This is a genomic window from Paenibacillus sp. BR1-192 (genome assembly GCF_029542445.1).
GTDB lineage: Bacteria > Bacillota > Bacilli > Paenibacillales > Paenibacillaceae > Paenibacillus_AQ > Paenibacillus_AQ lautus_A.
On sequence record NZ_CP120718.1, the window covers coordinates 5,362,618 to 5,420,288 of the forward strand.

Genomic DNA, 57,671 nt, shown 5'->3' on the forward strand with positions numbered 1-57,671 from the left:
TGGGAATCCAGCAGTTCCTCATGGGTCCCTTGCTCCACGATTCGGCCTCTGCTCATGACCAAGATTCGGTCCGCCCCCATGATGGTGGATAAGCGGTGGGCAATGACAAGGGTCGTCCGCCCCTCGGCAACGAGCTGCAGCGCATTCTGGATGAGCTGCTCCGTGTGCGAATCCAGGTTGGCGGTCGCTTCGTCCAGAATGAGAATTTTAGGCTGGAACACGATGATTCGCGCGAAGGAGATCAGCTGCCGCTCGCCGGCGGACAAGCCGCTGCCCCGCTCCGACAGCCGGGTGTCATATCCCTCCTTCATCCTCCTGATGATTGAATCCGCGCCGATAAAGCGGCAAGCCTCGATCACCCGTTCCCTGGATATGTCCTCATCGAACAGCCGCACATTGTCCAGCACCGTTCCGGAGTAGAGATAGGGCTCCTGCTGCACAAGGCCCACGATCCGATGCAGATCGGACTGCGCCAGCTCCCGGATGTCGATTCCATCAATCCGAATGCTCCCTTCGTTCACGTCGTAGAAACGGCACAGCAGGCTAATGAGCGAGCTTTTTCCCGCGCCGGTGGTTCCGACGATCCCGATCATTTCCCCGGGTTGGATATGAAGATCCAAATCCCGAATGACCGGAGCCCCGCCTTCGTAACCGAACGTGACCCGGTCAAAGTCGACGCGGCCCTGAACCTTCGACTTCTCCATGGCCTCCGGCATGCGTCGATCCGTAACCTCAGGCTGAATCGCGAGCAGGCTCCATATCCGGTTAATCGCCACCGTCGCCGATTGCAGCGTATTCCACTGCTGGGTGATCGTATTGATCGGCTGGAAGAACAAACGGATATACGTAATAAAAGCATACAGCACGCCGAACTCCAGCGCCGTCCCCAGAACGGCTTGCCCGCCGAGCCACGTCACGAACGCAATCGCCAGGTTGTTCAATATTTCGTAGGAGCGGTTAAACAGCACATTGGTCCGGATCTCCCGGATGTTGGCTTTGAAATAAGAGTCGTTCCGCTCCTCGAACTGCTTCTCCTGCTCCTTCTGCTGATGGAACACTTGGATCAGGTTCATGCCTGATAGATTCTCCGCCACGAAAGCCACCAGCCGGGATAACCGCGTTCTCGCCATCTGATAGGTGTGGCGCATATACCGCCGGAACGCAATCGCGATCCCTGCAATGATCGGCAGCAGGATAAGGCAGTATAAGGTCAGCGTGACGTCCAGCTGGAACATCATCACCAGGATGAAGATCAGCGTGAAGCCGTCACGAAACAGGCTGAGCAGCACCTGGTTAAAAAACTGGTTGATCGCTTCGGTATCGCTGGATACATGCGTAATCAAGCTGCCGCTCGGCACCTTGTCGAAATACGACATCGACAGCCTCGAGAAATGGGCAAACAGCCGTTTGCGAATGCTCGCTACAATGCTCTGCCCCGCTTTTTGCAGCAAATTATTTTGCAGATAGGTAAACATCATGCTGAGCAGCGATAACGAAAAATAGATGCCGCAGATGATCATCAGGCTCTTGTAATCGTTCTTGCCGACCATCAGATTATCGTCGATCGCGATTTTCATCAGGTACGGCTGCAGCAGCTCTGCCGAGATGGCAATCAAGGTGCAGCCGATAAACCCGGCAAAGGTCAGCCGGTGTTCCTTCATATAACCCGACAAAGCCCGGAACGTGGAAATATACTTTGGCTTGGACTGCGGGGCGTTCAAATCCGCCTTCTGATCCAGCTGCCAATTGTTAATGGCCTGTGCCATGATGCTTCATCCCCTCTTCCTGAATGTCATGCAGCGTCCGGTACAGTCCGTCCGTAGACAGCAGTTCTTCATGCGTACCCCGCTGGACGATCTCTCCCTGATCCAGGACGATGATCTCATCGGCATGCTTCAATGCACTAATCCGGTGGGCAATGATGATCGTGGTCTTCCCCTGGCGGATATCGCGAATCGTCTCCATGATTTCCGTCTCCGTCACCGCATCGACGGCGCTTACGCTGTCATCCAGAATGAGGATGGGCGCATCCTTGATGATTCCCCGCGCCAGGCTTGTCCGCTGCCGCTGTCCGCCGGAAAGGGTAATGCCGCGCTCCCCTAAGCGGGTCTCGAACTTGTCCGGAAACTCCGCTATGTTGTCGTACACCCGTGCCTTTCGTGCCGCTTCCTCAACGACGGTCGGTTTCGTGTCCCTTCTATAGAAAGCAATATTCTCGCGGATGGTCGAGCTGAACAGGAAGCCGTCCTGGGGAACGTAAGCGATTCCTTCGCGCAGGCTTTTTAATGTAAGCTTCCGAATGTCCTCGCCGCCGATCAGCACCTTCCCCGGAGGCGGGTCGTAGGTGCGCAGCAGCAGCTTCATCAGCGTGGTTTTTCCGCTTCCCGTACGGCCGATAATGCCCAGCGTCGCGCCGGGCGGAACGCTCAGCCGAATGCCGCGCAGCACCTGCCTGAAACCTCCCTCATGGCCGTCCAAAGCATCGTAGGAAAAAGATAAATCCCGCACCTCAATGCCTGGATACTCCAGATTCAGCTTCTTGGCGCCAGGCAGTTCCTTAATGTCGGCCTGCTTATCAAGCAGATCGTTCAAGCGGTCAAGCGAGGCCCTCGCTCTCTGGACGACATTAATGACATTCCCGATCTGCTGCAGCGGGTTCATCAGCATGCGAATGTAAAGCGTCAATGCGACAAAGTTACCGACCGAGATGCGTCCCATGATCGTTAAGTAACCGCCGAATGAGAGGGCGATAATAAGCGAGGATGCGCCTAGAAACGGAATGATCGATTGAAAGAGCGACGACACGCGCACCAGCCGCAGCTGCTTGTCCCGAATACTGTCCACCGTCGCCCCGAAGCGCCGTTTCATCGTCTCTTCCACCGCAAACTTCTTCGTGACGCGAATCCCGCCGAACTGCTCCTCCGCCGACTCCGTCATCACGCCGAGCGCTTCCTGAACCTGAAGCGATCTTCTCCTGATGATCGGCCCGAGCCAGACAACGATGATCGGTATCAGCAGCAAAGGAACGATGCTTGCGGCCACCAGATACAGCGGAACATTCGTTATCAGCAGCATGACTATCGTGGAGACCAGCAGGATCGAGGCGTTTGCCGTCTGATTGATCCCCATCGAGATCGCTTCCCTTACCGTCGTCACGTCGTTCATGAAATAACTTAGCAGCTTGCCGACGCCGTTCTTGGAATAAAACCGCTCGCTGAGCCCCGTAAAATGGACAAACAGGCGGCGCCGGTTCATAAATTCGAAATAACGTCCCGTGTACATGACCAGAAACTGGCCGATCCCGCCGATGACGGCAAAGCCGACGCCGATACCCAGCAGCGTCCAGCTGTACTGCACAACGCCGCCGACCGACAATAAACCATCCTTCAATTCATCCGTGAAATTGCCCAGCACCCTCGGGAAATTCACGTGGATGATATTGGCTACCAAGTGACAGCAAATCGACAACACATAAAATGGCCACGTCTTCCTGAAAAAGTCTCCAAGTATTCGATGAGAGTCCAATGTCCCATATCACTTCCTGTCCTGTTATTGGATTATTCAGTCCGTTACGTTCCCCCTTCCATACGTTTGCTGTGATGCTCCCATATTAATAGGTTCTAGATATAAAGGAGTCCTCCTTCCTAAACCGCCTGATGTTTTATTTAAATTTAGACATAACGTCAATCAAGGTCATTTGAGTCCAATAATCTAAAGATAGAGCCGCGCCCATGGGGCGCGACTCCGGATAACGATATATTCTTACGCATGGCAAAATCCTGATCCGGTTTACGCCGAGCCGGCCAACCATACCGCGGGCTCGCCGGAATAGGTCAGCAGCAGCTTATGCATGGCCCGGGTACAGGCAATATAGAGCAAGCTTCGATCCATCTCGGTACGATAGTTTGCGGCGCCCGCAAAAGGAACGATAACCTGGTCGAATTCCAGCCCTTTGGCCATATGGGCGGAGGTAATCGTGATTCCCTCCTGAAAGCGGTCGCTGCTAAAATCGAGCAGGCTCACGTTGTCCGTTAACCCCCTGACCGACTCGTACACCTGCCGGGCTTGCGATGACGTTTTGCATATGATCCCCATCGTCTGCATCCCGGAATGCGGAAAGTTTCGGGTGAGCTCTTGAATGAACGCCAGCTCCTGCGCCGCATCATGACACCGGATCAGCAGCGGTTCTTCACCATGCCGCTCCACGGGAATCATGGTGCTGCGCGGATGGATCCGCTTTGCAAGCTTCATGATTTCCAGCGTGGAACGATAGCTTTTTACCAGTTCGATCGTATCGGCTTGGGGAAACACGCGCTGGATATCGGGCAGCGAGGTTGAAGTATACACGTTGACCGATTGGTTGCTGTCGCCGAGAATCGTCTTTTTGCAAGCAAACCATTTGGAGATGACGGCATACTGAATCGGAGTATAATCCTGCATTTCATCGACCAGCAGATGCTTTACCATATCGTAGGAGGCACTCCCTTCCAGATGCATCTTGAGGTAAATCAGCGGAAAAACGTCAGCGTATTCGATCGTTCTCCTCCCCTTCATGATGAACAGATCCGGTATGTTCCGATATGAGAAGAATGCCTTGTACAGGCTTAACGCATTTTGATATGTGAACATTTTTCGGATCGCGGCTTTGACTTTATTGGCTTCCGCCGAAGTCAGCCTCTCGCCGTCCTCCGTACGGGCCTGCCCCGACAGGACCGAGGCGGTCTTCTCCAATCGCTGCCTGACCGGCAAACTCATGGTGCCAAGGTATTTATCCATAACCTCCGAGGCCGGTATGAGCACCCCCTTCATCTGAATATCCGTAGGCTGGAAAAATTGCTGATCACCATATTCCAGATAAGCATCCAGCTCATGCACAAAATCCAAACCGGCCTTGTACCGGATCCGTTCGATGGCCTGCTCGTCATGGGCGTGTACGATTTCGTCCACCTGTTCGGAGAAGGTCTGGAACTGGCATAATCCTCGGAGCTCTTTCGCAGCAAGCTCCTCCATCGTGACCTCCATGATTTTCTCTTCGCCAAGCTCCGGCAGCACGCTCGATATATAATCCGAGAACACTTTATGCGGGGATATGATTAGCACGTTGCTGGAAGTCAAGGTTTCCTTATGGCGATACAGGAGAAAGGCCACCCTGTGCAGGGCCACCGAGGTTTTGCCCGAGCCTGCCGCTCCCTGAATGATCAGCTCATGCGCTGTTTCGTTTCGGATGATGGCATTTTGCTCCTGCTGGATGGTAGCCACGATATTCTTCATCTTCTCGTCCGAGTTGCTGCTGAGCTCCTTCTGCAGCACGTCGTCATTGATGTTCATGGAGCTCTCGATCATATATTCCATGTGGCCGTCTTTGATTTTATACTGCCTTTTGACGGTAATTTCGCCCTGCAGCCTCCCCATGGGCGCTTCATACGACGCAGGGCCGGCATTGTAATCATAAAACAGGCTGGCCACCGGCGAGCGCCAATCATAGATGAGATGCTCCTGACTCTCCGGGTTCGTGAACGAATGGGTGCCGATATAGTAGGCGCCTTCTTCTTCCTTCGGTTCATTCGTACGAAAATCCACCCTCCCAAAATAAGGCGAGGCAAGCAGCTTGCGCATCCTCTGGAGCCTGGCCGCCTGTTTCTCTCCGGTATCGATCGACAAAGAAATATCAACCCGGTTGGCCGCACGCTCCGCCGCATCCAATTGGGCCATGTTGACCCACAGGTATTTCTTGGCTTCAATGATATCCTTATACGAATCGGACACCTTCCCCTCTAATTCCTCCGATGCCCGTTGAAGCTCCTTTAATACCAATGCAAGATATTCCCGCTCTGCGTTTTCGTTTGGATTCAGCACTCCGATTTCCCCCTCTTCGCTAAAGAATAGCTCTAAGTATAGGGGTTTCCCGAAAAAAATATAGACTTATACTTTCCGTTGTAGTATTGTGTATTTATCGTGGGTCCAAAAATAGCGATACGATGGACATAGACTGCAAATTACGTACCATAGATAAAAACCAGGCTGCATGTTCATGCAGGCCTGGTTTTTTTGTGCTTGTTACCGCTCGTTTTTCGTCTGGTACAGATAAAGCGTAAGCGGGGCAAATATCCCCATAAACAGCACGCAGACTCCGATTCCGGTCATGATCACGGCCGGGCCTGCCGTACCGCTCATCAGCGCCCTGACGGTGGTTGCCGCCATACTGACGGGATTCAGATCAATGAGGGTCGCTGTCCATTTCGGCATCGTCGACGAATCCACCAGAATGCTGCTGGCGAACAGCAGCGGATATATCGCGATCATGCTGGACCCCGACACCGTCTCCGGCCGCTTGGCCACGACGCCGACCAGCGCAAATATCCAGCTGACGCTGAAGGCAAACAACAGGATGAAGGCTATGGCGCACAACACCTGAACGGCACTGCCTTCGGGGCGGAAACCCAGCGCCACGCCCGTACCGAGGGCAGCAGTAACGCCGGCCGCATAACGCAGCCCATCCGTAAGGATGGAGCCAATCACGGATGCGGGCTGCCAGAAGGGCAGCGTTCGGAAACGATTGTACACCCCTTTGGTAATATCCGAGCATATCGTGGTTCCGCTGTACACTGTCATGGGAACGACCGTCAGGATCAGGATGCCGGGCAAGAGGAATTGAATATAAGCCCCGGTTGACCCGGCCATGGCACCGCCGAACAGGTAACTGAAGATGAGCAGCAGCAGAACCGGCGACAGAACCGCATCCATCACCAGACCAAACCCGTTATGCTTGGTATGCTGCCAGGTTCTCCACATAAAGATTCGGATCGACGTCAGGATAGAGGGAGGATCGATGACCGCTCGCCGAACCGTCGGCAAGCCGTCCTTATTCGCTGTCGCTGTATGCTGGTTTGCACTCATGGAGCGCCTCCTTTCGACTTTGCGTCGGTCAGGGACAGAAAGACCTCATCCAGACTCGGCTCGCTTAAGGCAAAATAGTCAATGGCGAACCCGTTCTCCATCAGCGTATGGATGGCCTGATGGGCAGCAATCGCATCCTTCACCGGGATCTTATGTACCAACGGATGATCGTCCTGCAATACGGTCAGGGCGTGCGCCTCGTATAACCACGTACCCAATTTATCCCGATCGGCCTGCTCGTTGAATTGGACGGTTAACGTCCTGTCGCCAATCGAAGCCTTCAATTGCCGGGGCGTCCCTTCGGCTATCAGGTTCCCTTTATCCATCACGGCAATCCGGTCCGCCAGTTGATCAGCTTCCTCCAAGTATTGGGTTGTGAGCAGCACCGTTGTCCCCCGTTTCAAGAGCGACCTTACAACATCCCACACTTGAACACGGCTTTGCGGGTCCAGTCCCGTCGTCGGCTCATCCAGAAAAATAACATCGGGCTCGGTAACGATACTGGCGGCAATATCCAGCCGCCTCCGCATCCCGCCGGAGTAATGCTGCACCGCGCGATCCTTCGCTTCGCTGAGTCCGAAGGCTTCGATCAGCTCCTCGCTTACGGACCGGGCCGCTTTTGCCGAATGACCGTAAAGCCTGGAGATCAGCTTTAAATTCTGAAGACCGGAGAGTCCTTCATCCAGTGCCGCAAACTGGCCCGTCAAGCTAATCCTTCTCCGAACGTTTCGGGCATGGCCCACGATATCAAATCCGGCTACGCTGGCGCACCCGCCATCCGGCTTTATCAAGGTGGATAACATATGGATGGTGGTTGTTTTTCCGGCGCCGTTCGGACCTAACAAGGCAAAGAGCCCTCCTTGTTCGACTCGCAGATCGATTCCTCGAACGACCTCCGTTCCGTTATAGGATTTACGAAGCCCTTTCGTTTCAATGGCGTAAGACAAGTATCACATTCCCTTCTCTTCCTTTATCATCGCGGTCTCCATCATCTTAAGAAGGCCCGCTCTTAAAAATCGTCCAGATGATCACGGACCCAATCGGCAAGCGTTGCTGCCGGCCGCCCCGTGACCTCCTCCACCGTCGGCAGTACCGTATAACCGATCTCGGGCGGATTTTTTCCCATTTGCACAAAAAACTCAATCGACTCTTCGTCGTAGCCCTGCTCTCTCCATTGCTCTCTCGCCTGTTCCTCGGTCAGTTCGACAAAACGGATCGCCTTGCCTGTTACCTCGCTTATGATCCGAACCGCTTCCGTTCGCGAGAGGGCCTCCGGTCCCGTAAGGAAATATTCTTGGCCATGGTGACCTTCCTCCAGAAGTGCGGCAACGGCCACGCGAGCGATATCGGCTTCATGGATTCTCGCACTCAACGCATGGCCGAACGGCTCGCGGACAACGCCTTCGTCACGGATCGATTCCTGCCAATCGGTCCGTATATTCGCCATAAACTCACCGGGCTTGAGCAGGGTCCATTCCATTCCGCTGTTTCGCAGAGCTGCTTCTACGGGACCTTCTTCATAGCCCACCAATACCGTTACCCGCTTTACGCCCGCCTTCTCGGCCAGCTCGATAATCCGCGGATCCGTCTGAAGGGTTCCGTAAGCCTCATCGCTGGAAATGATCAGATGCATCGCGGTTACGCCTTGCAGGGCGGGGATCAGACTATCCGGGTCATTGAGATTGCCGGCATACATCTGAACGCCCTCGGGCACTTTCGCCTGCTGCGGATGGCGTGAGATCGCTCTCACTTCGTTTCCTTGCAGCACAAGCTGCTGCACGATGTGTTTTCCAACGGTTCCGGTAGCGCCTGTTATTAAAATGGTCATATGGAAATCCTCCTTGTGCGTTGATTAAAGGTACGCGTATATTTGTTGCGTCATGGTTCGTAACGTTTACGGATGTCCTCCAGCTCTTTCAGCAAATCTTCCTTAAGCTCCGGCGGCGAGAGGATCTCCACCTTGGCACCGTAGCTTAGGATCACCGAGACAGCATACGCTTTGGTGTAGAAGATGGTTTGGACATCCAAGCATCCCTCGCTGGAGGCGCATGCATCCGGAAACTGCTCGATCACCCGCGGACCGGCGGACGGATCGAAACGAAGATGCGCCTCAATTCCCTGCACTTCCTCTTGCTCCTCCCGCTCCAAGCCCTCTCTTCGGAGGAACGTGTTCTCGGATATTTCAAGACCGGTTATGCGAGATACCCTGAAAATTCGCTTCGACTGCTGGAGCAAGCAGTAAGCCTCCAAATACCAGACGCCTTGTTCCCAGTACAGCTGCAGCGGCTCCACTTGCCGCTCTGAGCGGCTGCCGGATGCGCTGGTATAATGAAGGGTTATCAGGTTCGAGCCTTCAATGGCTTTCAACATTTGCCGGACCCATGTCCGCTCATGTTCCGACGTGCTCATCTCGACTATGATTTGTTCATGACATCCTCCGTTCAACAGGGCAGGCTGCAGGGTTCCGAGCTTATTCATGATCGCTGTATATCTCCCTTTCACAGTCCCTTCGATGCCCTTTAAGAGATTATAGATAGCCAAAAAGTCATCCACGGAGAAGTGCTGCCTCGTCAGGTAGAACCCGCTCATCAGTTCAAACCCGCCATCCGCACCGGGATAGGAAGCGATTGGAATGCCGGCCTGATTGATGAGGTCCACATCGCGGTAAATCGTGCGAACCGAAACCTCGTACCTAGCAGCCAGCGCCGTGGCGGTCACTCTTCTTTTGGTCAACAATTCCATCGTAATGCCAAGCAGCCGGTCCAGCTTCATCGTTTACACTCCTTGCGTTTTCGTCCTTTTTGACTTCTGAATCGAATGTTAAACCATAAATCCTGACATCTAGCATGTCAGGATTAAATTACGTTCCCGTTGAAATAGGGATTATTTTTATGAAAAGCAGTAGATGAGGCGGGACAACAAAAAAAGCTCCGTATCACGGAGCTTCCTGCATAGATTATATCATATTCAGACGGTCTCACTGCTGCTGAAGCCATCGGATGGCAGCAAGCTTTTCCCGCTGCTATAACGAACGGCAACATGTTGCGGTTTTACGCTTTCCACTCGACCCATTGGCCATCCTGCGGAATTTCGATTCGCGAGCCAAGGCCTTCAGCTGCCAGACGACCGGACAGCGCTTCTCTTGTCACTAGGCAGTGGTTGATGGCTTCCATATGGACCGCAACGGCCTTCGTATATGGAGCATACCGCAGCAGTTCGATCACATCGTCCTCATCCATGATGATCGGGTCCCCCGCGAGAAACCGGGCTCCGCCGGCATTGACAACCGTCATATCGGGCTTATGTGCATCGAGCGCTTCTTCCACTTCATCGCACCAGATGGTATCGCCCGCTATATAAAGCGTCGGGTGTCCTTCTGCTTTCAGAATAAAGCCGGATACCTGCCCCATCATCTGGCCGATCTCACCGGTTCCATGCCGGCCGCCGGTTCGGATGATCGAGATTCCTTCATATTCCAAGGATTCCGATACTGCCGTCACGGACGCAAAACCCTGTGATGATATGGTATCCTCATCTCCCGGTTGGCACAGAATCGGCGTTGACTTCGGCAGTGCGTCGATCGCGTCTTGATCCCAGTGATCCGGGTGCAGGTGCGTGACCAGCACCGCGTTCGGACGGAGCTTGTCAGCCATGGAGAACGGCAGCGGGACAAGCGGATTCCGTCTGTCATTCGCGGAGTTGAAGACGGGCGGGTTCGCCTTGGCATCGCTAAACATCGGATCGACCAGCAGTTCAAGATGGGCGTACTGTATTCTTAACGTAGCATTACGTATAAGCTGAAGTTTCACTTTCATTTCCCCTTTGTTTCAATTAATATGGTTCTTAAACCCATTATAGAGATCGCTATAATTCCTGCCTACGGCTTCGTGAAAGGAATTAGGGGAACTCACTTTCATCGTGAAAGGAACATTCGCATGCCAAGCGCTCATGAATTCGACGAAGTCGATCTTCGCATATTGCAGCACCTGCTCGAGGATGCAAGCCTGTCTCACAAAGCGATCGGACAGCGGGTGCATTTGACGGGACAAGCCGTCGGGGCCCGCGTTCGCAAGCTGCAGGATCTGGGTGTCATTGAAGGCTTTACGCTTCGTTGGAATCCGGACAAAATCGGTCTGACCGTACACGCTTTTGTCACCGTGTTCTTGGCGTTACATACGGCTCACTCTCCTTTCCTGTCCTTTATTCAGTCGCACGACATGGTCGCCGAAACCCACCGCGTCAGCGGTGAGGGCTGTTATTGGCTCAGGGTACGGGCGGGTTCGCCCAAGGATTTGAACGATTTTCTGGAAGAGCTTCTGAAGTACGGGAATTATAAAGTCAGCCTGTCCATTGACCAGGTCAAATAAAAAAGAAGAAGCGGGCTGTCCCCAGGATCAGCCCGCTTCTTCTTTTAAATCTATTCTGAATTTTTCATATGATGAAATTTAAATATAATTCCGTTTATTTTACCGCGTTTTCTTCAGCCATCAATTCCCGCGCATATTCGTTCAGATTGATGGACCGGCCTTGATTCAGCCTTGATTTCTCCGCTGAGAACGCGATAAGATGGCTCCGCACGGAGGCGCTTGCCGACGTCAGGCTCTCCTGTCCATTATAGCTCCGAACCTCTCTCAGGAAGCTGGCCACGATCCCGCTGTCGCCCCCGCCATGTCCGCTGGATTGCGAAGGAATCGTAATCTCCGTCTTCTGACCGGTCAGGAAATCGTATACCGTGATCTTGCCTTCCTCTCCCCGAAGCTCGCCGCGGGTACCCATAATTTGGATTCTGCGCTCCTGTTCATGCGTAAATCCGCACATGCTGAACATCGCGGTGGCCCCGCCCTCAAACTCCATATTGACGACCTGATGATCAACGACGTTGTTATCGCTCCGATATACGCAGCGGCCATAGTCCGTCTCGCGAAGCCCCTGAATAATGTTCGGCTTGGTCAGCTCCTGGGTAAAATGCCTTGCCCAGCCCTTGTACTCATCGCTCAAGTAAAACCGGGGAGCGGAATAGGGACAGACGGGTTCCACTTTGCAATCCAGGCATCGGTCCCCCGAGCCTTCGGGCGCCTGGTCCTCACGAAAATGCATCAGCGAGCCAAACGAAGTGACCTGCGTGCAGGGACGGTCCATCAACCAAGACAGCACATCCATGTCATGGCACGATTTGGCCAGAATCATCGGGCTTGCCTTGTCGGAGTTATTCCAATTCCCCCGCACAAAGCTGTGCGCCATATGCCAATATCCCACGTTCTCGTTCAACTGGATCGAAGCCACCTCGCCGATGGTCCCTTCCTGAAGCACGCGTTTAATGGCACTCCAAAAGGGGGTATACCTCAGCACATGGCATATGGTCAAAAGCCTGTTGTTACGGATGGCGGCCTGCTCCATCTCCAGGCATTCCTTCGGTTCCGGGGACATCGGCTTCTCCAAAAGCACGTGATACTGTTTCTCCAAGGCCTGCATGGTTGGGCCATAGTGCATACGGTCCTGCGTACAAATGACGGCGATATCGGCAAGCCGGGCCTCGGCCAGCAGCGGTTCCCAGGTTTCGTAACACCGCTCCGGCGGGATGCCATGCTCCTCGGCAAATCGGGTGCGCCGCGCCGGATCGGCCTCGGCTACGGCCACGAAGGCCAGTTCATGCGGGTAGTCCAGGGCATAGGGGGCATACCCCCCGGCGCCGCGCGCGCCTGCCCCGATCAATATGGCTTTCAATTGTGTCATCTCATGTCGCTCCTTTAATGTTCTGGTAATTGTCTTATTCGGTATATCGGTCGGCCGCGGATTGATAAATGGACAGATAGCGCTCCGACCCCATCTTTTGCAGGTTAGCGACATACTGGTCCCAGTTATCAAAAGACTCGTTGCCGGCTATGAATTTGTCCCGCATCTCGTCCACGTACGTGTGAATGTCGGTCTGGATTCCGGTAAGCTCGGACTGCTCATCGGCCGTAAAGTTAAACGGCGGCCAGACCTTGTCTTGAGGGATGACGTACGGCTCGGCTTTCTTTGCGTTTTCTACGGACGTCGGCAGGCCTTCCGCTCCCTTGAAATATTTCTGCGTCACGAAGCCCGGATAATATCCGCCGGGCCATATCAGATACTGCCCGACCGCTTGGTCCAGGTTGAGACCCTCCGGATTGTTCTTGATTTCGTCCACGTAATCCACATTACCGGCCGCATCTTCCTTATACGTTTCGTCTTTCCAGCCCATGAAGAACATGCGGATGCCTTCGTCGCTGTAGAAATAATCCATCCAGCGGATCAGCGCGGCCGGATTCTTCGCTTTATCGGTCAGGACAAACATCCCGATGTTCCCCAGCGGGGAGCCTGTAGCGCTGAACATCTGATCGCCGTGCGGCCCCTTCAATACCGGAAGCCCCACATAACCCTCCTGGTTGTAGATGGCGACCGGGTCCACGTTATCGACAACGCCGAGAAGGCCTTCCACGCCTTTAGCGTCCACCTCCGTGCTCTTCACGGACATGATATCCTGCTCCAGCAGGCCGTCCTTATACAGTTTGTTCACGAATTGAAGCAGTTCCTTGTATCTTGGATCCGTCGGAATGAACCGGACCTTCCCGCTCGCCGGGTCGGTATCCACGTTAATGTTCGAGGTTCCGTGATAATTAAGGCCGAACGAACCCCGCAAATAGTTGACGATGCCGGCGGTTCCTACGCCACCCCAAGCATATTCATCCTTCTGGCCGTTGCCGTTCGGATCCTTCTCCTTGAACGCCTTCAACATATCGTAGAATTCATCCAGCGTCTGCGGCTCTTGAAGCCCAAGCTTGGTCAACCACTCCGTCTTCACCCACGGCGTTCCGTACAGCACGGACCGGAATTCCGGGTCATACAGCGTCGGCAGCCCGTAAATGTTGCCGTCCGGCATCGTAATCCCCTTCTCGATGACCGGATATTTCTCCATCAACGCTTTAAAATTCGGCGCGTATTGATTTATCAGGTCATTCAACGGGATAAAAGCGCCCTGCTTGCCATACTTCAGCAAATCCGCCCTCGGGAATGCGGAAGCATAGAACATCTCCGGATAATCGCCGCCGGCAAGCAGCAGGTTGCGTTTTTCGGCCAAATTGTCTTTATGCACCGTGTCCCACTGCACCTTGATATTGGTCATTTTCTCATATTCCTGCCACAGTTTGATGTTGTTCCAGTCGGCATTGGCAAAGAACTTTCCGGCAAAGCCGGTCACCGTCATCTTGTCGTCGACAATCGGAAATCCCGTTTCATTTATCGCGGCTTTCCCTTCATCGGCCGAGTCCGTTCCGCCCGAACCCTTCGGGCTGCAGCCCGCCGCCAGCGATACCGACAACATGCAGGTCAACAGAAAACTTCCCCATTGCTTCAGCTTCATCCGTAATCCTCCCCTTTATCGTGTTCCATCCATTTATCCATGCAAGGAATTTATCCTTTGATGGCCCCGATCATCACGCCTTTGACAAAATATCGCTGCAGGAACGGATAGAGCGCCAGCACCGGAATATTGGCCACGACCAACACCGCGTACTTGATGCCCTCCACTTCCCTTTGCTGCTTGATCGCCGATTCGGTCGACATTTTGACCATGTCGTTCGTTTGTCCCTGAATCAGGATTTCGCGCAGGATGAGCTGCAGCGGAAATTTATCTTTGTCCGACAGATACAACAGTGCATTGAAGAACGCATTCCAATGACCGACCGCATAGAAGAGAATGGTCACCGCGATAATCGGCATGGACAACGGCAATATGATCCGGGTCAATATTTTGATGTTCGAGCAGCCGTCGATGGTCGCGGCCTCCTGCAGCTCGCCGGGAATGGACTGCTGAAAGAAGGTGCGCATGATGATGATGTTCCAGATGGATACGGCATTCGGGATAATCATGACCCAGAGCGTGTTCAGCATGCCGAGGTTCTTGATCAGCAAATACGTCGGAATAAGCCCTCCGCTGAAAAACATCGTGAAAACCAATAGTGCCATGATGGCATTTCGCCCGACAAAATCCTTCCGCGACAGCGGATAGGCCGCAAGAATGGTCATCGTGAGGTTGATGAACGTGCCCAGCGATGTGTACACCAGCGTGTTGGTAAAGCCGCTGATGATATCCTGGTTCTGGAATATTTTCGCGTAGGAATTCAGGTTGACTCCCTTTGGCCACAACAGCATCTCGCCCCGCAGAACCGCCTGCGGGTCGCTAAACGATGCGCTGAGCACAAAAAGCAGCGGGTACATGACGATGATGGTGACCAGAATCAGAATCGCATAGTTGATGACATTAAAAATACGGTCCCCTCTGGATTCAATTTGCATGGTTCGATGCTCCCCTCTTTACCAAAGACTTGTTTCGCTAACCCGCTTCGAAATAAAGTTCACCGCAACCAGCAGAATGAAATTGATGACGGAATTGAACAATCCGATCGCCGCGGAGAAGCTGTACTCGGCATTCTGGATCCCCATTCGGTAGACATAGGTGGCTATAATGTCGGAGCTCTCCATATTCAGGTTGTTTTGCATCAGGAGCACCTTCTCGAACCCGATGCCCATAATGCTGCCCATGTTCAGGATCAAGAGGATGATGATCGTTGGCATGATGCCCGGGATGTTAATATGCCATATGCGCTGAAGCCTGGTCGCACCATCGACACGCGCGGCTTCGTGCAGCTGGTTGTCAATGCCGGCAAGGGCAGCCAAATAAATAATGGAGCTCCAGCCCATGGTCTGCCATACATCCGACAGCACGTACAGGGACTTGAACCAGGAGGGCTCCGTCATGAAATTGATCGGCTGGCCTCCAAACATTTCAATGAAATGGTTGATGATGCCGTAACGGGGGGACAGGAAGATCATCATCATCCCGACAACGACCACGGTAGAAAGAAAGTGAGGAGCATAGGTGATGGTCTGCACGAATTTCTTGAAACGTTCGGCCCGTATCTCATTCATGAGCAATGCCAGAATAATCGGGATCGGAAAACCGACGGCCAGGCTGTATAAACCGATGCCCAGCGTGTTCTTGATCAAGCGCCAGAAATAATAGCTGTTGAAAAATCGGTCAAAGTGCTCAAAGCCGACCCACGGACTGCCCCATATCCCTTGCGTTGCAATAAAGTCCTTAAAGGCGATCTGGATGCCGTACATCGGAACGTACTGGAACAGGACGTAATAGGCGATGACCGGTGAAATCAGAGCATAAAGCTGCCAATTACGAAGGATGCGATTCCACATGAAGCGCTTACGCTTCGTATCGGAAACCGCTTTTGCTGCGGGCTGCAGGGTCGTATTTGCCAATGAGCATCACCTCGGTATGTATTGGTTAATCTAGAAACGCCAACAAAACAAACAATTACATTCCATGGTCCCCCTGCTCAACCGGATTCCTTCTGGGGATCGTGTTCTCTTCCTATGGATCCAGCGGGTAAAGCACTCGGTTTACGATTTCCCTCCTTTGCTCCGTTATCGTCATCTGACAAAACGACAACCGCATTAAGGCTCAGTTATTCAATGCGGCATTCCAGGAATTCCATGTCATAAATAATGACACCTTCTGAGTTTATAAACAAAATCCGATGGAGTCGGACGTTATTCTAGTGATTTGGAATTATTTTTGGACAATATCATGTTATATTTGGATTTATTTTGGATAGATATCGATACTTGCATGAGTTTGAACTTGCAAACCGAAGGGTCTTCAACTTCTCTACGGGGAATATTTTGTATCATTATATTACCTTTATATAAAAGGAATGAAAACGCAATCAAATATATGAATGGCATGATACAGGCGTTGATTACCTAACTCCAAAAAAGGAAGATTCAGCGCCAAACACCTCATTGATTTTCACTCATAATAATATAGGCATTTGGCAAAGTCAAACACTTTTTTGGATCTTTTTGGCGTGAAATGATTTATTTTTTGGTGAGCAACAGCAAAAAACAGCCGCCGGTTTTCAAGCCGACGGCTGTTTGATCATTTTCTCTCTTCTTCATATGTCAGTTAATTAAACATGATAAGTTATATTTTACTCGTTTCGGGTAAATCTGGAGGATTCCCGCACAATCAATGAGCATGGCAGCAATATCTTGGTTGCCATCGGGAAATGGCCATCCAAATAATCCACAATCGATTTGGCCGCTACCCTGCCGATTTCGTATTTGGGAACGGATACGGAGGACAGCGGCGGCGTTGTATACTGGGCCACATCGATGTTATCCATTCCTACGATCGCGATATCCTCCGGTATGCGGCCGCCGTTCTCGACGACGGCCCGCATGGCTGGAATGGCAAGCATGTCGCTTGCACAAAAAACTGCCGTCGGCCATTGCCCTTTGGGAAGCCCTCCCAATAGCTCGGACAACTTACTGAAGCTTCGATCCACGTTCCAACCGGTGTTCATCTGCCACTCCTCGCGCACCTCCAAGTTGGCCTCGAGCATAGCGAATTTGTATCCGACATACCGTTCCTCGCTTTCCATCTGCTTGGAATATGCGGGGCCTCCGATATAAGCGATCCGCGAATGCCCTTGGTCGATCAGGTGGCGTACGGCTGCCCTCGCCGATAGGATCCGGTCACAGTCTACTACCGGGACGTTCAGCCGGTCATCATTCAAACTCACGCCCATGATGGCAACTCCGGCCTGCTGCATCAGCTCAAACAGCTCCTTGTCGTACCAGCTGATGGCTACAATACCCTGCGCTCCCGTCTCCCTCAGCATGAGCCGTATCCGATCCGCATCCCCGACCTCTTCGCATGTGCGGACGATAGCCGGGGGCTGGCCCAGCTCCTCCATTTTTTTATGAAAACCGGCTAGAACCGTTGAAAAATACGGGTGATCGTCCATCAGATGTTGGGGGACGACACAGACAACCCGTTTGTCGGCCGTATTGTAAGCATGTACGCTTCGGGGTGGTTCATGTAGTTTATAACCGAGTTCAAGCGCCGCTTCCCGAATTTTCTGCTTGGTTTCTTCATTGACCGGACGGTTAGCATCGTTGCTGATGGCCCGCGAAACCGTGGATATGGATACGCCGACCCTTTCGGCGATATCTTTAAGCTTAGCCAATCGATCTCCTCCTCCTGCAAAATTTGGAACCAAATTTTCCGCTATCATTGATCATAGCATAAACGTTCCGGTTGGAGGGCGTCAAATGGATGTCCATTTGGCTGTACGAGGAGTCTCGGCCTCAGCCGTAGCTACTGCTTTCTTCCCTTATCGAATTTTAGTAACAAAGCCGGTCTCAGCAGCGATGCTGCCGGAGCATCGCAGGTCCCGGAGCAGCAGGCTGTTACAATCGGTCATGCCTTCAAGCATCGAGTGCCGCGTGATCCGTGCTCTCCTGCTTATTGGATTGGAACAGTACAAGCGACACAACCGCGGCTATCGCAACGCCCGCAGCGCCGATCCAGGCGATGGACGACAACGAAATTCGTTCGATCGCGATTCCTCCGATACCCGCGCCTGCCGCCATGGACAGCTGCATCATGGACTGGTTCAGGCCAAGCATGACCCCCGAGGAATTCGGCTCCAGCTGGACGAGATTATACTGCTGCGTGGGCCCGGATGACCAAGCGGCCAGCGACCAAATCACAAGTACGGCAAACACGAGCATGACGGATGCGCCCGCATCGGTAAAAGTCAGGACGATTAAAGCAATAATATGCAGAAGCATGCCGCCGATTAAGGTAAGCGGTACTCCCCATCTGTCCGTGCTGAACCCTCCGAACTTGGAGCCGATGAGACTGGCAATGCCGAAGGCAAACAGGGCTGAACTGATCCATTGTTCGTTCAAACCACTCACGTTCAGAAGATAAGGGGACAGGTACGTATAGGCGACGGAATACCCGCCCAGCCAGAAGAACGTAATCGCCAAACCAAGTGCCACTTTGGGTTTCTTGAGCAAGGCGAACTGCTGGAGCAGCGGGACAGGGGCATCGCCTGTTGTTTTGGGAATGGCCTTATGCAGGACAAACATCGAAAGAATCCCCAGGACGGCAATCAACCCGAACACCGACTTCCATCCAAAAGCAGCGGCTGCGACTCGTCCGAGCGGAACGCCTATGATGAGCGAAGCCGTGAAGCCCATGACCACCGTGGCGATCGAGCTCGCCTGCTTGCCTGGCGGCGCGATTTTGGCGGCGATTCCAAGCGCCGTGACAACCACCATGCCAGCGCCCATCGCCATAAGTACGCGGGCGATGACAAACGGGATATATCCCGGCAGAGCGAATGACAAAAGATTGGCAACCACAAACACGCCTAACGAATAGACCAGCAGCTTCCGTCTCTCCACCTTAGCCGTCAATGCCATAAGCACGGGAGTCAAGATTGCGTATACCAACGAGAAAATCGTGATTAGCTGGCCGGCAGCGGTGATGGTAATCCCTAACGAATCCGCGATTTTATCCAACACCCCCGATATGATATACTCCGACGTCCCTACTAAAAAACTGACGATTGCCAAAACATAAATTTTCCATGAACCTGTCATGATTCCACTCCTTTATTTTATATTTACATATCGTGAATTGTCGATGTGTTAAACCAATGAAAAGACATATCGCAATATATAGATACGTAATGCGGAACAAAACTGAATATTCCTTACTCTAAGGAAACATTCAGTTCCTGTTCTATATCTCCTGCTTCAAATACTCTCCGATTTCCCGGATCACTTCTTCATCCCGCTTATAATACGTAAATTTCCCCAAGCGTTCCGTCTTGATCAGGCCTGCCCGATGCAGAATCGATAAATACTGCGATGCTGTGGACTGCGTCATGTTCAATTTCTCGGTCACCTGGCTTACGCATACCCCGATTTCCCTCATATCAATCCCTTCGTGGGGCGTAAAATGCTGTTCCGGTTCCTTGAGCCACTGCAATATTTCCAGTCTTGATTCATTGGACAACGCTTTAAACACTTCGATTGGTTTCATACGTATCATTATATCTAGATTTATCGATATGTCAATCCTGATCCCTCCGGTTTCTTGTTGAACCAGCAAAAGCCGATCCCGTTAGGATCGACTATTGCATAAAAACTTTCGTTGTCCGTCAAGCTCCTCCGGCGGATATACCGTAGCGTTTCACGGCACTCGCGTAGAACCATTCTTCTGCCGTCTGCAGCGCCGTTTCTTCATCGATCCAGCCTGACGTGACCCGCTCCCACAGAAACTCGGCAGCCAGCTTCTTCACAAGCAGGATCTTGCCGTAGCTCCATTCCATGCAGCGGGCATCCGAAACGATCACCGAGCTTTTACTGGCCGGGAGTGCTTCCAGACGGTACTGCATGCTGTCCCGGTACGTGCTTGCCCGGAAGTTGAACCACCACATCCCCCCGACATGAACGTTCGGAAAATTCCAGGCAGCCTGCACCGCATCCAGATTGTTCAGCTCCGACGCAAGCACAAGCTCAAAAGGACAACGGTATGTCTCGAATAAAGCGGCGAGCTTCAGGATCCGCTCCGTATCGTTCGCAGGGAACGCCGTGCCGCACCATGACCTCTCGACGCCCAGAAACAGCTGGACTAGCAAGCCGTTTCGATCGGCTGCCGCACACATAAAGTGCAGCAGCTCCATCAAGATGTCGTCACGTCCGCTTGCCGAGCCGATCTCCCGGCGGAGGTTCGCGCTCGATTCATACCGCGGCAGCGTGGTCATAATGCCCGGGCAGCCCGCATCTTTATAACCGTCAAGCTGCCGGTTTATCTCGTCCCGTATCGCGTGAAACGTCCAGGCCGGTTCGTCGGATTGCACGATCTGATCGACCCATCGGCCCAGCGCTCCGTCAATCCGGGGAATCCATACCGCAGGATCCCGCATGCCTTGAAATGCAGCGTGCTCCGGATGGTTCACGACAAACCGGCGGATATTCATCCGGTCTGCCGTTTGCTGTGCCCATCCCTCTTCGGCGGCCGAATGCCGCACTGCGGTTATGGCTTCCCTGATCGAATCTTCATCCTTGATCCCGATCCCGTATAACTCGCGCATAATGGAAGTGAATGTCCAGTTCATCAGCGTGCTTCTCGTCGAGCGGTAGGCATTCAGAAATACAGCTATGCGTTCCTCCTCAGGCAGCTTCTCCGCTCCATCCGGATAGCCTCCGGCTTGGAGCTCCCGATAGAACCAGAAGTAGTGCGCGATTTCCCAGAAATCCCTTGCGCCAAGCCGATCGCCGACAAGGTGGGTATGGGTATCAAAGACCGGCAGTCCCATAATTCGCTCAAAAAACACGGCTTGTTTGCCGCCGTTATCATGCAGGCTCATGCCAACATCTCCTTCGCTTCAAAAATCGCCTACTTTCGATTTTCCGAAACGACGACGCCCTTCCCTTCGTTGTAACGGTCGGTCGCTTCCTTGATGATTTCAAGGCCGCCTTTTTTCTTATATTCCTCGATTACGTTCGGCCAGTCCGAGATCGGTTCCCTGCCATAGATCATTTTGATCATATGATCAAGAACCAGCTTCGGGCCCACGTCATCGCCCTGCGGGGCAGCATCCGGATATTTGGCATACGCGTCCAGTGCAGGCGAGAAGCGTATCGATCCGAGCCCTTCCTTGAAGACCACGGTATCCATATACTTGATCATGTCCCGCCCGTCTTCCGTCAGCTCTTCTCTTGCCTTGTTATAAACCATATCGTGCACAAACCAGAACATGGCGCGGAAGCGGTCCTCATCCATGGCCTCCGGCGTAGTCGGCGCCGTGAACTTTACCGTTCCATTCTCATTCGTATAGGTTTCGCCTTCAATTCCGAACGAGAAGTACGTTTCCGCCTCCGGCGTCAGCATCCAATCGAAAAACTTGATGATGCCGATCGCCTTTTCCTCCGACACCTTGCTGTTAATGTAGTAAGACGTATTAATGCTGGAGTATAGCAGATGGCCTCCGACGTTCTCAGGTCCTTTCGGCGCAGGAATGATGTCCAGTTTAGCCTCCGGCACGGCGTTCTTCAGCTTGCCGCGGTATTCCGCGAGCAGCTGCGCGTTGGCCGACCACATGCCCGACTTGCCGCTCTCGTTGTTTTTGCCGTAGTCACTGGATGTCAAGGTTGCAAAATCCTTCGGAATCAAGCCTTCGTCGTACATGGTCTTATAGGTCTCCAGCGCCTTCGTCATATTCTCCACGTCGAAGAACTTGGGTACGACCTCCCCGTTCTGCAGCTCAAACTGGGACGGCAGCACATCAAAAGCGCCTAATATCGTATCGGCATATTTAAAATTCTCCCGCATCTGATACGGGAATTCCACGCCTTCCTTCTTCATCGCACGCATCACGTCCAGAAACTCGTCCACCGTCTTGGGCGCCGGAAGGCCGGTTTTCTCCAGCAGATCGGTACGGATGAACAACGCCCGCCGGGACGGATTGGACAGCCAGGCCGGGATTCCGTATATTTTGCCGTCATAGCTGGTCTCCTGCCACGCTTCCTTCGGCACGCTCTTCATCAAGTTCGGCGCATGCTCCTTCAGCAAATCGTCAAGCGGCATGAATACGCCGGCCTCTACGGAGCCGGACATCCCCTTGCTCGTGGCCCCTCCCACGTTCTGGACAACGTCAGGAATATCGTTGGAAGCGAACATCAGCGTCATTTTGCTATCGAAATCCTTCAGCGGAAGCATCGTCAGATGAATGTCCGTATTGGTCCGCTTCTCAAGCTCCTTCACCCATCTCTCCTCGTTCACATCCTTCGAACGCTCGGCGTGTTTGTTTCCGCTGGTTGCCATGGACATCGTAAAGGACAGCCTGCCATCAACCGCGGCCCCGGACGAACCGGCTTTCCCTCCATCCGCTTCCTTGGCACCGTTACAGCCGACTGCCGTTAAGGCGATTAGCGCACTCATCACAATAAAACTCCATTTTCTTCTCATCCACATCGCTTCCTTCCCTATTCTTGCAGATTGCCTATCCAGTTGCTTCTACATGACTGCCCGGATTTCGAGTCTCCCCGGCTTTGGATGAAGCCGGATAGCCCGCTCCCCCCGAAGAGTATCACCCTAGGTTATAAAACGCTTTCATAATATCATTCAAATCCCGTCGGTTGACATGTACTTTTTTCAGCTCGCCTGTGTTTTCCTATGCTGGCCCGTTATATGCTCGGATCGGAACGCTGTCATCAACGCTACTTTACGCAACGCACAAAAAAACCGACTCCGGGGCTACGCGAAGTCGGTTCTTTCATTTATATTACTTACTGTTATTACTTGCCCTTCGGTGAACGCAGCCAACTCATGGGGCGTACAGGCAAACACGGCTTTCGGATGTCCGCCGCTGCCCAAACCGTTTCATCGGCATTATTATCGTGCACTCACCGGCGCTTGCGCCTGAGCCTGCGAATCGTGGCCGGCATCAAGCAATACCGCGTTGATTCCGTTAAGAAATGCCAGCGCGCTGGCCTTGATAATATCCGTATCCATCGCGCGTCCGGAATAGATTTTGCCCTGGTATTCGATACGAATGTTTACCCGGCCGATGGCTTCTTTTCCCCTCGACAGACTGTTGATTTTGTAATCCTTCAGCTGCACGTCCAAACCGACCAACGCTTTAATGGCACTGTACAGCGCATCGATCGGACCATCCCCCACCATACTGTCCCTGAATGTCTCGCTGCCTTTCTTCAGCTTCACGGTTGCCGTCGGATACAGATCATTGGTGACGACCTGGAAGGAGTCCAGCTCGTACAGATGGCTGCTGACTTCTTCATGGGTGCGGTGCTGGGTCACCAGATAAAAGACGTCATGGTCATATACTTCCTTCTTGGCATCGGCCAGCAGCAGGAATTTCTCAAACAGCGCTTCAAAATCTTCGCCTTCGCCCGTCTCGAAGCCCAGCTTCTCCACCGCGTTCTTGAACGCATGCCTTCCCGAACGCGCCGTCAGGATCAGCTCCATGCTGTCGGCGCCGACTTCCTCCGGCGACATAATTTCATAGACCTGCTTATCCTTCAGCAGACCGTCCTGATGAATACCGGAAGAGTGCGCGAATGCGTTCTCGCCCGTTATCGCTTTGTTCACCTGCACATCCAGGCCCGTCAAATGCGTCAGCAGCCTGGAGGTTCGGATCAGCTCCTTGAGCCGGATATTGGTGGAAGCTTTGAAATGATTCTCCCGGACCTTCAGTCCCATGACCACTTCTTCCAGCGAAGTATTGCCTGCGCGCTCCCCTAAACCATTGATGGTGCATTCCACTTTCTCGGCGCCGTTCCGCACGGCGCTGAGCGTGTTCGCCGTAGCAAGCCCCAGGTCGTTATGACAGTGAACGCTGAGGATCACCTGATCGTTCAGGTTTTTCAAGCGTTCGTTGATTTTGCGGATCAATTCGCCGAATTCGTCCGGCACGGCATAACCGACCGTGTCCGGCACGTTGATCATCGTTGCCCCGGCCTTTACCACGGCCTCGATCGTTTTCCACAGATATTCAAAATCGGACCTGGATGCGTCCTCCGTCGAATACTGAACTTGAGGCAGCAGCGTTTTGGCATACTTCACGGCATCTACGCCCATCTGAAGCACGGCATCCTTGGAGCGGTTGAATTTCTTCTCCACATGGATGTTCGAGGTACCGAGCACGATATGAATCAGCGGGTTTTGCGCAAGCTTAATGCTTTCATATACGGCATCGATATCGCCCTTCACCGCGCGCGCAAGCGCAGTGATCGATACGCTGTCGCCCACGGTGCGGGCGATTTCCTGAACCGCCTGAAAGTCTCCTGCCGAAGACGCGGGAAAGCCCGCCTCGATAATATCGACGTTCAACCGCTTCAGCTGCTGCGCAAACTCGATTTTTTGCTGTACGTTCAATTTGGCGCCGGGAACCTGTTCTCCGTCGCGCAAGGTTGTGTCCAATACGATAATATTTCGTTCCATTCGGAATTCCTCCTTGGTCGCTGATCTTGGTTTATCTATATCAAGCAGGGTTGGTTAAACCCGGAATTTAACCAACAAAAAACCCCGCCTCTACGTATAGAGGCGGGGTTGAACCCGCGGTACCACTCTAATTCATTTTATGCAAAATGATCTTCTTCGATGGCCATCACCATCTATCCCTGTAACGGTGGAACTCCGGCTAACCCTACATGTTCAGGCAGCTGTTCATAGACGAGTTCAAAGGGAACGACGTTACCGTTTCGCACCTGCCAACGGCTCTCTGAAAAGTCATTTCGCTTTTACTATTTCTAATCAAAACATTTCGATATGAATTTTGATAACTATCTTAGGGAATGAACGGCGATTTGTCAACCCTTCATTTTCCAGAAGTTAAAAACGATGCTTCTTACAACAATCCAGACTTCCTTACGTTAGCCAGGAAATCATGGAATTCCGGAATATTCAGCTGCTGCGCCGCATCGGACAACGCCGTGGCCGGATCGGGATGAACCTCGACCATCACGCCGTCTGCACCCGCAGCCAGCGCCGCTCTGGCACATGGGGCCAGAATGTCTTTGCGGCCCGTGGAATGCGTCACGTCCACCAGCACCGGCAGATGCGTTTCTTGTTTCAGGATCGGCACCGCCGAGATGTCCAAGGTGTTTCTCGTTGCCTTCTCGTACGTCCGAATGCCGCGTTCAATCAGCATCACCTGGGTATTGCCGCGGGACACGATGTATTCCGCAGCGTGCACGAACTCATCGATCGTAGCCGCAAGCCCGCGTTTCAGCAGCACCGGCGTTTGGACATCCCCCGCCGCTTTCAACAGCTCGAAGTTCTGCATGTTCCGCGCGCCGATCTGAATGACGTCAATGTATTCGCACGCAAGCTCGATATGGGCAGGATCCACGATTTCGCTGATCGTCTTCAGCCCGAACTCGGACGCCACTTCCTTCAGAATTTTCAGGCCTTCCACGCCCAAGCCCTGAAAATCGTAAGGCGATGTTCTCGGCTTGAACGCTCCTCCGCGCATGACGGTAATGCCGGCTTCCTTGAGGGCTGCCGCAACCTGGCGCACCTGCTCATAACTCTCAACCGAACAAGGTCCTGCAATCATCACCGGCGTGCCGCCGCCGATCACCGTGCTGCCCAGCTGAATCAGCGTATCCTCCTGCTTCTTCTTCCGGCTCACCAGCAGATGCTTCTTATGATCGACCTGCTGCAGCTTTAAGGATGCCTGAAAAATCTGTTTAAACAAATGACGCACCGTCTCATTATCGAAAGGGCCTTGATTATGTTCCACCAAGGTGTCCAGCATTTTCTTCTCGCGTACCGGATCGAAATCTGGCACTCCCTGCTTCACTTTCTCCTGACCGATTTCCTTGGCGATCCGCGCCCGCTCCGACAGCAGCTCCAACAGCTGAAGATTGACGGTATCAAGCTCCGATCTCAATTGCTCCAAACGTCCTTGACTCATCTAGAATCTCTCCCTCGCATTTTTTTCTGGTATATATAAACAAAAAGACCCCCCGCCCGGAAAGGGACGAGGAGTCGTGGTACCACCCTTATTAGATATGCGAAAAATATAGCAAGCACATCTCACTTGAACCTCTTAACGCAAGGGTTACGGGTAAACCTAAGGCTTGCACGAAACATGCAAACGATCAGAATACCAGCTCCGGAATGAACTTCGGCGGAGAACCTTCACCTGGGCGCTCTCAGTCGGTGGCTGCCCTTTCCTGTCAGGAACGTTCTTTCGCTTACTCTTTCCATCATCGCTTGTTATAACATATCGTGTTGGTTAATTTAGAAGCATTGTATTACACCCCGGATTGAAATTGCAAGAGTTTTATTTAAAGCTTGGGTGCTTTGATGCAGCGATGATTTAAATGGGCGGCCTGATTCTTCAGGAACGAGCATGCACCCTTTCTCTTTGTTTCACGGGATTTCCCCAATACGTAAACAGGCGCCAAACATATTCGAACGGGCCGATCGGGAGCCGTTTGAACCAGACTTTGCTGCAGGCTGCTTGCACAATAAAAATAATCACGGCCATCAGCATCTGCCAGACCGGCTCAATGGTTCCGTACCACCCCAGACCGTAGCTGTAAAAAATCAATCCGCACAGGATCGATTGAAGCAAATAGTTGGTGAAGGCCATTTTGCCGGGATAGGAAAACCACTGAAGCACCTTCTTCCAGAAATTATTCTGGTATAAAAGTGCAAAAACTCCGATGTAAGCCAGCGCCAAGAGCGGTGCCCCCACGAACAAGGCTGCGGCCTCGACCCAGGACGGAAGTCCAACCGCCAGCGTCATCACGACCTGAAGCGCAAGACCTGCGATTCCGCCCAGAAGGGCCAATCGGATAATCCCTTGCCGGTGCTTCGGGACCTCGTGCAATATCCGGCGCTTGCAGAAGTAGGCGCCCATCAGGAACATGCCTAAAATTTGCGGGTAAAATATCACCATATTGAATATCGAGCTGATATAATCGTTCAGCCGCTGAGCCATGATCTGGGCCATCGACCCTTCCCCGTAAATAGCGGCATCCCGCTCCTGGAAATAGATCCCCATCTGATGGGTATCCGTCGGGCTAAACGGCTCGAATACCTGGCCGGATGCCGGGTTCAGCAGGCTTGCCCCCGTTAGCAGAACGGGAACGAGCAGCAGCAGGGATACCGACCAGATCAGCAGCGTTTTCGGCTTGCAGCGCTGAAACAGCATCAGGAGGAATCCCATAAGCGCGTAGTGCGTTAGAACGTCCCCGTACCATATCAAGATTCCGTGGATCAGACCGATCAGAAGCAGAGCCGTTAATCTTCGGGCATAGATGCGGTTAAAACTGCGGCCTTTCGCCTGACTGCTTTCCCGTAACAGCACCATGCCGTAGCCGAACAGGAAGGAAAAAATCAAAATGAATTTGCCGTCAATGACAATCCCGCGCAGCATCATCAGGACTTCATTGTACCAGCCCGACCATAATTCGACCCCGAACGAAATGGTTTGCAGCGATGTCGTAAAAAACGTAATGTTCACCAAAAAGATGCCTAATAGTGCAAATCCCCTCAAGCTATCGATGAGCTGTATTCTGGGCTGTGAATTCGTTGCCATCATCGTACCTCCTTATCATTGTGCCTACAGGTTAAGGTACAATCATAAAGAAAGGATAAAGAAACTCAAATTGGCCTGTAAGTATACAGCAGCTTAAGCATCACTGCGCATGCGGATCATTCTTCCGATCGCTGTTGCCCCCAGATTTCTATCTATCCATTTAAGAATGGTTGAAATCCGGGGGCAAAGGCGACCGCTCCCGCTTCTCCAGAACGATTCCGCCTGCTCCGTTGAAGTAGGGGCATATATAAACTTCAAGTAACAGGACTTTCTTTATTCTTTCTTTAGAAATGACGTGTACACTTACCAGATAGACCTTTTGAATAGCTATTTCTTGGAGGATGTAATGGATATGGCAAACGAAACGATCCTATTGGTGGATGACGAAGAAGAAATCATCTCTTTTATACAAGATTCATTGGAGCTTGAAGGCTACCGCGTACTCACGGCTGGAAGCGGACAGGAGGCGTTAATCCAGAGCAAGCAGCATCCGTCCCTGATCATACTCGATGTGATGATGCCCGAGATGGACGGCATTGAGGTCTGCAAGCAGCTAAGGGAAACGACGTTGTGCCCCATTGTGTTCCTGAGCGCCTGCCAGAGTGAAATGGACCGAATTAAATGTCTGGCGGCAGGCGGGGATGATTATCTGCTCAAGCCCTTCAGCCTCGCGGAATTAAAAGCCCGAATCCATGCCCATCTGCGGCGGGAACAGCGAATCCACACGCAAAAAGAACAGGGCATCCTGCGGTTCCAAGCCCTGACGATCGATTGCAGGGGGCATGCCGTTAGCTGCAACGGGCACGACCTCACGCTAACAAATAAGGAATTTCAGATCGTAGAACTGCTGGCGATGCATCAGGGACAGGTCTTTTCCAGGGAGCAGATTTACGAGAAGTTATGGGGATTAGACGCCGATGGGGACGACTCTACCATCACCGAGCATATCAAGAAAATCCGGGCCAAGCTGGCCGCCCACGCACAGAACCGCAGCTTTATTCAAACCGTCTGGGGCATCGGCTACAAGTGGGATCCCCAATGACGAAACAGCGTTCCATCAAAAATACGTTCGCCCGCCATTTCGTCTCGATTCTGGTCTGCAGCTTGCTGGCTACGCTTGTGACCTGGGGACTGCTCGTGATGCTGCTGGGTTACTTGTTCAACCATGACATCGCGCTCCCGGCAAATCATTACGAGGCGCAAATCCCCGTGATTACGGAATACGCCCAGAGCCGGGGCGACTCCATCATGAGCACGGAGGGGCAAGCCGAGCTGGAAAAGGTGATTCCCTCACAGGGCATGTCCTACCTGGTCGTGTCCCTTACCGGCAAACCCTTATACGGGGATCTTCATATCCATGAATCGCTTAACCGGCAGAAGATCCTGGCGCGATTAAACCAGACGCGCAGCGGCATGAATGAAATCGTAGTATACAAGCCGGTTGTCTCCCGGGACGGCAATCTGATCGGGGCTCTGCTGGTTGGATACAGCCTGAAGGTAACGGCGGCCAATCCTGCGCTGAATCCCTTGGTGACCTTTGGGTTCCTTGCATTCTTCCTGACGCCATTTTTGTATATCGTTTTGTTCACCTTGGTATTCGGCAGGCGGTTCAGCCGAAAAATCAGCGCTCCGCTGCAGCAGCTTCTGCAAGGAGCCGAAATGATTAAAGAGCGTAATTTAGGCTTTAGCATGTCCGGGGCTTCGTCCATTACGGAGGTAAACCGGCTAACGAAGGCTTTTGAAGACATGCGTCAGGAGCTGGAGCATTCCATCGAGCGGGAGTGGAGAATGGAGCAAGAACGAAGCACCATGTTTGCGGCGCTCGCTCACGACCTTCGGACGCCGCTAACGATTGTTCAAGGCCATGTCGAGGGGCTGGAGCAGATGAACGGGGAGCCTGATGAAGGCAAACGGCTGCAGTACCTGCAGGTCATCAAACGGAACACAACCCGCGCTTCGAAGCTTCTTCAAGACATGAACACCATGGCGGAGATCGAGAAGGTGTCTTTTCGGCTCCAGCCGCTTCCCGTGGATATCGAAGAATTGGCGGACGAAAAAACCGGGGAATATGCCGCTTTATGCAGGGGGAAGAACATCGCCTTCCAATCGAAGGTTTACGATAACCGAACGGCCAAGACTCCGATCATGCTCGATCCCTATCGCATCATCCAGGTTCTGGACAATCTCGTATCCAACAGCCTTCGCTACACCCCTGAAGCCGGGCGGATTCTATGGCACATCGAGATCACCGAGCAGCAGGTAGTGATGGCCGTCACGGATAACGGAACAGGCTTTGGGCAGCAGCGGCATCTGCAGCAGGTGTTTAAGCCTTTTTATCAGGGGCAGGTTCATTCTTCCAGGCAAAAAGGGCATTCCGGTCTGGGACTGTATATCGCCAAACTTCTCGTTCAGCACCATGGAGGACATATTGTTGCCGAGAACAACCCGATTCGCGGGGCAACGGTGCGGTTTACGCTGCCGATCCAGGGAACATGAGCCGTCCTACACCATAATGAAAAGGCATGCCCACAATCCAATGCGGGCCAATGGATCGGGGAATGCCTTTATTGTCATACCTTCAACCGATAAATCGCTTTATTATCCAGGCCGCGGATCATTGGTGTCCACGGCTCCGTTTCAATCGTCGTATCCAGGGCGTCCTCTACCATCTGCATCTTGGCATCCAGCAGATCGATATGATGCAGCGCGACGGCCTCGGCCGTTTGCGGCTGAACCGGGCTGCCCCACTCTCCGAGGTTATGATGGGAAAGCACCAGATGCTGCAAGCCCAAAACTACTTCGGATTCAAGCGCGATGCCGTTCTCGATCGCCGCCTCCACGATCCAGTTGGACGCCAGGGCGATATGCCCTATCAGCTTGCCCTGGTTGCTGTAATCCGTTACGATGCCCATCTGTGCGATCATCTCTTCCGGCTTCGCGATATCATGCAGGATAATGCCCGCCCTGATCAAATCCGGATTCAGAAACGGCCGCTGCTTGCAGATGAAATCGCCAATCTCCAGCATGCGGACGATATGGTAAGCCAGCCCGGCGTAATAGGCATGATGATAGGTTTTGGCAGCCGGATAATGCATCAGCTTCTCTTCCACCTTCGACACGCAATACTGTACGATGCTTCGCACCTGCGGCTCCGTAATCTCGTTCATCGTAAGTTTGATCGTATGTAACAGATCCACGGGGCGAATGGGCGCAGCCCTCACAAAATCCGTTAACGAGACGCCATCCGCATCGGTGGCCTTGCGGATACGGCTGATCTTGACTTGAGGCTGGTCCCTGTAGCTCAGTACGGTTCCCTGGATTTTGACCAATTGCATCGGCAGGAACGTTTCTTTATCCTGTATGGTCACATCCCAGTACTTGGCCGATATTTGACCGCTGGCATCCGCGAGAACAATATCGAAATAGTCTTTCGGCGGCGTGCCGTTGGTCTGTCTCATATTCAATTCTTTTAACAAATAAAAACCGACAAAATCATCTTGTATGCTGAGTTTATTAATAGGTTTCATCTGTTCCTCCCCAAAAAATCCCGTTAGGTTTACTATAACAAAGTCCCGTACAGTGAGTCTATTACCCTATACCAGCTCTGTAAAATCGCAGATTCCTGCCTGCGAAGCGGACGGTTGCCGGTTCGCAGGCAGGATAGGGATGACACAAGAAAAAGCACCCGCGGGTGCTTTTTCTGCTATCGCCCTCTTCGCTATCGATTCGGGGCGGGTATTAAGATTTCCAGGCTCCCGGATGGTCGTCCTGCACCAAATCCAGCTCCACGGCCTTCGCGTTCATCTCCACCTGTTCCACGCTCTTGCAGCCGGGAATGACGCAGCTGACGGCCGGATGCTTCAAGCACCAGGCCAAGGCCCACTCGGCCATATTCACGCCCTCCGGCACTTCATTCTGCTTGATCTCCTCCACAAGCTTCAGCTTGGCGTCGATCTCATCCTGGTCACGGTTCTTGCGCACATTGTCGCTGAATACCGTGCCAGGCTTGTATTTTCCGCTTAAGTAGCCGCTCGCAAGCGGAACTCGCGCCAATACGCCAAGATCCTGCTTCAAACATGAAGGGAGAACCTCTTCCTCCGGCGCCTGATCGAGACGGTTATACACGACCTGGATGGCTTTGGCATTCACCTCCGCCGCCTTGTCGGTTTGATAGATATTTCTGTTGCTTCCGATGGATATGCCCAGATTGCGGATGGTTCCCGCTTGGACCTGCTTGTCCAGCATCGTCCACATCTCATCATTGTTGAACACTTCATCCGAGCCGGAATGGAATTGATACAGGTCGATATAATCGGTACGAAGCGCTTTAAGTGATTCCTCCAGCTGTATTCGGATCTGCTTCGCATCCCAAGCATTCTCCCATTGCTCATGCCATCGATGGCCAAACTTGGAGGCAATGACCCAATCCTCGCGGCGGTCGCGCGCCAAGAAATCACCGATGAAATTCTCGGACATATGATGGGGCCCGTAACATTCGGCTGTATCCAGCAAATTAATGCCCAGCTCCTTGGCATGCGTCAAGATGGCATCGACTTCCTTTTGGTTGAAATCCTTCCCCCAATCACCGCCAAACTGCCAGGTTCCCACTCCGACTACCGATACTTTCAAATTGGTTTTCCCGAGACGTCTGTATTTCATATACTCACCCCTACTCATGAATTTGTGCGCCTATATCTTATTGTAAAATGCAAGCGTTTGCAACTCTTGCCGAGGATTCTTTTTTCGTTCGCCAATCCTTTTTTCATGCACTCGCCGTGTCCATGCTGTTTAACAACAAGTCGTTATGGTGAACCCTATAATACGTACATTTCGTTATCATGGGACGGAACAAGAAAGGAGGAGTCATGGCGTGAATTCCCGGACACTTGAGCAATGGATGCCGGACATTACAGAGAGTCTAAAGGCAAAGACGTCAAATGATTTTCAGCGCATCATCGACGAATTTCTCCCTTATGACCTGGCAAAAATACATAGCCACCTGAGCGACACGGAACAAACCCGCTTTCTTCAGTTTCTGAACGAGGAACAACTGGCCGACATGATTCAGGAAATGGAGCATGACCGGCAAATCGAAGTTCTGGGCAGGCTGGGCAAAGAGAGAACGGCCATCATCCTGGACTTGATGGATAACGACGACCTCGCCATTCTGCTGGACGAGCTGTCACCCGAGCAGAAGGACGAATTTCTCAAGGGAATGCGGGACGAGGAATCCCAATTTGTCCTGAACCTGATGAAATACCCGCCGGAAACCGCCGGCCGAATCATGACGAACCGTTATGTGTGGATCCCCCAGCATTACACCGTTTCGGAGGTGGTCCAGAAGCTGAAAACCTACGTCTCCATTTCGGAAACCATCAACTATCTGTACGTCATTGATCATGACAAGAAGCTGATGGGCGTGGTGTCTTACCGGGGACTCATCTTGGCCGAGCCGGAGGAATATATCGTGGACATCATGCACAGCCGGGTGCTGTCCGTGCCCGTGGATGCCGATCAGGAGGAAGTTGCGCACATAATCCAAAAATACGATTTGGTTGCTATCCCCGTCGTTGAGCAGGACAACCGTCTTGTTGGGATCATTACGGTTGACGATATCCTGGACGTCGTCATTAAGGAAGCCGATGAGGACATTCGGAAAATGAACGCCACCGGAGGCAAAACCATCGACTTCAACACCAAAGCAACCGTTGCCGCCTATCGAAGATTGCCGTGGTTGATCCTGCTCTTATTCATCGGGCTGATCTCGGGAACGATCATTTCCAGATTTGAAGAGACGCTGGCGCAGGTTGTGGCGCTGGCCTTCTTCATGCCTATGATTGCAGGAATGACCGGAAATACCGGAACGCAGTCGCTTGCTGTCATCGTAAGAGGCTTGACCACCAAAGAAATGACCAAATCGCTGGTGTTTCGGCTGTTAGCCAGGGAACTGAAGGTCGGGCTAATGATCGGGGTGACGTGCGGCATTCTGATTTCCCTGATCGCATACTTTTGGCAGGGCAACCTCTACTTGGGGTTTGTGGTCGGAAGCTCGTTGATTGCCACGCTGATCGTGGGCACGATGGCCGGCACCGTCATCCCCCTCATTCTGTTCAAATTCAAGATCGATCCGGCTGTGGCTTCCGGTCCGCTCATTACAACCATTAACGATATTCTCTCGCTTGTTATCTACTTTGGCATCGCTACCCTGTTTCTTACCTATATCTGACCGAGCACTTGGGATTAACCATCCCTCTCGATAAAAAAGGCTTCCGGGAAATTACCGGAAGTCTTTTTTGGGATCCGCCAGTTTAAGGATATCATGATCTCAAATCGTCTGGATCTTATGGGATAATGAGGAAAAAGTTTGCAATGGATGCTATCCGCGTTATCATATACGTAAAAGAGGAGAAATGGCGATGAGTAAAAATTTATTTCATCCTGAAGCAAGAGAGAAACTAATGTGGCTTAATGAACCTGGACATTGGGAGTTTACGACAGATGACGGGCTCATCATGGATGCTCCATCGAAAGCTGATTTTTTCAAAGACCCTGCAGGAAAACATATTGCTCATTCTGCACCCTATCTTCATCTTCAGGTTGATTCAACATTCCAGCTAATAACGCAGCTTCAGGTAGACATGCATCATTTATATGATTCCGGGTGCTTGATGTTGATGGCAGACGAGAACAATTGGGCCAAGCTATGTTATGAATTCAATGGTGAACATGCAACCATCGTGTCCGTCGTTACTCGGAACGGTGTTTCGGATGACTGTAATTCTGAGCGTGTATTCGTCAGCAATCCTTATTTGAAAATGACGAAGAAAGACAAAACGATTTCCTTTTACTACTCATCCGATGGTGAAGTTTGGAAATTGATTCGATACTTCGGAATGGATGCCCCGATTCCTTTTACTGCAGGTGTGGTCGCTCAATCACCGATGGGAGCAGGCTGTCGAGTCCAATTTCTGTCTTTGTTATTATCAGAATCCGATGAGGAAAGCAGGTTTTAGAAGTTAGCTCATGAGCTGCTTCTTTTTTTGGTTTACGGACGCAAATCGTGCCCTACACTTAGCAGCATTACACGGCTATTGATAAGGATACACGTTGCAAGTTCTTGTCCTCAATAAATGCAGTTCAAATATTTCCTTGGTTAAAAGGGCTGGTACTGCTTAAACGTTACCAAAAAGTAATTACATCACTTCAAAGTGCGTACTTCTCAAGCCGAACCCTAACGTGCAAAATGACATTAATCAAGAACATGACGTTAGGAGATGAACTTATATGAATACAGATCAACGTTCACATCATTCGCAAAAAACGGCTTTGGTTGTAGGGGCCAACGGGGTGATCGGCCGCAACCTCATCGAGTACCTTGCGACGCTTCAAGGCTGGGATATCATCGGCGTATCGCGCCGAGGCGGGGAATCCACGAACCGCGTACGTTATATCTCCGCGAACCTGCTTGATCGGGAGGATACGATCGCCAAATTAAGCTCCTTGACCGAAGTGACGCATATCTTCTACGCAGCCTATCAGGACCGGCCAACATGGGCCGAACTCGTCGCGCCGAATCTGGCCATGCTCGTTCATGTCGTGGAGGCGATCGAGCCCATTGCCGACAATCTGCAGCATGTCAGCCTGATGCAGGGCTATAAGGTATACGGCGCGCATCTCGGTCCGTTCAAGACGCCGGCCCGGGAAACGGATGCGAATCATATGCCGCCGGAGTTCAATGTGGATCAGCAGAACTTCCTGGAGGTACGGCAGCAAGGCAAAGCCTGGACCTGGTCCGCGCTGCGCCCCTCCGTTGTCAGCGGATTCGCCCTTGGAAACCCGATGAATCTGGCGATGGTCATTGCCGTCTATGCCTCGATCTCGAAAGAGCTCGGCATTCCTCTGCGTTTTCCAGGTAAGCCGGGAGCCTATCACAGCCTGCTGGAGATGACCGATGCCGATCTGCTCGCGAAGGCGACCGTTTGGGCGGCGACCGATCAACGCTGCGCCAATCAAGCCTTCAATATTACGAACGGGGACCTGTTCCGCTGGAACGAATTGTGGCCGAAGATCGCATCGTATTTTGAGATGGAAACCGCACCGCCCCTGCAGATGAATCTGGAAACGGTCATGGCGGATAAAGAGCCGGTTTGGAATCGCATGATTGAGAAGCATGGGCTTGCGAAGCACGATTATGAAGAGCTTTTATCCTGGAAGTTCGGTGATTTCGTGTTCTCCTGGGATTATGATTTCTTTGCAGACGGCTCGAAGGCCCGCCGCTTCGGGTTTCATGAGTATGTCGATACGGAGGCCATGTTCATGAACATCTTTGACGAGCTCCGGTGGCGTAAAGTCATTCCTTAAGCGAACGCGCAACCTGCATGACGAAGAGCCGACTATAAGAGGAATAGCCGGCTCTTCTCCTGCAGGTTAATGCGTTCCTTCAAGCGCAGGCTTTTCCAGCACGGTTGCGGACTCGCCGTATTTTCGCTCGATATGCGCATCTCCCCATCGGCACATCAGATGAAGAATCTCCTTCAGGCTCCAGCCATACTCGCTCAGTTCATACTCCACCTTGGGTGGAACCTGATTGTACGTTTTGCGTACTATAACGCCCTCCTCTTCCAGCTCCCGCAGATGCTGTGTCAGCATTTTCTGGGTGATCTGGGGAATCAGGCTTAAAAATTCGCTATTTCGCCTTTTGCCGAAAGTAAGATGAAAGAGAATGACCGGTTTCCACTTTCCGCCAATGACCTCCAGCGTAGCTTCGACCGCCGTGTTGTACACTTTTTCTTTAGACTCCATGCAAGCCTCGCTCCTTCGTTACACATATGGCATTACCACAGATTTCCGATCTCCCGCTTTACTTCTTCCTCTATAACACGAACACCTTCCTCGATCTGATCCAATCGCGCTCTGGAAATGCTGATACGTATAAACTTCTCGCGCATCAGGTAGTCGGACAGATAAAACAGCTTGCCGGACACCACATGAACGTTCCGTTCCTTCAGCCGCCTGATCAACCGCTCCAGGTTCACGGTCTGGGGCAGCTTAAACAGCTGATATATACCGCCGTCGCCGGGCACGGCTTCAATGAACCCGGTCCCCTCGATCCGCTGCACCGCAGCGTTCAAAGCTTGCATTCGGGTTTCGTACTGGCTGTAAATTTTCTGTTTATGCCGCTCGTACATCCCGTTGCTGATATAAATTTCGAGTGCCGCTTGGGAAAGCAGCGACGTATCCCCGTAACTTTTGTAGGCATGGAACGTTTCGAGCAATCGTTCCGGCAGGACGACGGCCCCTAATCGCAGTCCGGGAAAAACGATCTTTGAGAAGCTCTTCAGATACACCACGTGCGAGGATCTGTTGTACGCATAGATTGGATCGTATCCCCGTTCTTCGCCTAAATCGGCCATATAGTCGTCTTCCACAATATAAACGCGATATCGGGTCGCCAGGTTTGCAATGGCCTTCCTCTGCTCGGCGCCGTAGGAAGTGCCCAGCGGATTATGATATCTCGGCATCGTATAGAAAAATTTAATGCGTCCGGTTCGGAATTGCTCCTCCAAAGCCTGCAGGTCGATGCCAGCTGCCGTGCGCGCGATTCCGATAACGGGGAACCCCTCGCTCTCCAGAAACTTCAGGTAGTTATTGTAGCTGGGCTGTTCCACCAGAATGATGGACTTTCCGCCAGGGAACGGCATTTTCGCCAAGATCTCGAGCGCCTGCTGAGCGCCTGCCGTGACCACGGTTCTCTCGGCGGTAGTGAACACCTGATTTCCGGCCAGGTGAGAGACCAGGGTATGGCGAAGCTTCTCCATCCCTTGCGTATCGCCATACGTAAACAGCTCATATTTATAGGTATCAATCGCCTTGTTCAGGCAATGTTGAAAATCTAAATACGGGAATACATTCACGTCCGGGGAGGCCGAAGAAAAATCGATCATCGCATGAACGCTCCCGTCCTCCTCCGATTTCGGACGGTCAACCACATAATACCCGCTTTGGGATACGGAATAAATCGCATGCCGTTTCTCCAGCTCGGCGTATGCCCGCAGTACGGTGCTGATGCTGCATCCGTACATGGCTGCCGCACGCCGCACGGAAGGCAGCTTCTGCCCCGGACGATACTGTCCTTCCGAAATTTTGGTTTCCAGCTCCGAGAGAATGGACAAGTATTTTTGCATCATGCACCTCCTGTCTTTTCTATGCTTGATTATATCCGACTCCCCTTTATCCCAAAAGATCTAATATTTTTAGGTGAAAAACCTAATTTTATTAGGTTTTTTGAGTGGAAAGCGTCTGATAAAATAAATACAAGCGCTTACAATGCAAGAATCGAGGAGGACATGTGATGACCAAGCCCGTAAAGCCTAACGAACCGATCGTAACCCATATCTATACCGCAGACCCTTCCGCCCACGTATTCGAGGGTAAAATTTATATTTATCCATCCCACGACCTGGATCACGAGAACACGTCCAATGATAACGGCGACCAATATGACATGGAGGACTACCACGTTCTCTCAATGGAGGATGTGAATGCTCCATGCGTGGACCATGGCGAAGCCCTTCATGTGAAGGATGTTCCATGGGCGAAGAAGCAAATGTGGGCACCGGATGCTGCCTTCAAGAACGACACTTACTATTTATATTTTCCTGCCAGGGACCATGACGATATTTTTCGTCTTGGCGTAGCTACAAGCTCTTCGCCTTCCGGTCCATTCAAGCCGGAGCCCCATTACATTCCGGGCAGCTACAGCATCGATCCTGCCGTATTCGTGGACGACGATAACCGGGCCTATATTTATTTCGGCGGTCTCTGGGGCGGACAGCTGGAACAATGGCAGACCGGTTCACACATTCCGGATGCGGAGGGACCTGCAGCAGATGCGCCTGCCATCGGACCGCGGGTCGCTGAGCTGAGCGACGACATGCTTACTTTTAAGGAGTCGCCCCAAGAAATATCCATCGTGGATGAGAAGGGCAACCCGATCGTTGCGGGGGATGAAGAGCGAAGATATTTTGAAGGGCCTTGGGTTCATAAATACAAAGGCATCTACTATCTATCGTACTCCACCGGATCAACGCACAAAATCGTCTATGCCACGAGTGAAAGTCCGACGGGCCCCTTTGAGTTCAAGGGCACGATTCTGACACCCGTTATCGGCTGGACGACCCATCACTCCATCGTTCAATTCCAGGATACATGGTATCTCTTCTACCATGACAGTTCCCTGTCCGGCGGAGCAGACAACAAACGCAGCGTCAAATTTACCGAGCTGACCTACAACGAGGACGGCACCATCGAGACGATTAACCCATACGGCAAATAAGCCGTCACAAGCTATGCCGTAGAATAAACAAGCTGACCCACATTATGGAGTCAGCTTGTTGCCGTTCGCAATATTGTTCATCTGTTGCAGCCCCGTCCGTTACACGCCCTTTTTAAACAAAGAAAAAGAGTAAATCGCCGGAGCCGCCGCGATCAGAATAATGACAGGGACGATGGCGATGGCAAGGTTCACCTTCAGAAACGCCGTCAGGATCATGAACGCTCCGCCTGCCATCCACAGGTACCCGGCAAAACGATGCGTTTTATTCCAATTATCCTGGCTGTTCAGCGTCCAAGGCAGCTTGATGCCCACCGTATAGTTCTGTTTGCTCTTCGGCAAATAATTGCCGGTGATCACGAGCAGCATGCCCACTAGAGCCGGTGCAATCGTCTGGATCGGCAGCTCGGCCCCCATAGCCTTAAACAGCGTGATTGGCATGAGAATGAGAGACAGTGCGGGGATGAGCCATAGACCCATCGTTCTTAAAACCGGGGCAGCGTTCATTTTCTTAGGATCGTTGTTAAGCCCCACATTGACAATGACGTTAATAACCGCCGTAATCAACGGAAGCACAAACGCCGCAACCGCCTTCGGCACATAATTATCCGGATTGCCCGCCGCATTCCAGTGAACAGCCACTTGCTCAGGCAATTGGCTGTACAGCGTCATCGATAAAATAATCGGCAATAAGCATATCAGCGTTGTTAAAACCAGCATCGAGCTATTTTTTTTCCTCATCTTGTTTCCCCCCGTTAAATTGTGAAAACCACAGCATGATTTCTTCGAAGACGGACACGTTGATCTCATAATAAATATAATTTTTATATTTTGTTTCAAATATCAGTCCGGCCTTCTTCAGCTGCGACAAATGATACGAAATGGTCGCCCCGGTCATATCGAAATGCTGACCGATCTCTCCGGCAGACATTTTGCCGCGTTTGAGCATAACCAGGATGTCCCGTCTCACCGGATCAGATAACGCCTTGAATGTTTCCGGAAACCCCAATGTGCATCCCCCATATTTCTATTTAGAATTTCATCTAAATACATTATCGCTTACATCTGCATTCAATTGCAATACCTATTTTGAAAAAAATCTAAATAGAATGCAAAATGGGCATCCCGTCAAGCCCCATCGCCATGGTCGTAATTATTGTTTGCCTATAAACGACGAAAGCCCGCCACGGACCCGCGTTACGCGCTGATCCATAGCAGGCTTGCTCCACGGCCTGTTTATCCAAGCACCTTCTCGAATACCGGAAAGCTTGCCGCTCTCCTTGGGAAATTCACTTCTCCCCGCAGGTCATAACCTAAGCCTTGATACAGCTTAAGCGCAGCCGTATTCTTGGCATAGGTGTCCAGTCGTAGGCTTCGGTAACCCTGGCGCGCGCCATACTCTTCGGAGAAAGCTACCAATGTTCGCGCGATGCCCTGCCCGTGTGCTTCCGGATCGACGGCAAGGCGATGCATCATAAGATGCGGTCCCTCGTCCTGCTTCCAGCTAATGGTTTGGTACTGTTCTGCCTGCGATTCGTCGAGAACAACGATCCCTAAAATACGGCCTTCGCCTTCAGCCGCAAACAACGTTCCGCGCTGTAAATCCTCACCGATTACCTCCCGGTTCGGATATTGATCATCCCATTGATCGCTGCCTCCAGCCTGCATGACCGTAACGCAGCGTGCAACCAAAGCCATGATTTCCTGAATGTCTTCTATCCGTCCCGTCCGTATGTTCATATTCATCGAAACACCTACTATTGTTTTTTTAGAACAGTTTACTATGGTTGGCCGGCTGCAACAACTCGTAACGCATGACCCTCGAAAGGATCCTATTTAAGCAATGTAAGAGTCACCTCTATCGTATTGTTTACGAAAGAGCGCTCCGGACGGGATTTCAACATCACGGTCAGCCCAATCAAGGATACGATGAGCGCTTGCGATAAAGCTTTGGCGTCTGTGCCCTTCGCAAGCTCGCCCAATTGTATGCCCCGCTCAATGGTTTCTTGGAATATGACCGCCAGATACATCTGATGCTCCCTTGTCAGAATTTCAAATTTCTCATCATGAGGCGCAAGCTCGACCATCGTGTTAATGCAAAAACATCCGCGGCTGCGGCTTTCGGCGTATTCCTCATCCACTACATTCTCAAAATAGGCTCGAAACGCATCCCTGACCGATCGATGATTTTGCAGCCTGGTTCGCACCTCGGAAGCATGCCCTCTCGTGTATTTGCGCAGCGCGGTTTCGAACAGCTCTTTTTTGTCTCCGAACGCAGAGTAAATACTGGGCCGCTGAATGCCCATTCTGGAGGTCAAATCGCTTAATGAAGTAGCCTCATATCCCTTCTCCCAAAACAGCTGCATCGCGGCATCCAATACCTTCTCTTCATCAAATTCGCGGACTCGTCCCATCGTTAATCACCTCTCGTTACTTTAGATTTAAAGGAAGCTCGATGATCACAGGCGGTAAGCAAATAGTTTAATTTCATTACCAATCAGTAAAGTAATTTTAAGATCTACGAAAGCTTTTGTCAAACACCGAACATCCGATTTTTACATCTATATCAACACCTTCAAGTATAATTCTAATCATTTCAATAAACGTATTGACATGAATTATCATTGTGGGATATATTTATCGATGATTTTACTATACCGATCGGTACACAAAAAAACGAAAGGATTGGATGCATGAAAATGGAGGGAATGCTGGATAAAAAAGCGGCCCGTAACGAAACGGGGGCTGATACGTCACAGGGGGCGCCAAGTTCGTCTGAAGGCATTTATGCTGCTCCAATGACTCGTTACGTGACGTTATTGTTTGCGATTGCCTGCGGTATGTCGGTTGCTAACATCTACTTTGCACAGCCGCTGCTCGATCAGCTGTCAATCGAGTTCAACATGGATTATTCCATCATCGGCATTGTGATTACCGTCACGCAGGTCTTCTATGCAATGGGACTGCTGCTGCTCGTACCTCTGGGAGATTTACTGAACCAGCGCCGATTGATTATCGGTCAGATGACGATCTCCGCAGCAGCTCTGGTTATCGTTGGTACTGCTTCCTCCGGTGCGGTGCTCTTCGCAGGGTTGGCTTTGGTAGGACTGCTTGCCGTTGTGACGCAGACCATCGTGGCATTCGCGGCAACTATGGCTGCCCCTGCCGAAAGAGGGCGTGTCGTCGGCATGGTAACCAGCGGAATCGTGATTGGGATCCTTCTTGCGCGAACCGTTTCGGGAATCCTGAAGGATCTTGCAGGATGGCGCTTCGTTTATTTGGTTTCGGCTGCGTTGATGCTGCTCATGGTTTACGCATTATATAAGGTGCTGCCAAATGCTGCGCGCAAGGTAAAGACTCTTTCTTATGCTCAACTGCTTAAGTCGGTATGGATGTTGTTCCTGCAAGAACGGCTATTACGTATCCGCGCTGTGTTGGCTATGCTGATTTTTACGGCTTTCAGCATGTTGTGGACCCCATTGGTACTGCCTCTGAGCTCGCCGCCGCTATCCCTTTCGCACTCGGCTATCGGGGCGTTCGGCCTCGTGGGCGTCGTCGGGGCAATGGCTGCAGCAAAGGCCGGTAAGCTGGCCGATCGAGGTTATGGACAGCGAACGACGGGAATTGCATTGTTCCTGCTATTGCTGTCATGGCTGCCCATCGGCTACATGGAACGGTCGCTGTTCGCCTTGGTCATTGGCATTATTCTGTTGGACTTGGCTGTACAGGCCGTGCATGTCACGAATCAGAGCATGATTTTTGCATTGCGGCCGAAGGCGCGCAGTCGGATCGTTGGCGGCTACATGATGTTCTACTCCATCGGAAGTGCTGCCGGTTCCGTAACTTCGACCCATGTTTACGCACACTTCGGCTGGCATGGGGTATGCGTGCTCGGGGCCTCCGTCAGCGCTGTTGCTCTTATTTTTTGGGCCGTGACCAAAGGCGCTAAAGGTGCCCACTGATAGTAATTCAAACTACAAAAGATCGCTTCCCTCGGAAACGGGGTGGCGATCTTTTAGAATATCCACGAACAGTGGCGCGCTTCCAGCCCATACGCCAATTATTTTGGAAGCTCTCTATTTATCGTTATGAATACAGTTCCTATGGATGCAGTTCCTCAAAATAACGAAAGACACGCCGTTTGGGCGTGCCTTCATCCTATTCTTATGGCGTTTTCCCCAGGATCACTTCGCCTGTCGTCTTATTCCAGGACATCGGAATGCCAAGCTTTGATGTGATCAACTCCAATGGAAACATGGTCGAATTCGCCAGGAATGGAACGCTTGCATCTTCTCGCGTCACCTTCCCGTTCACCAATACAACGGCGGGATCACTGGATTTAATGGATACGGTATTTCCGCCATAAGAGAAAGACCAAATCGGAAACCGCTGTTTTCCCTGTTTCGGATCCGGATTGGACTGTCCGCGCTTCACTTTGATCCCCAGGGCTTCAAATACGCTATTATACGGTACATACAGCTTGCCTTCCACCATGGCGGAAGAACCGTAGAAGCTAACCGTTTGTCCGTTTACCGTCCAAGATAAAGGAGGCTGCACCATGACCGGATTCCCATCGTTCTCGTTAGGCGAGCCGCTGCCTTGATATTTCTCATCTCCCCAAGCCAGGACCTTGCCGTCCTGATTGGTTGCATAACCGGTATATCCCTTGCTTCCCCAAAGTGCCGTTATACCTGTCAGACCTTTCACTCGAAAAGGTTTTGCCGTCGGATCGTTGTAATTCCACTGCCAGACCGTGCCGTCGTTTTTAAGCATAAATAAACGGTTGTTCCCCGTTCTTATCTCTTGGATATCGTTTAATCCCTTCACCGCAGCCGGCGCTTGCTGCTTCGTGTTCACATTCCACCGCAGCACCGTTCCGTTCTCATTCAGCAGAAACACGTCATACCAATGCGCGGCGATTCCGGTAATGGAGGAAGCAACCAGCGGTTTAACTTCGCGAAACTCGCGTTCCAGGCGGAACCGGTCGTAGAAACTATTATATACCGTTAACATATCGACGCTGCCGTCTTTAGCGAGAATCAGGGCCTCATGTCCGGCGACCACTATTGTTTTTGCATTCGTGACTCCCTTGATAGGAAAGTATTTCACCGTCATCTTTAAATGATCATTCGGATCAAACGTCGGACTCCATATCGTTGCAGACCCATCCTTATGCAATGCGACAGAACCATGGTTTGAAATGGCCAGGCTGGCTACATCCTTAAGTCCTTCCAGCTTGATCAGCCCTCCCCTTTTTTGGAAAGGCAACAACGGATCCCCGTTAATATAAGGCGAGTAATAATCGCCCCAAGCCCACACGTCCCCGTTCTTGTCCAAGGCAAATGAAGAATTGTCGCCTGCCGCCACCTGAACAATATCAGTCAGTCCCGCGACTTGCTTGGGCACCAATTGATGAATGCTGGTCCCGTCACCTACTTGACCTGACTTGTTATAACCCCAGGCGGTCACGGAGCCGTCGCTCCATGCCGCAACACCATGTCCGCTGCCCCCAGCCACGCTTACCGGTATGGAGCGGGAATCTACATTCGTTGCTTCCGCCGCTCCCGCAGCGCCAAGCACCGTACAATTGACTGCTAATAGTATCGTCACTAACATAAATGCTACTCTGCCATTCATTTTCTTCATGAATGAGGCCTCCATTCTCAATCTATAATGGTATATAATACCATATCAAAAGATGGTAGGGAAAAAATAGTATACTCGCTTTCTGATAGCTGGAAGCCGTTATTCAAACATGGCAGGATTCAGCCTATGTTTGTTGGAATAGAGTTGCCGTGACCTTGCAGTCCGCGCACAGGAACATATAATAGATGCCTTCCCCGTACTCCTCGATCTGTTCCCAATCCAGCTGCCCGATGAATGTCATGCTCCGGGAACAGCAAGGGCAGGAAGGATAGACGGCGTCCTGGATCCAAGCCGGATAACCGCCGATTTGCGAGACCGCCGGACCGAGCGCCCAATAGGCGGCATAATAGCTGCTGCGAGGCTTGTCCGCAATCCGCAAGGAGCGTCCCGCGGACGTAAAGCTTCGCTCATCCTCCCCGGAATCAGGCCCAGGCACATATTCCGGTTTAATATTAGTCTGGCTCCATTCGGATTTTCCGTGAAAATCCACATCCATGTATATCGTTTCGTAACAACTGCAGTTCACGCAGGTGCTCACACGAAGCCTCTCTCCGGACAACCCCAGGAATCGAAGCTTCGGATGGCTGATGTCCAGTTCCGCCAAAATGGTCAGGCTGCTTCCGCACCATGGACAGGAAGCGGAATCCTCCTTCAAAAATTGTGCGGGCTCGGGTTCAACTGCATAGGTGCTTTCTGTTGGCACTTTTTTCGCTATGGCGTAGCTGTCATGGTAGAATAGCCGGCGCTTGCTCCCATTCTCCGTGAGCTCCCAGCCCCCCTCATGCGCATAAGCTTCAGGCGGAACATACAGCTCCTTAGCCCAAGATGGAGGATCGGACCTCCATTCTTGAAATTGGCGCACAACCTGATCATCGCCGATCCAAGCCAAGGCCAACAGCAGATGGTTGCGGTTCTCCCTGTCCTGCTCAACGAATTGAAGCATCCGGTCCCGGCCTCGGGCAGGGGCATCTTTGAACAAAATGCCGGGGTAATAGATCCCCCGCTCCAGCAGTATCGGTATGCAGGATTCAAGCGAGTAGTCCCGATAGCAGATCAGGGACACAAGAATCTCCTGGCAGGTGTCCTCATCGCCCGATTCGAGCAGTTCAAGGGCTGCATTCAGCATGCGGTCGGCGTCACCCTCAGATAAAGCGGAATATACCTCTTCACTTTTCAGATGATAGGGAATATATCGGATTAATGGATCCCGCTTCACCGGGGCATGCATGATCTTAAGGATCTCTACCGGGTCCGTTATCCCCTCGTACAAGTCGATATCTCTCCGGTGCTGTTCTATGTAACGCTGCCGTTCTGCGCGCTCCATCTCCTGCTTGCACGGCATGCAATAACCGCCGGTTTTGGCCGCGGTTGCCGGCAATATCGTTGCCGAACATCCTTCGCTTCGGCATGGCAGCCGTTCTGTCATGCGGTCCCCTCCTTATTCTAGTAAGTCCACTCAGCTGGAGCCCAGCTCCTATTCTATGGTAAGTCTACCTCAGCTGGAGCCCGGCCCCTATTCTATGGTAATTCCACCTCAGCTGGAGCCCGGCCCCTATTCTATGGTAATTCCACCTCAGCTGGAGCCCGGCCCCTATTCTATGGTAAGTCCACTCAGCTGGAGCCCGGCATCTACTCTATGGTAAGTCCACCTCAGCTGGAGCCCGGCCTGTTTTCTCATGGCCATGAATTTCCTCTATTAACTATAGCTTTCTTTTCATTCCCATATCAACAAGGAGCTCTCTCATCTTCGGGATCTATCACCACAAGAAAGGCGAGATCCGTTAACGTCTATGAATACGCATTATTCGACGGAAACGCATATTACCGAAAATAGCGATCCTTCATGAAAGGCATATGGCAACCAGCCATCCAAGCACGCCCCGAACCACGCATCGTGCGCGCAGGGAGCAGTGCGCACGATGTACAAAAACCTGTTACATCAGGAAGTTGTTCATGCAGAAAAATGAACGCGAGAAAGGGGAATAGCATACTCCGAGCGTATCGACTCTTAAACGCCAGCCTGGCGGCGGACAGTTAAGCTCTTTCACCTCAGCGATTGCGCTAGCCCAGTTCGCCACGTGGAATGGATCGGCTGCCAGCCATACTCCTTCCGGGCTTTGGCGTTGGATGCGCCGCGCTCGCCGCGCTTGCTCCCTGCTTGATAGGCTGGAGCTGGTGCTTGCAGCGCATCGGCATACACCGGCAGCCATGCCGTTCCCGCAGCAGGCTCATCGTCAACGATGTTGACCGGGCCTGACGGCCAGTCCAATGCCAGCAGAGCGGCAAGCGCCGCATCCTCGACATGGAGAAAGGACTGAACGCCATCCGTTGCCGGCAGAGCTCGACTTCGTACTTTTTCCGCCATGATTCCGTTGGCGTCGTACCACGTGCCGGGTCCGTAGAACATTCCGTACCTTAGAATGACGTGGCTCGGCATTTGGGCAACGGCATGCTCCAGCGATACGATACCGTCTATCGTCGACTTGCGAGGTGCAGGCGCTTGGACATCCAGGGGGCGTCTTCGGTGGCGGGATGCTCTCCCGGCTCGTACGCCCAAGCAATGCTCTGGGCAATCATTCGCTTAACGCCATGGATTTGGGCGGCTTCCACCAAATGACGCGTTCCCTCTATCCGAATCCTGGCATTGTCCTCCAGATTCCATTGGCTTAACGAAGTAAGCTGATGGATAATGACATCCGGCCGGATCTCCCCGATTGCGGCGATCATTCCTTCGCGGTCAAAAGCATCCGCAACGATCCCTCTTGCTCCCCAGGATTCGATCAACCCTTTACCCTGATTATTGCGGGTCATGCCTGTAACCTCATGACCGGCTTGCACCAGCTTGGGAAGCAGCTGCTGGCCGATGACTCCCGTAGAGCCTGCAACAAATATGTTCATATAAACTGACAACCTCCTGTTCGTTAGATATAAAATGAATGGAACCCTTCGAGAGTGAAAGACATTAAGGGGCCCTGGTCCTGTCGTAAATTGGAATTGCAGTTCCATCTTAGCATGATGGATAAGCATCCTTAAGGGCCACTTTTCATCGGGCAGACCGTGCCAATTCATCCCCGGCGCAGATGATCAACACGGTTATCCCGGAAGCAGCCAAATCAAGTCAAGCGCACTACAAGCTCTTTTTTTGCCAAGCCGGGTGGATCCTCGCCGTATTCGCATAACACAAAAACGCACCACATAAAAGTGGCGCGTTCACTTGAGAATAATAGCCGGTTCCTGTCCATTTACTCTTCTTCTGTTACATCACGTATCGACGCATTCGTAGCGCTGCGCTGCTGCCGGCATTCCGGTTGATTGCATACGCCATAAAAGGTCGCGATTCGATTCGTATCCACCGTATCGATTAGAGCGTTGCAATGTCTGCATAGGATGACACCCATATTCACCTTTTTAACGGAATGGTTCATGCTTCACTCATCCTCTCTTGGTATCAGATTTGTGTTCAGAACTTCCCAGCCATGTGCTTCCTGCTTACCTACAGACCAAACCTCCATTTCCGCTTCTTCTCTTTGGGTTCGATTCACCTCCAATTAAGCATGTTAAATATGAATCGGTTGTAATTAATGTACACCATAAATATATAATACACAATATATATTAAAAAAATAGTTATTTTCATTATATATGACGTCATATTAAACAAACTATCGTTCCGTGTCTCCTCAGTGTCCATCATGCCTTGTGGAGGAGATATGTCGCAGTCATTGAGTTTTTAATCGCTTGTGCTGGTTGGGATACTTCATGAAGCTTCCCAGACAAGATCAGATAATCGGTGCCGAAAGATAATTGGCTCAGAGCCTAATTCGGTGAATATCTCAAAGTTATTTGGGTTTTCAATTGCTAGTGCTGGTTGGATACTTCACCTCCCCTCTTATACCAATGAGCTCGTACCAGAGGTACCGAAAGAAACGAGTTTCATCTGATGTCTGCTTGGAGGCTTATAGTGAAACCAATAAAAAAGCCCCATGATTTAGGCAGCATGGGACTGACCCCCGTTTGTGAGACAGGGATCAAAACACCTTGCAAGTTTAAGCAGCCAGTTGCCGGAAATGAACCGGCGATTGGTTGTTTAGTTTTGTTTGAATGCGAATTGAGTTATAGTAAGTAATGTAGTTTCGAACGGTCTGCTCGACGATTGCCGTCGTCGTACAGGTTAAACCTTCGAGATAGAACGTTTCAGACTTTAGCGTGGAATGAAACGATTCGATGGGGGCATTATCAGCGGGCGTACCCTTGCGGGACATGCTCATGGTAATGCCTTTTCCCTTTACTGCTTCTTGATAGGCCTGAGATGTGTAGACGCTGCCCTGATCGCTATGGAGCATGGTGCCTGGTAGAGCGGGCAGCTGACCCAGCGTGTCCAGAACAAACCCGGTATCTTGCTTGTCAGAAATACTGTACGCCACAATCTCTCCGTTAAACAAGTCCAAGATACTCGACAGGTATAACGTTTTTCCGCCAAACGGCAAATACGTAATATCTGTAACGAGTTTTTGCATGGGGGCATCGGCTTCAAATTGGCGCTTTAACAAGTGTTCTGCGATGTAAGCTGGCTGCCCTGTAGGTTTGCGTTTCTTCACTTTGACACGACATTGGAGCCCCTCGCGCTGCATAATCCGCTGAACGCGTTTATGGTTAATCTTACGCTCCATCCGAAGCAGAGCCGTGATCTTTCGGTATCCATAACGAAATTTATGCTGACTACAGAGTTCACGAATCTTCTCTACCATGTGATCTTTACATGGGTTCTCGTGGGCGTCCTTCCAGCGATAGTAGGTGGAGCGAGAAAGCCCGATCCATGCACACGCTTGGGTTACACTGACTTCTCCTCGAACGGACTCAACCCACTCCACTACAGCCTTTGGCGACACCTCCTTTGCATTTCCACGAACTTTTTTAGCAGATCTAACTGTTGTTTCAGAAACCGATTTTCCGCCTGTACCTTCTCGAGTTCAGATGTATATTCAGGCCCTTTACCGTAGCTGTATTGTTTACCGACAGGCTGCTCCAACCGATTCCATTGGCCACTGCGATACCATCTCATCCAGGTCTCTACTTGTGTCTTATTTCGTATGTTCAGTTGGTCCATGACTTCTTTCACTGGAATGCCATCCAACCTCATTTCAATAGCTTTCTTTTTCACTTCCACTGGATAGCTGACTCTTGTTGCCAACGCAAAAACACCTCCAAAGTTGTCCCCATATCTTACGACATGGTTGCATTCTCTTGAAGGTGTTTTTAATTTGTCTCACGTTATGGGGTCAGTCCCGCATCGCATCGGCTTCTCATCAGGGCATTTTTTCATGGTCGATATAGACTTCTGTAATTAGGATCCGAATATCGGTATCCATTCAATCATGAGAACAATACCTATTGCTAAACCCGCAAAACACAAGTTATACTAGCCAACATAAGGACGTGAAGAACACGCCGCTTCTATGCAAAGTGCCCCAATGAAGGATTGGGGTTGCATTGTATGGGGCGGCTTTTTTATTTTCTAGCAAAATCGCATTCCGTCTTATACTGAGGAGGGTAACTGATCATGTCACGGTTCGATCAACAATATGAGCTCTGGATACACACGAATATCCTCAATGAAAAGAATCCCCGCAGGCTCGAAATCCTTAATAAAGGCCTAGGCCATGGCACCGTCGAGTTTCTGCGTTCCGTATGGTTTCCAGCGATCGGTCATTTCAATGACTTGCATCCTGAATGGGAAGTACGCGATTTCAGCAATGGTTATCGTTATTTGGACCTCGCCTATATGCCAGGTGATGCTAGAGGAGGCATCGAAATACAAGGGTACGGGCCGCATGCCCGCGATCTGGACGTCAGAAGGTTTAAGGATTTATGCCGCCGCCATTGTTTATTGGCATTGGATGGCTGGACATTCCTTCCCATAGCCTATCCCTCCATCGTCGAAGAGCCAAAGCAGTGCCAGCAGCTCATCCTATCCTTCGTCGGCAGATTCGTTGCAACCGATGTACCTGCATCATTAAGCTGGCTGGAGGCTGAAGCTGTGCGATTTGCCCGGCGACTTCTGCGCCCGATAACCCCTTTGGAGCTTGCCGCCCATCTTAGGATAAGCGACCGGCATACCCGACGAATATTGCACAAACTGGTGGAGCTCCGGATTCTGGACATCGCAAGCGGAGAACAACGAGTCCGGACCTACAAACTCCGCTTGTAAGTGGTAGTAATGACGGGGGGGATACAACAGTTCTTGGAAGAAGAAGGGAGACATGCGTTCTTCCAAGTGAGAATATGAGGACAGCAAGGAGGGGGCTTGTGAATTTGGGTATCGGCCATATTGCAGATATCCAAGAGAGAATATTAGTTACACTAAGTGGACACCAGATCCGTTATTTAGAAAAAAACAGCCACTTTATCCGAACTTCCGGACACAGGATCCGCTATTTACTCTAAACACCATGATTATCAGCCATTTTCTAAGTAATAGCGGATCTGCTGTCCTCATATAACCCAAAACTCGCCATTTAAGACCAAATAGCGGAACCTCGGTCCTCATCAAGTTGCAACGGTCACAAACGCGAGCCCGTACCTACAAAAATAACGGAACCTCAGTCCTCAAACCTCACTACTTCTGCCCTCCACCTGATGCTGGATCTCAATCAGCGTCTCATCCCAAAAACGCCTCATGATCTCTCGCACATAAACGTCATCCAGCATCTCCTGATGGATCGTGATGGTCGTGTTTCCCGTTTTCGTGGACAGCACATAAATTTGCAGCCGGGACGGGTTGTCCCACTCCTTACGTTTCCAGGTCAGGCGCAGCTTATGGTAAGGGACGACCACCGTAATTTTGCCGGACACGCCTTCCTTCGACTCATATTCCTGCCCGACCCTCAGCTCCAGAGAAGGAACAGCTCCGATCCATAATGACAGGCCCTCTGGAGACGTGAGGAAATCCCACAGGCTCTCCTTCGTCACGGCCATCGTTTTCCTGACCCCGATCTGAACCCCGGCATCTTTCGTAACGCCGACAGGCACCCGTCCCATCAGCTGTTCGTACATCGTGGCGATCCATTCGCCCCACTCCCCGGATACCTGATGCTGCTCGACAATGTGGTTTCTGATCTGCTCATGGGACCAGAGTGGGTCCACTTCCTGCCCAAGGGCTACGACCCATGCTTCCCACGAACGTTCCGTTGCCTTTATCACTTCTTGTTTAAAAATGGAGCCAACCATCGCGCGCTCTCCTCCTGATACGATCTGATGGAGTTCATTATATAACACAAACACTGACAAAGAAGGTCAGTGTTTATCATCAGCTTTGATAATATTTGAATAACGACTCGGCAATATCGACCAAACCTGATTTCAGCTCCTCGGGCCCGACGATGCGAATCTTACCGCCGAAGGATAGAAGATAGTAGGCAACTTGCGTATACAACGTAGACTCATCCAGTCTAAACACCGCCTCCTCCGCCGTACGTTCGACGAGCGCGTGGCCGAGCAGCCAATGCCCGCATAAATCGTCCAAAGCTTGGGGGATGCCTTGGATATGCACGGAAACCAAATGGGGATTGGATTCGGAGCCTTGCTCCGTCAACAGGCTGTCCAATAAAAATTCACGCGGGGAAAATGTCGCCGGGCGGTCAAACTCGACGTCGGTAGGCCGAATCTGGCCCATGCGGTCGACACGGAAGGAGCGAATTTCACCGCGCAGATGGCAATAGCCAACCGCATACCATTTGCTCTTCCAGTGAACGAGCCCATAAGGATCTAAGGTCCGTGTCTGCTTAACGCCATCATAGCCTGTTGTGTAATCGATCTCGAGACTGGTTTGCCGGTCGATCCCGGCTTCGATCTCATGCAGTATGGAGGTAAGCCCGGAAGCTGCAGGCGGATGGATGGCCTCGATGCTGTTCTCCTGTTGCTCCAAACGCTTCAACTGCTCCGGATTCGTATATCGTTTGATTTTGGATATGGCCCGATTCAGCGGCTCTTCGGATGGATACCCCGCTTCCCGTGCGAATGCTGCTGCATGAAGAAGCGCTTTTTGCTCATCGGCATCAAAAAACAAGGGCTCCAGCTTGATATGATCCGGAATGGAGTACCCTCCGTCGCGTCCCATCTCCGAAATGACAGGCACTCCCGAAATGCATAGGGCATCGATATTCCGGTAAATCGTTCGGATGTGAACGCCCAGTTCCTCCGATAGCTGTTTTGCCGAAATTCTTTTGCGCGATTTCAGCAGCCAAAGAATTGCCAGCATATTATCCGCTTTGGACATCGTGTGCAGCCGTCCTTCCCTTGGAATCCCTTCGTTTGCCGTTTGTTCTATTATATCTCACTTCCTTAGAAGGTTTGGAGATATTCTTCCTGCTGCTGCGCTCTGACGTTGTCCAGCGCTCCCAATGAGAAAAGCCGACCCGCTGCAGGATCGGCCTGATTTTGTACATCGTGCACACTACTCCCACGCGCACGGTACGTGGTCAGTGGCATGCTTGGATGGCTGTCGACTAGATGTAACGGAAAGATGATGCCCTGCTTCATCTGCTGTCACTCTCATGCGCATCGTGAACGACGACGGTCCCTGCTTCATCTGCTGTCACACTCATGCGCATCGTGAATGACAACTGTCCCTGCTTCATCTGCTCTCACTCTCATGCGCATCGTGAATGACAACTGTCCCTGCTTCATCTGCTGTCACTCTCATGCGCATCGTGAACGACGACGGTTCCTGCTTCATCTGCTGTCACACTCAGCACCGTGGCGACTGTTCCTCATTCATCGGCTGTCATACTCATTCACCGGATATGATGACTGTTCCTTATTCATCTGCTGTCACACTCAGCACAGTGGTGACTGTTCCTCATTCATCGGCTGTCATACTTCATGCGCATCGCGAAGTCAACTTTTCTTTCCACAATGATCATGCCCCACCGTGATGACAACACTCCCCCTCTTACGCCCTGTATCCGCGTATCGGTGTGCCTCGGCGATTTGCTCCAATGCATACCTTCTATCGATGACCGGTTTGATCTTCCCTTCCCCAAGCAGATCCGTAAGCCGTCTCAAATCCTCCATCAGCACCTTGGCTACTCCCTGCCCTTCTACCGTTACATATCTCCCGCCCGCGGCAAGCAAATGCTTGCAACGGGATTTCGGCAGTTTGCCGACCGCGTCCAGAATGATGTCGTACCGATCCCCGCTTTTCGAAATATCCTCTTGGGTATAATCCACGACTTGATCGGCTCCGAGCGACTTCACCAGCTCTACATTCACGGTGCTGCAAACGCCGGTAACCACGGTTCCCGCATGTTTGGCAAGCTGTACGGCTAAATTCCCCACCGCGCCGGATGCACCATAGATCAGAACCTTGTGCCCCTGCCGGATGTTCGCTTTTCTAAAAAAATGCAGGGCCGTCGTCCCTCCGAAAAAGATCGCGGCCGCATCGTCATAAGTCACGTGCTCCGGCTTCATTACGATCATCCCGTCTTCGTGCATGCAGATGTACTGCGCATACGTGCCAAATCGCATTCCCCTGAATGCCAGAACCTGATCGCCGATCTTGAACCTTGTAACATCCTGGCCTATCGCTTCCACTTCCCCCGCCAGCTCCACCCCGAGAATCGGTTGTCTCGGCTTCCTCAGACCCAGCACCAATCGCATGGGAATTTTATACAATAGAGGACTGCGAAATCCCCGCACGCGGCAATCCCCCGAATTGACGGTAGTGGCATAAATTTTGATCCGAACTTCGTGATCCTTAGGAATAGGCTTCGCTACCTCCTGGAGCTGTAACACCTCCGGTGGTCCGTAGGCGGTGCATACCATTGCTTTCATGGGTTTCCTCCAAACCTGCTTTTGCAATCAGTATATCTGCCGAGACGCACCGGGATATAGATACTTTAGTATGGTTTTCGAATAAAATACGGTATTCAAACCGGGCTGTCACCTACAGCAAGCCCAGCTCGCGCGCACGCGCAACAGCTTCGGTACGGCGGGTAGCCTGGAGTTTATCGAATATGATCCGGTTATGCCCTTTGACGGTACTAAGCGCAACAAAAAGCTTTTCGCTGATCTGGCGATTGGAAAGTCCTTGGGCAATGAGACGCAGCACCTCCAATTCCCGCCGGCTCAGGGGCTCGATCAGAGACTCTGCAAGCTGAAGCTGGCTTGGAGAGGACTTGCCCGCGCTTTCCAGTCCTTCCATCTCAAAAGCATGCAGCAGCTTCTCCAGATAATCATGCATCGGTTGGGTTCCGGTTGCATCTCGTATCGGTTGGCTGGCAGATGCTGCTCTGAGCAGCTCCTGCATCGGCGGCCCTTCATCGATGAATAACCGGATAAAACCGCCGGGCTCGGCCTTCGCCACAGCCTTTGCGGCGATCCGGGCAGCTTTCAGCCTATCACCCTGGGCATGCAGAGCCAGGGCCAGCACAACCATGACCTTAAGCTGCTCGTCGGCCCATTCCTTAGCTTCCATCTGCGCCAGCAAGGGTTCCATGATCGCCAGAGCAGCCCCCGCCTGCCCTTTAGCCAACAAAACTCTAGCCTGGCTGAGAGGGAGCCCATGCTCCTGCGCCAGCTGGGAAGCTTCACTGAAATCTCCTTGTTGAAGCAGGACAAGCACCTGCGCTTCGGCAATGAAGGGTAGCTGACTCATGAACTGCTGCTGACGCCCGAGGCGATCCGCTTTAGCTAACATGGCGGCTGCTTCCCTCACTTCTCCTCGCGATAGCTTCAGCCTCGCGAGAAACACCTCGCAAGCCACGGCTCTGTCGGTTTGATCAAACTGCCCGGCTAATTGAAGGGCCTTCAGCCCATGCCGTTCAGCGGCATCGAGATCGTTCCACTCACGGCAGATTCGGGCCAGGCCCAAATGCGCTTCGCATGCTGCCGGCGGCGGAGGGTCACCCGCCAATTCCAGAACGCGTCGATAGGTCACGGCTGCTGCATATAATTGATTATCCGCTTCCTGAAGAAGTCCGAGTCCGAGCGTTGCCATCATGGCAATCATAAAATGTCCGATCTTCTGACTGATGGCAACGGCCTCCTCATAGGCCCGGCCTGCCGCGGCACGATTGCCCTGGAGCTGGTAAGCGTATCCCAGCGTCCACATCGCGGCCGTGCGGACAGGCAGATTATGCGGACTTAAATATTCCAAGGCCCGTCGCGACTCCGTCATGATGACTTCCGGCTGATGCTTGCTAACCGCAAGCGTCGCACGTATGGAGGCAATATGTCCTATGAGATCCCGGGTATTGCCATTCTCCTCGGCTGGCAAATGAACCTCGGCAGCTTGAAGTTTGCGTTCGACGCGGTTCATTTGGCCGACCATCAGGAGAGCGGAGGCATGCATGACATTAAGCGCCGGCCTTGCGTCCAATTCTGCCTTCGGCAGGGAATCCAGCCAATCGAGCACGGGGTGGATCGCTCCACGGAAGACCAGGGGCATCCCCTCCCCTTCAATCAGACGCGCGGCGCGATCCATGTCCTGGGCAGCAGCCGCATGCTGGAAAGCCTCCAGCCAAAAATCATGACGATCATGCCAGTCGCTGGCACGCCGATGCAGTTCCGCCACGATCCTCTTCCCGTCTTCGGCATCCTTGCTTTTTCGGGATAGGCGTTGCCGCAATGCATCCGAGAACAAGTGATGATACCGGTACCAGCGCCTCTCGTTATCTAACGGAACGATGAACAGATTGGCACGTTCCAGGTACTCCAGGGTTTCTTGTCCGGAAACGGCCGCCATCGGGGAATCACCGTCTTCCCTCTGCAAAACGTATTCGCACAAGGAACCGCTGAGCCGGTCGAGAATGGAAGTGCGCAGCAAAAAATCCTGCACGCTCTCAGGCTGCTGCTGCAGCACTTCTTCAATCAAATAGTCCAGCACGTAGCGGTGGCTGCCGCTGAAGGATCGAATAAAGCCCGCAGCGTCTCGATGGCCCTGCAAGGACAGCGCCGCTAACTGCAGGCCGGCGATCCAGCCTTCCGTACGGGATGCAATAAGCGCTGCATCCTCCCCTGACAGGTCCAGCCCCATCACATGCCGCATGAATTCGGAGGTTTCAGTGGAGGTGAACCGCAAATCCGGTGTCCGTACTTCCGTCAGCTGGTTCCTTGCACGGAGCCGGGCCACGGGCAGATCGGGATCCTTGCGGCTGGCGATAACCACATGCATCTGCGGCGGCATGTGCTCAATGAGAAAGCCAAGGGCGCGGTCTATCGGTTTGGAATCAAGCACGTGGTAGTCATCAAGCACAAGGATGACACGGTCAAGCTTGGCCGTGATTTGATTCAGCATGGCCATAACGATGGCTTCGATTGGCAGAGGATGCGGAGACGGGGCGTGGAGTGTGCTCACCATCCTCTCTTCGATATCAACCCCGATGGTTTGCAGGGCAGCCAAGAGGTAAGCGAAAAATCTGGATGGCTCACGGTCCTCCTTTTCCAAGGACAGCCAGGCAACGGGCTGCGGACAGCCCCCGATCCATTGGCTGAGCAGCGTGGTTTTGCCGCTCCCGGCAGAGGCGGAAATCGTGGTCAGCTTCCGGTGCAGACGCAGCCCCTCGTTCAAACGTTCGATCAGTCTGGGACGAAGGACAGCCTGGGACCGTGGAGAAGGAATATATAATTTCGTGGACAAAATCGTCGTGGACATCATAACCCCCGTTATGCCGTCATTGCAGCAGTTTTCAACTTATTGTTTGCTATGTTTAAGTGTTCGACGGATGCAGGGTTTTCCCTCTTGTGCGCTACCTCCGCTCGCTGCAGTCGGACAGGAAGCATGATTGGAAGGGTGCGGCATACGATGAAATCGATATGCTCAT

General features: G+C 52.0%; 46 protein-coding genes, 1 pseudogene and 1 other annotated feature (1 of these 48 running past the window's edge). Of the genes and pseudogenes, 9 read left to right on the forward strand and 38 right to left on the reverse strand.

Translation table 11 applies throughout. From position 1 onward, the window contains the following. The 8 genes from P0X86_RS24190 to P0X86_RS24225 all read right to left on the reverse strand — a co-directional run. Positions 1-1,766: the 5' portion of an ABC transporter ATP-binding protein gene (locus P0X86_RS24190; RefSeq protein ID WP_277746663.1), read on the reverse strand. The gene continues 88 nt to the left of window position 1, outside the view; the window shows 1,766 of its 1,854 coding nt (coding positions 1-1,766); its start codon is at positions 1,764-1,766; its stop codon lies beyond the left edge, outside the window. Next, the gene (locus tag P0X86_RS24195; RefSeq protein ID WP_277746664.1) at positions 1,750-3,525 is read right to left on the reverse strand and encodes an ABC transporter ATP-binding protein; all 1,776 of its coding nucleotides are present in this window, start codon (positions 3,523-3,525) and stop codon (positions 1,750-1,752) included. The genes P0X86_RS24190 and P0X86_RS24195 overlap by 17 nt, the downstream gene beginning before the upstream one ends. Positions 3,526-3,789: 264 nt before the next feature. Beyond that, positions 3,790-5,856 (reverse strand): HelD family protein, encoded by a 2,067-nt coding sequence (locus tag P0X86_RS24200; RefSeq protein ID WP_277746665.1) that lies wholly within the window; start codon positions 5,854-5,856, stop codon positions 3,790-3,792. Positions 5,857-6,057: 201 nt separating this feature from the next. Next, positions 6,058-6,897, reverse strand: a complete 840-nt coding sequence (locus tag P0X86_RS24205; protein ID WP_277746666.1) for an ABC transporter permease — start codon at positions 6,895-6,897, stop codon at positions 6,058-6,060. Further along, positions 6,894-7,844: an ATP-binding cassette domain-containing protein gene (locus P0X86_RS24210; RefSeq protein ID WP_096776144.1), complete on the reverse strand. Its 951-nt coding sequence runs from the start codon at positions 7,842-7,844 to the stop codon at positions 6,894-6,896. The genes P0X86_RS24205 and P0X86_RS24210 overlap by 4 nt, the downstream gene beginning before the upstream one ends. A gap of 62 nt (positions 7,845-7,906) precedes the next feature. Continuing rightward, entirely contained in the window at positions 7,907-8,725 is an 819-nt protein-coding gene (locus P0X86_RS24215; RefSeq protein WP_096776145.1) for an NAD(P)H-binding protein, read from the reverse strand. 50 nt (positions 8,726-8,775) lie between these two features. After that, positions 8,776-9,669 carry a helix-turn-helix transcriptional regulator gene (locus tag P0X86_RS24220; protein ID WP_192570958.1) on the reverse strand — a complete coding sequence of 298 codons (894 nt, stop codon included), beginning with the start codon at positions 9,667-9,669 and terminating at the stop codon, positions 8,776-8,778. Positions 9,670-9,947: 278 nt separating this feature from the next. Next, the gene (locus tag P0X86_RS24225; RefSeq protein ID WP_213579449.1) at positions 9,948-10,706 is read right to left on the reverse strand and encodes an MBL fold metallo-hydrolase; all 759 of its coding nucleotides are present in this window, start codon (positions 10,704-10,706) and stop codon (positions 9,948-9,950) included. Positions 10,707-10,832: 126 nt separating this feature from the next. On the opposite strand from P0X86_RS24225, the gene P0X86_RS24230 reads away from it, so the two are divergent. Continuing rightward, positions 10,833-11,264, forward strand: a complete 432-nt coding sequence (locus P0X86_RS24230; protein ID WP_036660077.1) for an Lrp/AsnC family transcriptional regulator — start codon at positions 10,833-10,835, stop codon at positions 11,262-11,264. Positions 11,265-11,358: 94 nt separating this feature from the next. Here P0X86_RS24230 and P0X86_RS24235 read toward each other — a convergent pair whose 3' ends face one another. The 12 genes from P0X86_RS24235 to P0X86_RS24290 form a co-directional block, all read right to left on the reverse strand. Next, positions 11,359-12,630: a Gfo/Idh/MocA family protein gene (locus P0X86_RS24235; RefSeq protein WP_277746667.1), complete on the reverse strand. Its 1,272-nt coding sequence runs from the start codon at positions 12,628-12,630 to the stop codon at positions 11,359-11,361. A 34-nt stretch (positions 12,631-12,664) separates the two neighbouring features. Next, positions 12,665-14,278: an extracellular solute-binding protein gene (locus P0X86_RS24240; protein ID WP_090909321.1), complete on the reverse strand. Its 1,614-nt coding sequence runs from the start codon at positions 14,276-14,278 to the stop codon at positions 12,665-12,667. 50 nt (positions 14,279-14,328) lie between these two features. Then, the gene (locus tag P0X86_RS24245; protein ID WP_036660074.1) at positions 14,329-15,213 is read right to left on the reverse strand and encodes a carbohydrate ABC transporter permease; all 885 of its coding nucleotides are present in this window, start codon (positions 15,211-15,213) and stop codon (positions 14,329-14,331) included. An 18-nt stretch (positions 15,214-15,231) separates the two neighbouring features. Then, a complete protein-coding gene (locus tag P0X86_RS24250) occupies positions 15,232-16,191 on the reverse strand; it encodes an ABC transporter permease (protein ID WP_192570954.1) in 960 nt (319 codons plus the stop codon). 731 nt (positions 16,192-16,922) lie between these two features. Next, positions 16,923-17,963, reverse strand: a complete 1,041-nt coding sequence (locus tag P0X86_RS24255; RefSeq protein ID WP_096776151.1) for a LacI family DNA-binding transcriptional regulator — start codon at positions 17,961-17,963, stop codon at positions 16,923-16,925. Positions 17,964-18,204: 241 nt separating this feature from the next. Next, entirely contained in the window at positions 18,205-19,389 is a 1,185-nt protein-coding gene (locus P0X86_RS24260; RefSeq protein ID WP_096776152.1) for an MFS transporter, read from the reverse strand. A gap of 142 nt (positions 19,390-19,531) precedes the next feature. Continuing rightward, a complete protein-coding gene (locus tag P0X86_RS24265) occupies positions 19,532-19,834 on the reverse strand; it encodes an ArsR/SmtB family transcription factor (RefSeq protein WP_009591021.1) in 303 nt (100 codons plus the stop codon). A 118-nt stretch (positions 19,835-19,952) separates the two neighbouring features. Then, a complete protein-coding gene (locus P0X86_RS24270) occupies positions 19,953-21,164 on the reverse strand; it encodes a glucuronate isomerase (RefSeq protein WP_277746668.1) in 1,212 nt (403 codons plus the stop codon). A gap of 29 nt (positions 21,165-21,193) precedes the next feature. After that, positions 21,194-22,765, reverse strand: coding sequence for an extracellular solute-binding protein (locus P0X86_RS24275; RefSeq protein WP_096776154.1), 1,572 nt, complete (start codon positions 22,763-22,765; stop codon positions 21,194-21,196). 426 nt (positions 22,766-23,191) lie between these two features. Next, positions 23,192-24,760 (reverse strand): 2-isopropylmalate synthase, encoded by a 1,569-nt coding sequence (locus P0X86_RS24280; RefSeq protein WP_192570950.1) that lies wholly within the window; start codon positions 24,758-24,760, stop codon positions 23,192-23,194. 95 nt (positions 24,761-24,855) lie between these two features. Beyond that, positions 24,856-25,085 (reverse strand) — a binding site (T-box leader). A gap of 81 nt (positions 25,086-25,166) precedes the next feature. Further along, positions 25,167-26,237, reverse strand: a complete 1,071-nt coding sequence (locus tag P0X86_RS24285; RefSeq protein WP_096776156.1) for a bifunctional 3-deoxy-7-phosphoheptulonate synthase/chorismate mutase — start codon at positions 26,235-26,237, stop codon at positions 25,167-25,169. Between the two features lie 429 nt (positions 26,238-26,666). Further along, a complete protein-coding gene (locus P0X86_RS24290; protein WP_277746669.1) occupies positions 26,667-27,875 on the reverse strand; it encodes a DUF418 domain-containing protein in 1,209 nt (402 codons plus the stop codon). Positions 27,876-28,218: 343 nt separating this feature from the next. Here P0X86_RS24290 and P0X86_RS24295 point away from each other — a divergent pair, with 343 nt between their 5' ends. Further along, positions 28,219-28,914: a response regulator transcription factor gene (locus P0X86_RS24295; RefSeq protein ID WP_277746670.1), complete on the forward strand. Its 696-nt coding sequence runs from the start codon at positions 28,219-28,221 to the stop codon at positions 28,912-28,914. Beyond that, on the forward strand, positions 28,911-30,368 hold the full coding sequence (locus P0X86_RS24300) for a sensor histidine kinase (protein ID WP_277746671.1): 1,458 nt from the start codon (positions 28,911-28,913) through the stop codon (positions 30,366-30,368). The genes P0X86_RS24295 and P0X86_RS24300 overlap by 4 nt, the downstream gene beginning before the upstream one ends. A gap of 74 nt (positions 30,369-30,442) precedes the next feature. Here P0X86_RS24300 and P0X86_RS24305 read toward each other — a convergent pair whose 3' ends face one another. Further along, positions 30,443-31,399: a 3'-5' exoribonuclease YhaM family protein gene (locus P0X86_RS24305; RefSeq protein ID WP_192570946.1), complete on the reverse strand. Its 957-nt coding sequence runs from the start codon at positions 31,397-31,399 to the stop codon at positions 30,443-30,445. A gap of 211 nt (positions 31,400-31,610) precedes the next feature. Beyond that, positions 31,611-32,531 (reverse strand): aldo/keto reductase, encoded by a 921-nt coding sequence (locus P0X86_RS24310; RefSeq protein ID WP_213579457.1) that lies wholly within the window; start codon positions 32,529-32,531, stop codon positions 31,611-31,613. Between the two features lie 211 nt (positions 32,532-32,742). Here P0X86_RS24310 and mgtE point away from each other — a divergent pair, with 211 nt between their 5' ends. The 3 genes from mgtE to P0X86_RS24325 all read left to right on the forward strand — a co-directional run bounded on the left by mgtE (position 32,743) and on the right by P0X86_RS24325 (position 36,233). Continuing rightward, positions 32,743-34,098, forward strand: coding sequence for a magnesium transporter (mgtE, locus tag P0X86_RS24315; protein WP_213579458.1), 1,356 nt, complete (start codon positions 32,743-32,745; stop codon positions 34,096-34,098). Between the two features lie 190 nt (positions 34,099-34,288). Further along, positions 34,289-34,885: a DUF1349 domain-containing protein gene (locus P0X86_RS24320; RefSeq protein WP_192570943.1), complete on the forward strand. Its 597-nt coding sequence runs from the start codon at positions 34,289-34,291 to the stop codon at positions 34,883-34,885. Between the two features lie 271 nt (positions 34,886-35,156). Next, the gene (locus P0X86_RS24325) at positions 35,157-36,233 is read left to right on the forward strand and encodes an SDR family oxidoreductase (RefSeq protein WP_277746672.1); all 1,077 of its coding nucleotides are present in this window, start codon (positions 35,157-35,159) and stop codon (positions 36,231-36,233) included. Positions 36,234-36,299: 66 nt separating this feature from the next. Here P0X86_RS24325 and P0X86_RS24330 read toward each other — a convergent pair whose 3' ends face one another. Both P0X86_RS24330 and P0X86_RS24335 read right to left on the reverse strand, forming a co-directional pair. After that, positions 36,300-36,674 carry a winged helix-turn-helix transcriptional regulator gene (locus tag P0X86_RS24330; protein WP_277746673.1) on the reverse strand — a complete coding sequence of 125 codons (375 nt, stop codon included), beginning with the start codon at positions 36,672-36,674 and terminating at the stop codon, positions 36,300-36,302. 32 nt (positions 36,675-36,706) lie between these two features. After that, positions 36,707-38,056, reverse strand: coding sequence for an aminotransferase-like domain-containing protein (locus P0X86_RS24335; protein ID WP_213579462.1), 1,350 nt, complete (start codon positions 38,054-38,056; stop codon positions 36,707-36,709). A 167-nt stretch (positions 38,057-38,223) separates the two neighbouring features. Here P0X86_RS24335 and P0X86_RS24340 point away from each other — a divergent pair, with 167 nt between their 5' ends. Continuing rightward, complete coding sequence (locus P0X86_RS24340) at positions 38,224-39,207, forward strand: glycoside hydrolase family 43 protein (RefSeq protein ID WP_277746674.1); 984 nt, start codon at positions 38,224-38,226, stop codon at positions 39,205-39,207. 99 nt (positions 39,208-39,306) lie between these two features. On the opposite strand, the gene P0X86_RS24345 is transcribed toward P0X86_RS24340, so the two are convergent. The 4 genes from P0X86_RS24345 to P0X86_RS24360 all read right to left on the reverse strand — a co-directional run bounded on the left by P0X86_RS24345 (position 39,307) and on the right by P0X86_RS24360 (position 41,618). Further along, complete coding sequence (locus P0X86_RS24345) at positions 39,307-39,945, reverse strand: SdpI family protein (protein WP_096776169.1); 639 nt, start codon at positions 39,943-39,945, stop codon at positions 39,307-39,309. Next, positions 39,929-40,213, reverse strand: a complete 285-nt coding sequence (locus P0X86_RS24350) for an autorepressor SdpR family transcription factor (protein WP_096776170.1) — start codon at positions 40,211-40,213, stop codon at positions 39,929-39,931. Before P0X86_RS24350 ends, P0X86_RS24345 begins: the two co-directional genes overlap by 17 nt. Positions 40,214-40,440: 227 nt before the next feature. Continuing rightward, entirely contained in the window at positions 40,441-40,950 is a 510-nt protein-coding gene (locus tag P0X86_RS24355; protein ID WP_277746675.1) for a GNAT family N-acetyltransferase, read from the reverse strand. 86 nt (positions 40,951-41,036) lie between these two features. Beyond that, positions 41,037-41,618 carry a TetR/AcrR family transcriptional regulator gene (locus P0X86_RS24360; RefSeq protein ID WP_277746676.1) on the reverse strand — a complete coding sequence of 194 codons (582 nt, stop codon included), beginning with the start codon at positions 41,616-41,618 and terminating at the stop codon, positions 41,037-41,039. A 279-nt stretch (positions 41,619-41,897) separates the two neighbouring features. Here P0X86_RS24360 and P0X86_RS24365 point away from each other — a divergent pair, with 279 nt between their 5' ends. Then, the gene (locus P0X86_RS24365) at positions 41,898-43,166 is read left to right on the forward strand and encodes an MFS transporter (protein WP_481858168.1); all 1,269 of its coding nucleotides are present in this window, start codon (positions 41,898-41,900) and stop codon (positions 43,164-43,166) included. Positions 43,167-43,368: 202 nt separating this feature from the next. Here P0X86_RS24365 and P0X86_RS24370 read toward each other — a convergent pair whose 3' ends face one another. The 5 genes and pseudogenes from P0X86_RS24370 to P0X86_RS24390 form a co-directional block, all read right to left on the reverse strand. Beyond that, complete coding sequence (locus P0X86_RS24370) at positions 43,369-44,850, reverse strand: stalk domain-containing protein (RefSeq protein ID WP_277746677.1); 1,482 nt, start codon at positions 44,848-44,850, stop codon at positions 43,369-43,371. Between the two features lie 124 nt (positions 44,851-44,974). Then, entirely contained in the window at positions 44,975-46,276 is a 1,302-nt protein-coding gene (locus tag P0X86_RS24375) for a DUF1963 domain-containing protein (RefSeq protein WP_213579466.1), read from the reverse strand. A gap of 618 nt (positions 46,277-46,894) precedes the next feature. Next, positions 46,895-47,748 (reverse strand): annotated as a pseudogene (locus P0X86_RS24380) (NAD-dependent epimerase/dehydratase family protein). 344 nt (positions 47,749-48,092) lie between these two features. After that, positions 48,093-48,275, reverse strand: a complete 183-nt coding sequence (locus P0X86_RS24385) for a GapA-binding peptide SR1P (protein ID WP_009591018.1) — start codon at positions 48,273-48,275, stop codon at positions 48,093-48,095. A 621-nt stretch (positions 48,276-48,896) separates the two neighbouring features. Continuing rightward, positions 48,897-50,041 (reverse strand): IS3 family transposase gene (locus P0X86_RS24390; protein ID WP_277748312.1). Its coding sequence is split into 2 segments (ribosomal slippage): positions 48,897-49,747 and positions 49,747-50,041, totalling 1,146 coding nucleotides; the frame shifts between segments, so codons are not numbered across the junction. 369 nt (positions 50,042-50,410) lie between these two features. Between P0X86_RS24390 and P0X86_RS24395 the strand changes: the two genes are divergently transcribed. Then, positions 50,411-51,058, forward strand: coding sequence for a transcriptional regulator (locus P0X86_RS24395; protein ID WP_277746679.1), 648 nt, complete (start codon positions 50,411-50,413; stop codon positions 51,056-51,058). 398 nt (positions 51,059-51,456) lie between these two features. On the opposite strand, the gene P0X86_RS24400 is transcribed toward P0X86_RS24395, so the two are convergent. The 5 genes from P0X86_RS24400 to P0X86_RS24420 all read right to left on the reverse strand — a co-directional run bounded on the left by P0X86_RS24400 (position 51,457) and on the right by P0X86_RS24420 (position 57,502). Beyond that, positions 51,457-52,077 carry an SRPBCC family protein gene (locus tag P0X86_RS24400; protein ID WP_277746680.1) on the reverse strand — a complete coding sequence of 207 codons (621 nt, stop codon included), beginning with the start codon at positions 52,075-52,077 and terminating at the stop codon, positions 51,457-51,459. Positions 52,078-52,156: 79 nt separating this feature from the next. Further along, the gene (locus P0X86_RS24405) at positions 52,157-53,125 is read right to left on the reverse strand and encodes a helix-turn-helix transcriptional regulator (protein ID WP_277746681.1); all 969 of its coding nucleotides are present in this window, start codon (positions 53,123-53,125) and stop codon (positions 52,157-52,159) included. Beyond that, positions 53,109-53,294 (reverse strand): hypothetical protein, encoded by a 186-nt coding sequence (locus tag P0X86_RS24410; protein ID WP_277746682.1) that lies wholly within the window; start codon positions 53,292-53,294, stop codon positions 53,109-53,111. The genes P0X86_RS24405 and P0X86_RS24410 overlap by 17 nt, the downstream gene beginning before the upstream one ends. Before the next feature lie 451 nt (positions 53,295-53,745). After that, positions 53,746-54,681, reverse strand: coding sequence for an NAD(P)-dependent alcohol dehydrogenase (locus P0X86_RS24415; RefSeq protein WP_277746683.1), 936 nt, complete (start codon positions 54,679-54,681; stop codon positions 53,746-53,748). A 112-nt stretch (positions 54,682-54,793) separates the two neighbouring features. Further along, positions 54,794-57,502 carry a winged helix-turn-helix domain-containing protein gene (locus tag P0X86_RS24420; protein WP_277749089.1) on the reverse strand — a complete coding sequence of 903 codons (2,709 nt, stop codon included), beginning with the start codon at positions 57,500-57,502 and terminating at the stop codon, positions 54,794-54,796. Positions 57,503-57,671: the final 169 nt, after the last annotated feature.

Excerpts from the sequence above, each read along its gene's own strand:
- P0X86_RS24205 (WP_277746666.1), bottom strand. The coding sequence starts at position 6,897 with ATGAGTGCAAACCAGCATACAGCGACAGCGAATAAGGACGGCTTGCCG.
- P0X86_RS24215 (WP_096776145.1), bottom strand. The coding sequence starts at position 8,725 with ATGACCATTTTAATAACAGGCGCTACCGGAACCGTTGGAAAACACATC.
- P0X86_RS24220 (WP_192570958.1), bottom strand. The coding sequence starts at position 9,669 with ATGAAGCTGGACCGGCTGCTTGGCATTACGATGGAATTGTTGACCAAA.
- P0X86_RS24230 (WP_036660077.1), top strand. The coding sequence starts at position 10,833 with ATGCCAAGCGCTCATGAATTCGACGAAGTCGATCTTCGCATATTGCAG.
- P0X86_RS24235 (WP_277746667.1), bottom strand. The coding sequence starts at position 12,630 with ATGACACAATTGAAAGCCATATTGATCGGGGCAGGCGCGCGCGGCGCC.
- P0X86_RS24240 (WP_090909321.1), bottom strand. The coding sequence starts at position 14,278 with ATGAAGCTGAAGCAATGGGGAAGTTTTCTGTTGACCTGCATGTTGTCG.
- P0X86_RS24245 (WP_036660074.1), bottom strand. The coding sequence starts at position 15,213 with ATGCAAATTGAATCCAGAGGGGACCGTATTTTTAATGTCATCAACTAT.
- P0X86_RS24260 (WP_096776152.1), bottom strand. The coding sequence starts at position 19,389 with ATGACAGGTTCATGGAAAATTTATGTTTTGGCAATCGTCAGTTTTTTA.
- P0X86_RS24265 (WP_009591021.1), bottom strand. The coding sequence starts at position 19,834 with ATGAAACCAATCGAAGTGTTTAAAGCGTTGTCCAATGAATCAAGACTG.
- P0X86_RS24270 (WP_277746668.1), bottom strand. The coding sequence starts at position 21,164 with ATGAGCCTGCATGATAACGGCGGCAAACAAGCCGTGTTTTTTGAGCGA.
- P0X86_RS24275 (WP_096776154.1), bottom strand. The coding sequence starts at position 22,765 with ATGAGAAGAAAATGGAGTTTTATTGTGATGAGTGCGCTAATCGCCTTA.
- P0X86_RS24280 (WP_192570950.1), bottom strand. The coding sequence starts at position 24,760 with ATGGAACGAAATATTATCGTATTGGACACAACCTTGCGCGACGGAGAA.
- P0X86_RS24285 (WP_096776156.1), bottom strand. The coding sequence starts at position 26,237 with ATGAGTCAAGGACGTTTGGAGCAATTGAGATCGGAGCTTGATACCGTC.
- P0X86_RS24290 (WP_277746669.1), bottom strand. The coding sequence starts at position 27,875 with ATGATGGCAACGAATTCACAGCCCAGAATACAGCTCATCGATAGCTTG.
- P0X86_RS24295 (WP_277746670.1), top strand. The coding sequence starts at position 28,219 with ATGGATATGGCAAACGAAACGATCCTATTGGTGGATGACGAAGAAGAA.
- P0X86_RS24300 (WP_277746671.1), top strand. The coding sequence starts at position 28,911 with ATGACGAAACAGCGTTCCATCAAAAATACGTTCGCCCGCCATTTCGTC.
- P0X86_RS24305 (WP_192570946.1), bottom strand. The coding sequence starts at position 31,399 with ATGAAACCTATTAATAAACTCAGCATACAAGATGATTTTGTCGGTTTT.
- P0X86_RS24310 (WP_213579457.1), bottom strand. The coding sequence starts at position 32,531 with ATGAAATACAGACGTCTCGGGAAAACCAATTTGAAAGTATCGGTAGTC.
- P0X86_RS24320 (WP_192570943.1), top strand. The coding sequence starts at position 34,289 with ATGAGTAAAAATTTATTTCATCCTGAAGCAAGAGAGAAACTAATGTGG.
- P0X86_RS24325 (WP_277746672.1), top strand. The coding sequence starts at position 35,157 with ATGAATACAGATCAACGTTCACATCATTCGCAAAAAACGGCTTTGGTT.
- P0X86_RS24330 (WP_277746673.1), bottom strand. The coding sequence starts at position 36,674 with ATGGAGTCTAAAGAAAAAGTGTACAACACGGCGGTCGAAGCTACGCTG.
- P0X86_RS24335 (WP_213579462.1), bottom strand. The coding sequence starts at position 38,056 with ATGCAAAAATACTTGTCCATTCTCTCGGAGCTGGAAACCAAAATTTCG.
- P0X86_RS24340 (WP_277746674.1), top strand. The coding sequence starts at position 38,224 with ATGACCAAGCCCGTAAAGCCTAACGAACCGATCGTAACCCATATCTAT.
- P0X86_RS24345 (WP_096776169.1), bottom strand. The coding sequence starts at position 39,945 with ATGAGGAAAAAAAATAGCTCGATGCTGGTTTTAACAACGCTGATATGC.
- P0X86_RS24355 (WP_277746675.1), bottom strand. The coding sequence starts at position 40,950 with ATGAATATGAACATACGGACGGGACGGATAGAAGACATTCAGGAAATC.
- P0X86_RS24360 (WP_277746676.1), bottom strand. The coding sequence starts at position 41,618 with ATGGGACGAGTCCGCGAATTTGATGAAGAGAAGGTATTGGATGCCGCG.
- P0X86_RS24365 (WP_481858168.1), top strand. The coding sequence starts at position 41,898 with ATGAAAATGGAGGGAATGCTGGATAAAAAAGCGGCCCGTAACGAAACG.
- P0X86_RS24370 (WP_277746677.1), bottom strand. The coding sequence starts at position 44,850 with ATGAAGAAAATGAATGGCAGAGTAGCATTTATGTTAGTGACGATACTA.
- P0X86_RS24375 (WP_213579466.1), bottom strand. The coding sequence starts at position 46,276 with ATGACAGAACGGCTGCCATGCCGAAGCGAAGGATGTTCGGCAACGATA.
- P0X86_RS24385 (WP_009591018.1), bottom strand. The coding sequence starts at position 48,275 with ATGAACCATTCCGTTAAAAAGGTGAATATGGGTGTCATCCTATGCAGA.
- P0X86_RS24395 (WP_277746679.1), top strand. The coding sequence starts at position 50,411 with ATGTCACGGTTCGATCAACAATATGAGCTCTGGATACACACGAATATC.
- P0X86_RS24400 (WP_277746680.1), bottom strand. The coding sequence starts at position 52,077 with ATGGTTGGCTCCATTTTTAAACAAGAAGTGATAAAGGCAACGGAACGT.
- P0X86_RS24405 (WP_277746681.1), bottom strand. The coding sequence starts at position 53,125 with ATGTCCAAAGCGGATAATATGCTGGCAATTCTTTGGCTGCTGAAATCG.
- P0X86_RS24410 (WP_277746682.1), bottom strand. The coding sequence starts at position 53,294 with ATGTACAAAATCAGGCCGATCCTGCAGCGGGTCGGCTTTTCTCATTGG.
- P0X86_RS24415 (WP_277746683.1), bottom strand. The coding sequence starts at position 54,681 with ATGAAAGCAATGGTATGCACCGCCTACGGACCACCGGAGGTGTTACAG.
- P0X86_RS24420 (WP_277749089.1), bottom strand. The coding sequence starts at position 57,502 with ATGTCCACGACGATTTTGTCCACGAAATTATATATTCCTTCTCCACGG.